General features: G+C 66.9%; 56 protein-coding genes and 1 tRNA gene (2 of these 57 only partly in view). 44 read left to right on the forward strand and 13 right to left on the reverse strand.

The features are described 5' to 3' along the window. The 11 genes from glyA to AB4089_RS15935 all read left to right on the forward strand — a co-directional run. Positions 1-1,029, forward strand: the 3' portion of a protein-coding gene (gene glyA, locus AB4089_RS15885; protein ID WP_441410241.1) for a serine hydroxymethyltransferase. It extends 270 nt beyond the left edge of the window; the window shows 1,029 of its 1,299 coding nt (coding positions 271-1,299); the start codon falls outside the window, past its left edge; its stop codon occupies positions 1,027-1,029. Positions 1,030-1,032: 3 nt separating this feature from the next. Then, on the forward strand, positions 1,033-1,977 hold the full coding sequence (locus tag AB4089_RS15890) for a bifunctional methylenetetrahydrofolate dehydrogenase/methenyltetrahydrofolate cyclohydrolase (RefSeq protein WP_441410242.1): 945 nt from the start codon (positions 1,033-1,035) through the stop codon (positions 1,975-1,977). Positions 1,978-2,147: 170 nt separating this feature from the next. Continuing rightward, the gene (locus tag AB4089_RS15895; RefSeq protein ID WP_441410243.1) at positions 2,148-3,095 is read left to right on the forward strand and encodes an ABC transporter ATP-binding protein; all 948 of its coding nucleotides are present in this window, start codon (positions 2,148-2,150) and stop codon (positions 3,093-3,095) included. A 10-nt stretch (positions 3,096-3,105) separates the two neighbouring features. Next, complete coding sequence (locus tag AB4089_RS15900; RefSeq protein WP_441410336.1) at positions 3,106-3,978, forward strand: ABC transporter permease; 873 nt, start codon at positions 3,106-3,108, stop codon at positions 3,976-3,978. Continuing rightward, positions 3,975-4,823, forward strand: coding sequence for an ABC transporter permease (locus tag AB4089_RS15905; protein ID WP_441410244.1), 849 nt, complete (start codon positions 3,975-3,977; stop codon positions 4,821-4,823). Before AB4089_RS15900 ends, AB4089_RS15905 begins: the two co-directional genes overlap by 4 nt. 38 nt (positions 4,824-4,861) lie before the next feature. Then, a complete protein-coding gene (locus AB4089_RS15910) occupies positions 4,862-5,218 on the forward strand; it encodes a VOC family protein (RefSeq protein ID WP_441410245.1) in 357 nt (118 codons plus the stop codon). 117 nt (positions 5,219-5,335) lie between these two features. Further along, a complete protein-coding gene (locus tag AB4089_RS15915) occupies positions 5,336-5,905 on the forward strand; it encodes a hypothetical protein (RefSeq protein ID WP_441410246.1) in 570 nt (189 codons plus the stop codon). Positions 5,906-5,915: 10 nt separating this feature from the next. Further along, a complete protein-coding gene (locus tag AB4089_RS15920; protein ID WP_441410247.1) occupies positions 5,916-6,749 on the forward strand; it encodes an exodeoxyribonuclease III in 834 nt (277 codons plus the stop codon). A gap of 17 nt (positions 6,750-6,766) precedes the next feature. Next, positions 6,767-7,888, forward strand: a complete 1,122-nt coding sequence (gene trpS, locus AB4089_RS15925; RefSeq protein ID WP_441410248.1) for a tryptophan--tRNA ligase — start codon at positions 6,767-6,769, stop codon at positions 7,886-7,888. A 4-nt stretch (positions 7,889-7,892) separates the two neighbouring features. Next, the gene (locus tag AB4089_RS15930) at positions 7,893-8,507 is read left to right on the forward strand and encodes a 2'-5' RNA ligase family protein (RefSeq protein ID WP_441410249.1); all 615 of its coding nucleotides are present in this window, start codon (positions 7,893-7,895) and stop codon (positions 8,505-8,507) included. Then, positions 8,452-9,618, forward strand: a complete 1,167-nt coding sequence (locus AB4089_RS15935; RefSeq protein WP_441410337.1) for a YihY/virulence factor BrkB family protein — start codon at positions 8,452-8,454, stop codon at positions 9,616-9,618. The genes AB4089_RS15930 and AB4089_RS15935 overlap by 56 nt, the downstream gene beginning before the upstream one ends. Here AB4089_RS15935 and AB4089_RS15940 read toward each other — a convergent pair. The 5 genes from AB4089_RS15940 to sdhC form a co-directional block, all read right to left on the reverse strand. After that, the gene (locus tag AB4089_RS15940) at positions 9,581-10,345 is read right to left on the reverse strand and encodes an alpha/beta hydrolase family protein (protein ID WP_441410250.1); all 765 of its coding nucleotides are present in this window, start codon (positions 10,343-10,345) and stop codon (positions 9,581-9,583) included. The two genes, AB4089_RS15935 and AB4089_RS15940, sit on opposite strands and share 38 nt — an antisense overlap. Positions 10,346-10,464: 119 nt before the next feature. Further along, positions 10,465-11,247: a succinate dehydrogenase iron-sulfur subunit gene (locus AB4089_RS15945; RefSeq protein ID WP_441410251.1), complete on the reverse strand. Its 783-nt coding sequence runs from the start codon at positions 11,245-11,247 to the stop codon at positions 10,465-10,467. A gap of 1 nt (position 11,248) precedes the next feature. Further along, a complete protein-coding gene (gene sdhA / locus AB4089_RS15950) occupies positions 11,249-13,048 on the reverse strand; it encodes a succinate dehydrogenase flavoprotein subunit (RefSeq protein WP_441410252.1) in 1,800 nt (599 codons plus the stop codon). 226 nt (positions 13,049-13,274) lie between these two features. Further along, positions 13,275-13,769 carry a succinate dehydrogenase hydrophobic membrane anchor subunit gene (locus AB4089_RS15955; protein ID WP_441410253.1) on the reverse strand — a complete coding sequence of 165 codons (495 nt, stop codon included), beginning with the start codon at positions 13,767-13,769 and terminating at the stop codon, positions 13,275-13,277. 3 nt (positions 13,770-13,772) lie between these two features. Then, positions 13,773-14,153: a succinate dehydrogenase, cytochrome b556 subunit gene (gene sdhC, locus AB4089_RS15960; RefSeq protein WP_079553238.1), complete on the reverse strand. Its 381-nt coding sequence runs from the start codon at positions 14,151-14,153 to the stop codon at positions 13,773-13,775. 267 nt (positions 14,154-14,420) lie between these two features. Here sdhC and AB4089_RS15965 point away from each other — a divergent pair, with 267 nt between their 5' ends. The 24 genes from AB4089_RS15965 (at position 14,421) to AB4089_RS16080 (ending at position 40,335) form a co-directional block, all read left to right on the forward strand. Continuing rightward, positions 14,421-15,554: a mannose-1-phosphate guanylyltransferase gene (locus AB4089_RS15965; protein ID WP_441410254.1), complete on the forward strand. Its 1,134-nt coding sequence runs from the start codon at positions 14,421-14,423 to the stop codon at positions 15,552-15,554. A gap of 96 nt (positions 15,555-15,650) precedes the next feature. Next, positions 15,651-16,850 (forward strand): amidohydrolase, encoded by a 1,200-nt coding sequence (locus AB4089_RS15970; protein WP_441410255.1) that lies wholly within the window; start codon positions 15,651-15,653, stop codon positions 16,848-16,850. A 259-nt stretch (positions 16,851-17,109) separates the two neighbouring features. Then, positions 17,110-17,574, forward strand: coding sequence for a MarR family winged helix-turn-helix transcriptional regulator (locus AB4089_RS15975; RefSeq protein WP_441410256.1), 465 nt, complete (start codon positions 17,110-17,112; stop codon positions 17,572-17,574). A 73-nt stretch (positions 17,575-17,647) separates the two neighbouring features. Next, on the forward strand, positions 17,648-18,079 hold the full coding sequence (locus AB4089_RS15980) for an organic hydroperoxide resistance protein (RefSeq protein ID WP_441410257.1): 432 nt from the start codon (positions 17,648-17,650) through the stop codon (positions 18,077-18,079). After that, positions 18,076-19,101 (forward strand): NADP-dependent oxidoreductase, encoded by a 1,026-nt coding sequence (locus AB4089_RS15985; protein ID WP_441410258.1) that lies wholly within the window; start codon positions 18,076-18,078, stop codon positions 19,099-19,101. The genes AB4089_RS15980 and AB4089_RS15985 overlap by 4 nt, the downstream gene beginning before the upstream one ends. Before the next feature lie 328 nt (positions 19,102-19,429). Then, complete coding sequence (locus tag AB4089_RS15990; protein WP_441410259.1) at positions 19,430-20,536, forward strand: BMP family lipoprotein; 1,107 nt, start codon at positions 19,430-19,432, stop codon at positions 20,534-20,536. A 164-nt stretch (positions 20,537-20,700) separates the two neighbouring features. Then, positions 20,701-22,365 (forward strand): ABC transporter ATP-binding protein, encoded by a 1,665-nt coding sequence (locus AB4089_RS15995; protein ID WP_441410260.1) that lies wholly within the window; start codon positions 20,701-20,703, stop codon positions 22,363-22,365. After that, positions 22,358-23,758 (forward strand): ABC transporter permease, encoded by a 1,401-nt coding sequence (locus tag AB4089_RS16000; RefSeq protein WP_441410261.1) that lies wholly within the window; start codon positions 22,358-22,360, stop codon positions 23,756-23,758. The genes AB4089_RS15995 and AB4089_RS16000 overlap by 8 nt, the downstream gene beginning before the upstream one ends. Continuing rightward, on the forward strand, positions 23,755-25,071 hold the full coding sequence (locus tag AB4089_RS16005; protein ID WP_441410262.1) for an ABC transporter permease: 1,317 nt from the start codon (positions 23,755-23,757) through the stop codon (positions 25,069-25,071). Before AB4089_RS16000 ends, AB4089_RS16005 begins: the two co-directional genes overlap by 4 nt. Positions 25,072-25,073: 2 nt before the next feature. Next, the gene (locus tag AB4089_RS16010; RefSeq protein ID WP_441410263.1) at positions 25,074-25,478 is read left to right on the forward strand and encodes a cytidine deaminase; all 405 of its coding nucleotides are present in this window, start codon (positions 25,074-25,076) and stop codon (positions 25,476-25,478) included. Continuing rightward, entirely contained in the window at positions 25,475-26,806 is a 1,332-nt protein-coding gene (locus tag AB4089_RS16015; RefSeq protein ID WP_441410264.1) for a thymidine phosphorylase, read from the forward strand. The genes AB4089_RS16010 and AB4089_RS16015 overlap by 4 nt, the downstream gene beginning before the upstream one ends. 228 nt (positions 26,807-27,034) lie before the next feature. Further along, a complete protein-coding gene (locus tag AB4089_RS16020) occupies positions 27,035-27,670 on the forward strand; it encodes a DedA family protein (RefSeq protein WP_441410265.1) in 636 nt (211 codons plus the stop codon). Positions 27,671-27,814: 144 nt separating this feature from the next. After that, complete coding sequence (locus AB4089_RS16025) at positions 27,815-28,570, forward strand: DedA family protein (RefSeq protein ID WP_441410266.1); 756 nt, start codon at positions 27,815-27,817, stop codon at positions 28,568-28,570. A 32-nt stretch (positions 28,571-28,602) separates the two neighbouring features. After that, positions 28,603-29,763, forward strand: coding sequence for an adenosine deaminase (locus AB4089_RS16030; protein ID WP_441410267.1), 1,161 nt, complete (start codon positions 28,603-28,605; stop codon positions 29,761-29,763). A gap of 67 nt (positions 29,764-29,830) precedes the next feature. After that, the gene (locus tag AB4089_RS16035) at positions 29,831-30,436 is read left to right on the forward strand and encodes a MazG nucleotide pyrophosphohydrolase domain-containing protein (RefSeq protein ID WP_441410338.1); all 606 of its coding nucleotides are present in this window, start codon (positions 29,831-29,833) and stop codon (positions 30,434-30,436) included. A 150-nt stretch (positions 30,437-30,586) separates the two neighbouring features. Next, positions 30,587-31,867, forward strand: coding sequence for a phosphopyruvate hydratase (gene eno / locus AB4089_RS16040; protein WP_441410268.1), 1,281 nt, complete (start codon positions 30,587-30,589; stop codon positions 31,865-31,867). An 85-nt stretch (positions 31,868-31,952) separates the two neighbouring features. After that, positions 31,953-32,696: an FtsB family cell division protein gene (locus AB4089_RS16045; protein ID WP_441410269.1), complete on the forward strand. Its 744-nt coding sequence runs from the start codon at positions 31,953-31,955 to the stop codon at positions 32,694-32,696. A 166-nt stretch (positions 32,697-32,862) separates the two neighbouring features. After that, on the forward strand, positions 32,863-33,531 hold the full coding sequence (locus AB4089_RS16050; protein WP_441410339.1) for a DUF501 domain-containing protein: 669 nt from the start codon (positions 32,863-32,865) through the stop codon (positions 33,529-33,531). After that, positions 33,528-34,508, forward strand: a complete 981-nt coding sequence (locus AB4089_RS16055) for a Ppx/GppA phosphatase family protein (protein ID WP_441410270.1) — start codon at positions 33,528-33,530, stop codon at positions 34,506-34,508. Before AB4089_RS16050 ends, AB4089_RS16055 begins: the two co-directional genes overlap by 4 nt. Positions 34,509-34,599: 91 nt before the next feature. Next, complete coding sequence (locus AB4089_RS16060; RefSeq protein WP_441410271.1) at positions 34,600-36,099, forward strand: S8 family serine peptidase; 1,500 nt, start codon at positions 34,600-34,602, stop codon at positions 36,097-36,099. 38 nt (positions 36,100-36,137) lie between these two features. Then, on the forward strand, positions 36,138-37,640 hold the full coding sequence (locus AB4089_RS16065) for an NAD(P)/FAD-dependent oxidoreductase (protein ID WP_441410272.1): 1,503 nt from the start codon (positions 36,138-36,140) through the stop codon (positions 37,638-37,640). Positions 37,641-37,761: 121 nt separating this feature from the next. Further along, a complete protein-coding gene (locus AB4089_RS16070; protein WP_441410273.1) occupies positions 37,762-38,706 on the forward strand; it encodes an N-acetyltransferase in 945 nt (314 codons plus the stop codon). A gap of 31 nt (positions 38,707-38,737) precedes the next feature. Next, positions 38,738-38,811: transfer RNA gene (locus tag AB4089_RS16075), tRNA-Leu, on the forward strand. A 174-nt stretch (positions 38,812-38,985) separates the two neighbouring features. After that, on the forward strand, positions 38,986-40,335 hold the full coding sequence (locus AB4089_RS16080; RefSeq protein WP_441410274.1) for an ABC transporter substrate-binding protein: 1,350 nt from the start codon (positions 38,986-38,988) through the stop codon (positions 40,333-40,335). A gap of 436 nt (positions 40,336-40,771) precedes the next feature. Here AB4089_RS16080 and AB4089_RS16085 read toward each other — a convergent pair whose 3' ends face one another. From AB4089_RS16085 to AB4089_RS16100, 4 genes are read right to left on the reverse strand one after another with little or no spacing between them, the layout of a single operon-like run. Further along, on the reverse strand, positions 40,772-41,545 hold the full coding sequence (locus AB4089_RS16085; protein ID WP_441410275.1) for an ABC transporter ATP-binding protein: 774 nt from the start codon (positions 41,543-41,545) through the stop codon (positions 40,772-40,774). Beyond that, positions 41,542-42,648: an ABC transporter ATP-binding protein gene (locus tag AB4089_RS16090; protein WP_441410276.1), complete on the reverse strand. Its 1,107-nt coding sequence runs from the start codon at positions 42,646-42,648 to the stop codon at positions 41,542-41,544. The genes AB4089_RS16085 and AB4089_RS16090 overlap by 4 nt, the downstream gene beginning before the upstream one ends. Continuing rightward, positions 42,645-43,613 carry a branched-chain amino acid ABC transporter permease gene (locus AB4089_RS16095; RefSeq protein WP_441410277.1) on the reverse strand — a complete coding sequence of 323 codons (969 nt, stop codon included), beginning with the start codon at positions 43,611-43,613 and terminating at the stop codon, positions 42,645-42,647. The genes AB4089_RS16090 and AB4089_RS16095 overlap by 4 nt, the downstream gene beginning before the upstream one ends. 9 nt (positions 43,614-43,622) lie before the next feature. Continuing rightward, positions 43,623-44,885: a branched-chain amino acid ABC transporter permease gene (locus AB4089_RS16100; RefSeq protein ID WP_441410278.1), complete on the reverse strand. Its 1,263-nt coding sequence runs from the start codon at positions 44,883-44,885 to the stop codon at positions 43,623-43,625. Positions 44,886-45,409: 524 nt separating this feature from the next. Here AB4089_RS16100 and AB4089_RS16105 point away from each other — a divergent pair. Next, positions 45,410-46,300 (forward strand): hypothetical protein, encoded by an 891-nt coding sequence (locus tag AB4089_RS16105; RefSeq protein ID WP_441410279.1) that lies wholly within the window; start codon positions 45,410-45,412, stop codon positions 46,298-46,300. A 152-nt stretch (positions 46,301-46,452) separates the two neighbouring features. Then, complete coding sequence (locus tag AB4089_RS16110) at positions 46,453-47,355, forward strand: Bax inhibitor-1/YccA family protein (protein WP_441410280.1); 903 nt, start codon at positions 46,453-46,455, stop codon at positions 47,353-47,355. Between the two features lie 124 nt (positions 47,356-47,479). Here AB4089_RS16110 and AB4089_RS16115 read toward each other — a convergent pair whose 3' ends face one another. Both AB4089_RS16115 and galK read right to left on the reverse strand, forming a co-directional pair. After that, the gene (locus AB4089_RS16115; RefSeq protein WP_441410281.1) at positions 47,480-48,718 is read right to left on the reverse strand and encodes an acetyl-CoA C-acetyltransferase; all 1,239 of its coding nucleotides are present in this window, start codon (positions 48,716-48,718) and stop codon (positions 47,480-47,482) included. Positions 48,719-48,738: 20 nt separating this feature from the next. Continuing rightward, the gene (gene galK, locus AB4089_RS16120) at positions 48,739-49,899 is read right to left on the reverse strand and encodes a galactokinase (protein WP_441410282.1); all 1,161 of its coding nucleotides are present in this window, start codon (positions 49,897-49,899) and stop codon (positions 48,739-48,741) included. Between the two features lie 76 nt (positions 49,900-49,975). On the opposite strand from galK, the gene AB4089_RS16125 reads away from it, so the two are divergent. The 4 genes from AB4089_RS16125 to AB4089_RS16140 all read left to right on the forward strand — a co-directional run bounded on the left by AB4089_RS16125 (position 49,976) and on the right by AB4089_RS16140 (position 54,274). After that, positions 49,976-50,953, forward strand: a complete 978-nt coding sequence (locus AB4089_RS16125) for an aldose 1-epimerase family protein (protein WP_441410283.1) — start codon at positions 49,976-49,978, stop codon at positions 50,951-50,953. A 115-nt stretch (positions 50,954-51,068) separates the two neighbouring features. Further along, the gene (locus AB4089_RS16130; RefSeq protein ID WP_441410284.1) at positions 51,069-52,382 is read left to right on the forward strand and encodes an AI-2E family transporter; all 1,314 of its coding nucleotides are present in this window, start codon (positions 51,069-51,071) and stop codon (positions 52,380-52,382) included. 21 nt (positions 52,383-52,403) lie between these two features. After that, complete coding sequence (ilvA, locus tag AB4089_RS16135; protein ID WP_441410285.1) at positions 52,404-53,642, forward strand: threonine ammonia-lyase; 1,239 nt, start codon at positions 52,404-52,406, stop codon at positions 53,640-53,642. Positions 53,643-53,647: 5 nt separating this feature from the next. After that, positions 53,648-54,274: a rhomboid family intramembrane serine protease gene (locus AB4089_RS16140; protein WP_441410286.1), complete on the forward strand. Its 627-nt coding sequence runs from the start codon at positions 53,648-53,650 to the stop codon at positions 54,272-54,274. Between the two features lie 159 nt (positions 54,275-54,433). Here AB4089_RS16140 and greA read toward each other — a convergent pair whose 3' ends face one another. After that, on the reverse strand, positions 54,434-54,928 hold the full coding sequence (greA, locus tag AB4089_RS16145) for a transcription elongation factor GreA (RefSeq protein ID WP_441410287.1): 495 nt from the start codon (positions 54,926-54,928) through the stop codon (positions 54,434-54,436). 238 nt (positions 54,929-55,166) lie between these two features. Then, positions 55,167-55,619 carry a DUF4307 domain-containing protein gene (locus tag AB4089_RS16150; protein WP_441410288.1) on the reverse strand — a complete coding sequence of 151 codons (453 nt, stop codon included), beginning with the start codon at positions 55,617-55,619 and terminating at the stop codon, positions 55,167-55,169. Positions 55,620-55,727: 108 nt separating this feature from the next. Here AB4089_RS16150 and mca point away from each other — a divergent pair, with 108 nt between their 5' ends. The 3 genes from mca to AB4089_RS16165 form a co-directional block, all read left to right on the forward strand. Beyond that, positions 55,728-56,633, forward strand: coding sequence for a mycothiol conjugate amidase Mca (gene mca, locus AB4089_RS16155; protein ID WP_441410289.1), 906 nt, complete (start codon positions 55,728-55,730; stop codon positions 56,631-56,633). 99 nt (positions 56,634-56,732) lie between these two features. Continuing rightward, the gene (locus AB4089_RS16160) at positions 56,733-57,065 is read left to right on the forward strand and encodes a hypothetical protein (protein ID WP_441410290.1); all 333 of its coding nucleotides are present in this window, start codon (positions 56,733-56,735) and stop codon (positions 57,063-57,065) included. Then, a protein-coding gene (locus tag AB4089_RS16165; RefSeq protein WP_441410291.1) for a thioredoxin domain-containing protein crosses the window boundary here: on the forward strand, positions 57,043-57,178 show its 5' end (the start). It continues 2,126 nt past the right edge of the window; 136 of the gene's 2,262 nt are visible here — the first part of the coding sequence; it begins with the start codon at positions 57,043-57,045; its stop codon lies off the right edge, out of view. Before AB4089_RS16160 ends, AB4089_RS16165 begins: the two co-directional genes overlap by 23 nt.

Genomic DNA, 57,178 nt, shown 5'->3' on the forward strand with positions numbered 1-57,178 from the left:
AAGGATCTCTTCGGCGCCGAATACGCCAACGTGCAGCCGCACTCCGGCGCACAGGCCAACGCAGCAGCGCTCGCCGCCATGATCACCCCGGGTGACAAGATTCTGGGCCTCTCCCTTGCCCACGGCGGCCACCTCACCCACGGCATGAAGCTGAACTTCTCCGGCAAGCTCTACAACGTAGCCGCCTACCAGGTCGAGGAAGACAACTTCCGGATCGACATGGACAAGCTGCGCGAGCAGGCAATCGCCGAAAAGCCCCAGGTCATCATCGCCGGCTGGTCCGCCTACCCGCGGCACCTCGACTTCGCCGCCTTCCGCTCGATCGCCGACGAGGTCGGCGCCCTGCTCTGGACCGACATGGCGCACTTTGCGGGCCTCGTCGCCGCCGGGCTGCACCCGAGCCCGGTCCCGCACTCCGACGTCGTGACCTCCACAGTGCACAAGACGCTGTCCGGTCCGCGCTCCGGCGTGATCCTGGCCAAGCAGGAATGGGCCAAGAAGCTTAACTCCGCAGTCTTCCCCGGCCAGCAGGGCGGCCCGCTCATGCACGTGATCGCCGCGAAGGCCGTGGCCTTCAAGATCGCCGGCACCGAGGAATTCAAGGAACGCCAGGAGCGCGTGCTCGAAGGCGCCAAGATCATCGCCGAACGCCTCGGCCAGGCCGACGTCGCCGGCGCCGGCGTCTCGGTCCTGACCGGCGGCACCGACGTGCACCTGGTCCTGGTGGACCTGCGCAACTCCCAGCTGGACGGCCAGCAGGCCGAGGACCTCCTGCACTCGGTGGGCATCACCGTCAACCGCAACGCCGTGCCGTTCGACCCCCGCCCGCCGATGGTCACCTCCGGCTTGCGCATCGGCACCCCGGCCCTGGCCACCCGCGGCTTCGGCGCCGAGGAATTCACCGAGGTTGCGGACATCATCGCCACGGCGCTGAAGTCCGGCGCGGCCACCGATATCGAGGCCCTGCAGGCACGCGTGGACAAGCTCGCTGCCGACTTCCCGCTGTACCCGCAGCACGAGCAGTGGTAGTCCATGACTTCTGCTGACACCGCAAAAGCAGCTGCAAAAACGGCTGACACTGCACAAATCCTTGACGGGAAGGCTACCGCCGCAACCATCAAGGCCGAACTGACCCAGCGCGTGGCCGCACTCAGGGCCAAGGGCATCACCCCCGGACTGGGCACCATCCTGGTGGGCTCCGATCCCGGCAGCACCTGGTACGTGGCCGGCAAGCATAGGGACTGCGCCGAGGTGGGCATCACGTCCATCCGCCGCGACCTGCCGGAAGAGACCAGCCAGGAGGAGCTCCTGGCCGTGGTCCGCGAGCTCAACGCCAACCCGGAGTGCACCGGCTACATCGTCCAGCTGCCGCTGCCCAAGCACATCGACCAGGACGTCGTCCTGGAGGCCATGGATCCCGAGAAGGACGCCGACGGCCTGCACCCGATGAACCTGGGCCGGCTCGTGGCCAACGTCAGCGGACCCATGAAGTCCCCGCTGCCTTGCACGCCCAAGGGCTGCGTGGAGCTGCTGACCCGGCACGGGATCGACCTGAAGGGCAAGCGCGTCCTCGTGGTCGGCCGCGGCGTCACCATCGGCCGGCCGGTGGGCCTGCTGCTGACCCGCAAGGACGTCAACGCCACGGTTATCCTGGCCCACACCGGAACGGCGGACCTGCCGGCGGAACTGCGGCAGGCCGACGTCGTGATCGCCGCGGCCGGCCAGCCGCACATGATCAAGGCGGCAGACCTGAAGCCGGGCGCCATTGTCCTCGACGTCGGCGTCAGCCGGGTTGACGACGGCAACGGCAAGGCCGTGGTCACCGGAGACGTTGAGCCCGCCGCGGCCGACGTCGCCGCCTGGCTTTCGCCCAACCCCGGGGGAGTGGGTCCGATGACCCGCGCCATGCTGCTGGCCAACGTGGTGGAAACCGCGGAGCGCCACCTGGCGGCGGAAAGCCACCCGGGGATCGCCTAAGGATCCCGCCTGATGACAGGGCACCTGCTTCCCGCGAAGCAGGTGCCCTGTGCCGTTAAAGGCATAACGGAACGGATACATCCGGAGATTTTACGAAAAGACTCTTTCATAGTTTGCGGGTATCCACTACCGTGGTGCGGGTGTCCGAACTTGTCTCGAAAGAATCGCGCGTGAGCGGCCCCTCAGATGCCCCTCCGCAGTACGTCATCACCGCCGAGAACCTCACCAAACGCTACGGCGATGTCACCGCCGTGGACGGCATCTCCTTCCGCGTCCCCGCCGGGGAAGCCTTCGGCCTGCTGGGCCCCAATGGCGCCGGCAAGTCCACCACGATGAAGATGATCGGCGGGGTCTCGCAGCGCACCTCCGGCAGCCTGAGCATCATGGGCCTGGATCCCGAACAACACGGTCCGGAAGTCCGCGCCCACCTGGGCGTGGTGCCGCAGCAGGACAACCTGGACGAGGAACTGAAGGTCCGGGACAACCTGCTGGTCTACGGCCGCTACTTCGGCCTGCCCATGAGCTACCTCAAACCCAAGGCCGACGAGCTGCTGGAATTCGCCCAGCTCACCGACAAAGCCAAGTCCAAGGTCGACGCCCTGTCCGGGGGCATGAAGCGCCGCCTGACAATCGCCCGCTCGCTGATCAACGAGCCCCGGATCCTGCTGCTGGATGAGCCGACAACGGGCCTGGACCCGCAGGCACGGCACATCCTCTGGGACCGGCTGTTCCGGCTCAAGGAGCAGGGCGTCACCCTGATCCTCACCACGCACTACATGGACGAGGCCGAACAGCTCTGCGACCGCCTGATCGTGGTGGACAAGGGCAAGATCATGGCCGAGGGGTCTCCTGCCAGCCTGATCCGCGAATACTCCACCCGGGAGGTCCTTGAACTGCGCTTCGGCTCGGAGCGCAACGCCAGCGTGGGCGCGGAGCTCGAGGGCATCGGCGAACGCCTGGAGACTTTGCCGGACCGGGTGCTCATCTACGCCCACGACGGCGAGGCCGCCCTGGAGCAGGTCACCGCCCGCGGCCTGCGGCCGGTCACGTCCCTGGTCCGCCGCTCCTCGCTCGAAGACGTCTTCCTGCGCCTGACCGGCAGGAGCCTCGTTGACTAAGAAGGCACAGCTGACCAGCGTAACGCCTGCACCGCAGGCGGCAGGCACGACGGCGGCGCCGGCCCTGCGCGCGCACTCGCCGGAGGTCTCGGCCGCCCGCGCCCGGAAGTGGGGTGCCTTCTACTACGCCGAACAGGTCCTGCGTGTCATGAAGGGCTACGGCTGGACCATCGTCATGTACGGCGTGGGTCAGCCGGTGGCCTACCTGTTCGCGATGGGCGTTGGCCTGGCCACGCTGGTCCAGGCCAACGGCGCCGGCGTGTTCGGTGGGGTTAGTTACCTGACGTTCATCGCACCGGCCCTGCTGATCTCGGCCGCCGTCATGACGGCCGCCAACGAGTTCACTTTTCCCGTCATGGACGGCTTCAAATGGCGGCGCGTCTACTACGGCCCGCACGCCTCGCCGCTGACTCCGGAACAGATCGCAGGCGGCCAGGTCATCGCCGTGACCGTCCGCTTCCTGCTGCAGTCGGCCATCTACTTCGCCGTCGTCGCTCTGTTCGGGGCCTCGCCCGGCGCCTGGGGCTGGGTTTCGATCCTCATCGCCACCCTCGCCGGCCTGTCCTTCGGCCTGCCGCTCATGGCCTACGCGGCCACCATCAAGGAGGACAAGGGCCAGTTCGCCATGGTCATGCGGTTCATTGTCATGCCGCTGTTCCTGTTCTCCGGCACGTTCTTTCCCCTGGACACGCTCCCGCTCGGCGTCCGCTGGATCGGCTGGATCTCACCGATCTGGCACGGCACGGAACTGGGCCGCGTGGTCAGCTACGGCTACGAGGAACCGCCGTGGCTCACCATCGTCCACCTCCTCTTCCTGCTGGGCCTGGCGGTCGTCGGCTGGATCCTGACCAAGCGCCAGTTCGCCAAAAGGATGGCCTCATGAGCGTGCTGACCGGAAGTTTCAACACGGGCGACCACAGCGTCACCGACGCGGCGCGCCGCCGGCGCTTCGGGCCCATCTACTCCCGCAACGTCCGCGCCGTCGTGGCCCGCGGGCTCATGGCGACCAAGAGCAGCAACTGGATGGTCATGGTCTCCGGGTTTTTCGAACCCGTGCTGTACCTGATCTCCATGGGCGTGGGCCTGGGTGCCATCGTCGGTTCCGTCCAGGGCCCGGGCGGGCAGGAGATCAGCTACGCCGCATACATCGCTCCGGCGCTGCTGGCCGTTTCCGCCATGAACGGCGCTGTCTATGACTCCACCTGGAACGTCTTCTTCAAGATGAACTTCGCCAAGCTGTACCAGGGCATGCTCTACACCTCGCTGGGGCCGCTGGATGTCGCCATGGGGGAGATCTTCCTGGCCCTGCTGCGTGGGGCCATGTACGCGACCGGCTTCACGGCCGTCATGGGCGTGATGGGGCTGATCACCACGCCGTGGGCCATCCTGATGATCCCGGCCTCGGTGCTCATTGCCTTCGGCTTCGCGAGCTTCGGCATGGGGATCACGAGCTTCATGAAGACCTTCCAGCAAATGGACTGGATCAACTTCGTGATGCTGCCGATGTTCCTCTTCAGCGCCACGTTCTACCCGCTCAGCGTCTACCCGCAGTCCATCCAGTGGCTCATCCAGGCCATGCCCCTGTGGCACGGCGTGGAACTGTTGCGCCAGATCAGCGTGGGCGTCTTCACCCCGGCCACGGCCGTGCACATCGGGTACTACCTCGTGATGATCGCCCTCGGCGTCCTGCTCACCACGAGCCGCCTGCGCAAACTGTTCCTCAAGTAGGGATCCTTCCAAGCCATCCTTCGACAAAAGGAGAACCCATGATCGGCAAATGGCAATCCCTCGTCATCGACTGTGAGGACCCGGACACCCTGGCGGCCTTCTACCAGGAGCTGCTGGGCATGGACCGGATCCAGGAGCACGAGGACTGGATTTCGATCGGCGACGCCACCGGCCGGCCCGGCGTGGACTTCCAGCGCGTCGAACGGCTGGTCCGTCCGCAGTGGCCCGACGCCGAGCACCCGCAGCAGATGCACGTGGATGTACTCGTCGAGGACCTCGAGGCCGCCGAAGCCGAGGTGCTCCGCCTCGGCGCGGCAAGCCTGAATGCCGGTTCGAAGACCTTTCGGGCCTACAAGGACCCCAGCGGCCACCCCTTCTGCCTGGTTCTTACCTAGACGCGGTTGTGACCTGGCTTGCCGGGTCTGTCCCAAGATGGACGGCGTTAGCTGGGGCGGCGTTCGCCCGGGGTGGAAGCGCACCGGGCGGCCGGCCCCGTTTGCGATAATGGGCTCATGCAATCTCTGGGTAACTCCGCGTCAATGTCCAACGACTCCACGGCCAGGGGCCGGTTCTCCATGTTCCGCATCAGCGGGCCGGGGTTGCTGGTCTTGATCATCGCGTTCGTGGTGGCCGTCATCTTCGCGGCCAACCAGAACGAGGTCGTGGGCTGGATCGTGGCGATCATCGCCGGCTTCTGGCTGGTCCTGGCGTCCTTCGTCGTCTTCAGCATCCAGAAGGCCGCCAAAAAAGCCGGCGCCAGGCTCAACGAGGCCCAGAACGCCTTCAACGCCGCCACCGGGCGGCCGCCGGCCGCCGGCAGCGCTGACCACGGCGGCACCCGCGTGGTCAGCGAACGCCGCGAATCGGACGGCGTCCGGGACATGAAGCTGGACCATTCCTTCAAGATCGTCCAGGTCCAGGTCCGCGTCGTCGAGCAGGAGCGCGAGAAGGGCGACGCCGCGGATCCCGACACGATCCGCCGCGCCCTGGAAACCATTGAGATCACCGCCACCAATGCGCGGGACATGATCAAATCCTCGGGCGGCGACGACGCACCCGTTAGCGGAACCATCATCGACTAGAGTGGATCGGGTGAGCTCGGCATTGAAGAAGGACCACCTTCGCATCGCGTCAGTCAACGTCAACGGCCTGCGTGCCGCCTACAAGAAGGGCATGGCGGAGTGGCTTGAGCCCCGCGAGGTGGACATCCTGTGCCTCCAGGAGGTGCGCGCGCCTGACGCGATCGTCGAGGAACTGCTCGGCGAGGGCTGGTACATCCTGCACGCAGAGGCCGAGGCCAAGGGCCGGGCCGGCGTCGCCATTGCCTCCCGCGAAGAGCCCCTTGCCACCCGGGTGGGGATCGGGGATGACTTCTTCGCCACAGCAGGGCGCTGGGTCGAGGCCGATTACATCGTCCGGGATGCTGCCGGACAGGCCTCGCAGCTGTCCGTTGTCAGCGCCTATGTTCACTCGGGCGAGGCCGGCACCCCCAAACAGGACGACAAGTTCCGTTTCCTGGATGTCATGACCACGCGCCTGCCTGAACTCGCCAAGCACAGTGACCACGCCCTGGTTGTGGGCGACCTCAACGTCGGCCACACGGAACTGGACATCAGGAACTGGAAGGGCAACGTCAAACGTGCCGGGTTCCTGCCGGAGGAGAGGGCCTATTTCGACCGCTTCTTCGGCGAGGAAATCGGCTGGAAGGATGTTCACAGGGGCCTGGCGGGTAACGTCGACGGCCCCTACACTTGGTGGTCGCAACGGGGCCAGGCCTTCGACAACGACACCGGCTGGCGCATCGATTACCACATGGCCACGCCCGCTCTCGCTGCAGCCGCAGTGTCAGCCGTTGTTGACCGGGCCGCGTCCTGGGACACCCGCTTCTCCGACCACGCCCCGCTGGTAGTGGACTACCGGCTCTAGTTGTAAGGCTTCCACGAATGACCTCTCCTTCCACCGCGACCACAGGCGCGGCCGCCGACGCCGGCACCGTCCCGGACGCCGTTCTCGCGGCTGCCCCCACGACAGGCACGGCCACCGCCGCCCGGCACCGCATCCTCTCCGGCATGCAGCCCTCCGCCGACTCCCTGCACCTGGGCAACTACCTCGGCGCGCTCGTGAACTGGGTCCGGATGCAGGACGAGTACGACGCCGTCTTCTTCATCCCGGACCTGCACGCGATCACCGTTCCGCAGGATCCCGCCGAGTTGGCCCACCGCACCCGGGTCACGGCCGCGCAGTACATTGCCGGCGGCGTGGACGTGGACAAGTGCACGCTGTTCGTCCAGTCCCAGGTGCCCGAGCACGCCCAGCTGGCCTGGGTGCTGAACTGCATCACCGGATTCGGCGAGGCATCGCGGATGACCCAGTTCAAGGACAAGGCCCACAAACAGGGCTCAGACCACGCCAGCGTGGGACTGTTCACCTATCCCATCCTGCAGGCCGCGGACATCCTCCTGTACCAGCCGCACGGCGTCCCCGTGGGCGAGGACCAGCGCCAGCACGTGGAACTCAGCCGAGACCTGGCCCAGCGGTTCAACACCCGCTTCGGCCACACCTTCACGGTCCCGCAGCCCTTCATCCAGAAGGAATCCGCGAAGATCTACGACCTGCAGCATCCCACCGCCAAGATGTCCAAGTCCGCGGAATCCCCGGCGGGCCTGATCAACCTGCTGGACGATCCCAAGGTCACGGCCAAGCGGATCAAGTCGGCCGTGACGGATGCCGAGACGGAAATCCGGTTTGACCGCGAAACCAAGCCAGGCGTCTCCAACCTGCTGACCATTTATTCGGCCATTACCGGGCAAAGCGTTGACGCCCTGGTCACCGCGTATGAGGGCAAGATGTACGGCCACCTCAAGGTGGACCTCGCCGAGGTGGTCACCGAGCACCTGACTCCGATCCGGAACCGGGCCAACGAGCTGCTGAACGACCCCGCGGAGCTGGACCGGCTCCTGGCCCTCGGCGCGGACAAGGCCAGGGAGATTGCCTCGCTGACTCTGCGCGACGTCTACGCCAAGGTGGGTTTCCTGCCCTACGCCGGCGCCCAGGGAGTCCGCTAGGTCAATGTCCTCCGTCAGCAAAGTCACCGCCAAAGTCGCCGCGTCGAACGGGCAGGCACGCAGCGAAGGCATCAGCATCGGTGTGATCCTGAGCTTCCCGGCGGACATCGCTGAGGAGCTCCAGCGCTGGCGGGCATCCTTCGGTGACCCCATGGCCGCCGTCGTCCCGGCCCACATCACGCTGGTGACCACGACGATGACGCAGGACTGGGAGGCGACCTGTAACCATGTCCGGGACGTGGCACGCGGACAGCAGCCGTTCAATATCACCATCGCGGGGACCGGGTCATTCCGGCCCGTGTCCCCGGTGGTGTTCCTGAACGTCGAGGACGGCTTCGGGGACTGCGTGAACCTGCACCGCCAGCTGCAGTCCGGCCCGCTGGAGCGGGAGTTGCCCTTCGCCTACCATCCGCACGTCACCGTGGCCCACGATGTTGCCCCGGAAAGCCTCGATGAGGCCGAAACGGCACTCAAGGACTACAGGGCCACGTTCCCTGTGGCTAGCATGGGACTTTACGAGCACGATGACAACGGCATCTGGCAGCTACGGGAAGAGCTTGACTTTGGGACCAAACCTGACCACGACAGAGGCCCGGACGGCACCGCAAACGCCCGCTGAGCCGCCGCTCCCCACCGACCTGGCCGGGCTGAAACTGGAAGTCATCCGCAAGCGGGTCGAGTGGGGCAGGACCCGGCGCTCCGGAAGCGGATGGATCGCCTCGCTGATGGCCATGGTGGCGTGGCTGCTGGCCCGGGTCAACGCCCTGCTGCCGATGCGGGCGTACCTGCACTACCTGCGCCAACGCGGCCCGCTGCTGAGCGCGGGCATCGGGTTCAGGATGTTTTTCTCCATCACGGGCCTCCTGGCCACCGGACTCTCCCTGGCCGGCCTCGTCCTCAGCGGACATCCGGCCCTGCTGGAGACGATTATTAAGAGCGTGGACGCCGCCGCGCCTGGGCTGCTGCAGGTCGACGGCAGCGAGGGCCTGGTTGACCCCTATCAGCTCCTGAACCCAGCCAGCCTGGGCTGGGCCGCCGGGATCGCGGCCGTGGTGACGGTGTTCACGTCCCTGGGCTGGATCAGCGGCATCCGCGACGGTATGCGGGGCATGATGCAGCTCGGCCCCCTGGTGATGAATCCGATCCTGCAGATACTCAAGGACGTCGGCACGCTGCTGCTGATGGGCGTGGCCCTGGTGGTCAGCGCCGCGGCCTCGCTGATATTCGGTACGGCCGCGGGATGGGTGACCCAGCAGCTGGAACTCGATCCCGTGCTGGCCGGGCCGATGACGACCTCGATCACTATCCTCGTGCCGCTGCTGCTCGGCTGGGGTACCGCCCTGATCATGTACCGGGTGGCCGCGGGCCTGAAACCGGCCCGGCGCTCCCTGCTGGAAGGGACAACCCTCGCCGCAGTGGGCACCACCATCCTGCAGATCTTCAGCACCCAGCTGCTGGCCAGTGCGGGCAAGAACCCCATCCTGGCGCCCTTCGCCATCATCATCGGCCTGCTGATCTGGTTCAACCTGGTCAGCCAGGTCTACGTGATCTGCGCCGCGTGGGTGGCGATCCGGGAAGAGGACCTCAAGGCCGGACCCGCGACCGCGACCACCGGCTGGGGCGCCCGGCGGGTCCAGCCGGGCAAGACACCGGTGGAGCACAGGGCCCGCCGGCGGCCGCTGTCGGCCGCGTTCAGGCGTCGAGGTACTGGTCGGCCCACGCCGAAATAATCTTCGCGGCACGGGCCGCCTGGCCCTTGCCCGTCAGGAGGTGGTCGCTGCCCTCGAGCGAGACGAAGCTGCGGGGATGGCGTGCGGTCTGGAAGATGGTGCTGGCATTTTCGATGCCCACCGTGTTGTCGGTGGGGGAGTGCAGCACCATGAGCGGCTTGTGGAGCCGGTGGATGCAGTCCGTCAGGTCCGCGTTCTCGAGGTCCTCGACGAAGTGCCGCCGGATCTCCACCCTCTTGCCGCCCAGGTCCACCTCGGCGCTTCCCTCGCTCAGGATCCGGTCCAGCGCCGCGTCAAAGACATGGGCGACGTGCTTGGGGGAGAACGGGGCACCCACCGTGGCCACGGCCTTGAGCTCAGGGATCTGCCGTGCCGCGGACAGGACGGCCGCGCCGCCGAACGAGTGGCCCACCAGCAAGGACACCCGCCGCTGCGAGTCCCGCATGAACCCGGCGGCCTTGACGGTGTCGGCCACCTTGTGGCTGAAGGACCCCTCCGACCACAGCCCCGCGGACTCGCCGAGCCCCAGGTTGTCGAACCGGAGCATGCCCACGCCGTTGTCCGCCAGGGCCTTGCACATCCGTGACGCCGACGGGCTGTCCTTGCCGAGCGTGAAGCCGTGGGAGAACACGCCCCAGCCCTTCACCGGGCCCTCCGGCACGTCCACAATGCCGGAGAGGAGTTCGCCGGTGGAACCCTGGAAAGTCACTTTTTCTGAGCGGGACACGGTGTCCCCTTTCGTGTTGGGCGGGAAGACGACGACGGCGCCCCCACCCGTGAGGTGAGAGGCGCCGTCGTCGTAAATTACAGAAGGTATTTCCGGACCTAAGGCCCGTGGAACCGTCGCTAGATCTTGCGGGCGAGGATCGCCTGCTTGACCTCGGCGATTGCCTGCGTGACCTGGATGCCGCGCGGGCATGCTTCGGAGCAGTTGAAGGTGGTGCGGCAGCGCCACACTCCTTCCTTGTCGTTGAGGATCTCCAGGCGCATGTCGCCGGCATCATCGCGGGAGTCGAAGATGAAGCGGTGCGCGTTGACGATCGCCGCCGGGCCGAAATACTGCCCGTCGGTCCAGAACACCGGGCAGGAGGAGGTGCACGCGGCGCACAGGATGCACTTGGTGGTGTCATCGAAGCGTTCGCGGTCCTCGGCGGACTGCAGGCGTTCCTTGGTGGGCTCGTGGCCGCGGTTGATCAGGAAGGGCATGACCTCGCGGAAGGACTGGAAGAACGGCTCCATATCCACGATCAGGTCCTTCTCGACCGGCAGGCCCTTGATCGGCTCGACCGTGATGGGCTTGGAGGTGTCCAGGTCCTTCAGCAGGGTCTTGCAGGCGAGGCGGTTGCGGCCGTTGATGCGCATGGCATCGGAGCCGCAGACGCCGTGGGCGCAGGAGCGGCGGAAGGAGACGCTGCCGTCCATCTCCCACTTGATCTTGTGCAGGGCGTCCAGGACGCGGTCGGTGCCGTACATGGTGACCTTGAAGTCATCCCACGTGGCGTCCTCGGAGACCTCGGGGTTGTAGCGGCGCACGCGCAGCGTGACGTCGAAGGACGGGATTTCCCCGCCCCCGCCGACGCCGGCGGGCAGTTCGATCTTGGATGCTGGCTCAGCGAGTTCAGCGCTCATCTTAGTACTTCCTCACCATCGGCTCGTAGCGCGTAAAGACCACCGGTTTGGTGGCAAGCCGGATGCCGGCAATGGCCTCGGCAGAACCATCCGCCGGAGCATGCTCATCCTTGTACGCCATGGAGTGCTTCATGAATTTCTCGTCGTCGCGCTCGGGGAAGTCCTCGCGGAAGTGTCCGCCGCGGGATTCCTCGCGGTGCAGGGCTGCCACGGTCATGACCTTGGCCAGTTCCAGCAGGAAGCCCAGTTCAACGGCTTCGAGCAGGTCCAGGTTGAAGCGCTTGCCCTTGTCCTGGACGCTGATGCGCTGGTACCGCTCCTCGAAGGACGCGATGTCCGTCAGGACCTGGTTCAGCGTGTCGGCGGTGCGGAACACCTGCATGTTGGCGTCCATGGTGTCCTGCAGTTCCTTGCGGATCGCAGCCACCTTCTCGGTGCCGTCGGAGGTGCGGACGTGGTCCAGCAGGTCCAGCGTGTAGGCCTCGGGATCTGCGGGGAGTTCCACGAAGTCAGCGGTCTTGGCGTATTCGGCGGCGGCGATGCCGGCTCGCTTGCCGAACACGTTGATGTCCAGCAGCGAGTTGGTGCCCAGGCGGTTGGAGCCGTGGACGGAGACGCAGGCGACCTCGCCGGCGGCGTACAGGCCCGGGACAACGGTGTCGTTGTCCTGGAGGACCTCGGCGCTGATGTTCGTGGGGATGCCGCCCATGGCGTAGTGCGCCGTCGGGAAGACCGGAACCGGCTCCGTGTACGGCTCCACACCCAGGTAGGTGCGGGCGAACTCGGTGATGTCCGGCAGCTTGGCGTCGATGTGCGCGGGCTCAAGGTGCGTCAGGTCCAACAGGACGTAGTCCTTGTTCGGACCGCAGCCGCGGCCCTCACGGACTTCGTTGGCCATGGAGCGGGCCACGATGTCGCGCGGGGCGAGGTCCTTGATGGTGGGGGCGTAGCGCTCCATGAAGCGCTCACCCTCGGAGTTGCGCAGGATGGCGCCTTCGCCGCGGGCGGCCTCGGAGAGCAGGATGCCCAGGCCGGCGAGGCCTGTCGGGTGGAACTGGAAGAACTCCATGTCCTCCAGCGGGATGCCGCGGCGGAACGCGATGCCCATGCCGTCACCGGTCAGGGTGTGGGCGTTGGAGGTGGTCTTGAAGACCTTGCCGGCGCCGCCGGAGGCGAACACCACGGACTTGGCCTGGAAGACGTGCAGTTCACCGGAGGCGAGGTCATAGGACACGACGCCGGCAACACGCTTCTGCTTGTACGGCGTGCCGTCCTCGCGGACAGCGTCTTCCTCGACGGTCAGCAGGTCCAGGACGTAGTACTCGTTGTAGAACTCGACGTTGTGCTTGACGCAGTTCTGGTACAGGGTCTGCAGGATCATGTGGCCGGTACGGTCCGCGGCGTAGCAGGCGCGGCGGACCGGCGCCTTGCCGTGGTCGCGGGTGTGGCCACCGAAACGGCGCTGGTCAATGCGGCCCTCGGGCGTGCGGTTGAACGGCAGGCCCATCTTCTCCAGGTCCAGGACGGCGTCGATCGCTTCCTTGGCCATGACCTCGGCTGCGTCCTGGTCAACCAGGTAGTCGCCGCCCTTGATGGTGTCGAAGGTGTGCCACTCCCAGTTGTCTTCCTCGACGTTGGCCAGGGCCGCACACATGCCGCCCTGCGCCGCGCCGGTGTGGGACCGGGTGGGGTAGAGCTTGGTCAATACTGCTGTTCGGGCGCGCTGACCTGATTCGATCGCCGCGCGCATCCCGGCGCCACCGGCACCGACGATCACGACGTCGTACTTATGGACCTGCATACCAGACGCTCTTTCTCTCAAAATTCGCTATAACCCACCGGGCAGGTACGTGCCTGCCCGGTGAATTCTCGTGCAATCTGCGCCTGCGCTCGGCAGGCAAGATCAGTTGCCGTGACGGACCGCCGGTTCTTACCCGTTGGGGGCAGCGGTCCGCGGCGGCTCCGCCGTTACTGCCTTGGCCGTTACGGCCTTGGCCGTCAAGGCCATTGCCCTAAAGGCCCTTGCCCTAAGGCGCCGGGCAGAAGCCGCCGGGAAGCTGGACGCCGTTGGCCACGGGGCACGGGTTGAACGTGAAGATGACCAGGGTGCCCAGGATGATGATGACCGTGGTGGCCGTGTAGAGCACAATCTTGAGCCAGAGACGCGTGGCGTCCTTCTCGGCGTAGTCATTGATGATCGTGCGGACGCCGTTGGTGCCGTGCAGCATGGCCAGCCACAGCATGGCCAGGTCCCAGAACTGCCAGAACGGGTCGGCCCACTTGCCGGCCACGAAGCCGAAGTCGATCGCGTGGATGCCCTCGCCGACCAGCAGGTTAACGGTGAGGTGGCCGAAGATCAGCACAACCAGCACCACGCCGGAGAGGCGCATGAAGAGCCAGGCGAGCATCTCGAAGTTGCCCCTCGAGGAACCGCTGCGGCGGTACTTCGGCTGGATCTTGCCGCTGCCGGGTTTCCCGCTGCTGAGTTTTCCACTGCGTGGGGGTTCAATTGTTGCAGTCATGGCTTAGTGACCTCCAAGTGCGAGGGACAGGTGGCGGATGGAGAAGCCGACCATGACGACGACCCAGAGACCCAGGACGGTCCAGAGCATCTGGCGCTGGTACTTGGCGCCCTTCTTCCAGAAGTCGACGGCGATGATCCGCAGGCCGTTGAAGGCGTGGAACACGATCGCTGCGACAAGGCCCGTTTCACCCAGGGCCATGAGGGGGTTCTTGTAGGCACCAATCACGGCGGTGTAGGCCTCGGGGGACACACGCACCAATGAGGTGTCCAGCACGTGGACCAACAAGAAGAAGAAAATCACTACACCGGTAATGCGGTGTCCAACCCAAGACCACATGCCTTCACGGCCGCGGTACAAGGTGCCAGCTGGTTTTGTCGGCACTGAATAAACCTCCCTGCAACACAGCGGCGCTGGCATGGGATCCACGCGGGGGGAACGCCTGCTGCGAGAGCACTCGTAAGCTCAAGCCTAAATCTAGGCTTCGCTCACAGCTTATTCAATTTAGGAACCCCTTGTTGACAGGCGCCGGCGCGGATTTGCGTCCGAATTGAGACAAACGCCACATTCGGTCGTCCCTGCGGGGGCTTAAAGGGCGTGATCCCGGCGAAGTCAGGGGTGATTCGGCCGCCGTCGGCTAAAGTAGCGGTGATGACTACAGACAAAGTGACAAGCCAGGATTCACCGCTGGACCGTTTTATGGCGGTCATTCCGGCGGGCGGGGTGGGGACCCGCCTTTGGCCCCTGTCGCGGGCAGCAGCCCCGAAATTCCTTCACGACCTCACCGGATCGGGCAGCACGCTGCTGCGCGCGACCTATGACCGTCTCCAGCCCGTCGCGGGCACGCACGTGCTGGTGGTGACCGGCGCCGCCCACCGTGACGCCGTCTGCCGCCAGCTGCCTGAGGTCCTGGAATCGGACCTCGTCCTGGAAAGTGAGCCCAAGGACTCCGGTGCGGCTATCGGCCTCGCCGCGGCCATCCTGCACGAGCGGGACCCGGACACCATCATGGGCTCGTTCGCCGCGGACCAGGTCATCAGCCCGGACGGGCTCTTCCAGGACGCTGTCCGGGAGGCCGTCTACACCGCGGCCGCCGGGAAGATCGTCACCATCGGCATCAAGCCCACCCATCCCTCCACCGGATTCGGCTACATCCGCTCCGGCGCGAACCTGAACATCCCCGACGCCCCCAGCGCGCAGTCCGTGGTGGAGTTCGTCGAAAAGCCCAGCGAGGAAGTGGCCCAGCAGTACATCGACAGCGGGGACTACGTCTGGAACGCGGGCATGTTCGTGGCGCCGGTCTCGCTGATGCTCAAGCACCTCGAAGCCAACCAGCCCGAGCTCTTCGCCGGACTCCAGGAAATCGCCAAGGCCTGGGACACCCCGGAGCGCGACACCGTCACGGCCCGGGTGTGGCCCACGCTGCCCAAGATCGCCATTGACTATGCCGTGGCAGAACCCGCGGCGGCCGCCGGCGACGTCGCCGTCGTTCCCGGCACCTTCCGCTGGGACGACGTCGGAGACTTCGCCTCCGTGGGCCGGCTCAACAGCGCAAAGGAAGTCGACGAGGTCACCGTCCTGGGCGAAGGCGCACGCGTCTTCACCGAGAACGCCAGCGGCGTGGTGGTCTCGGACACCAAGCGGGTGATTGCCCTGATCGGCATCAAGGACGTCGTGATCGTGGACACCCCGGATGCCCTGCTGGTCACCACGAAGGAACACTCGCAGCGGGTCAAGCAGGCCGTGGACGCCATCAAGGCCAAGGGCGACACGGACGTTCTGTAGGGGAATGGGGCGGACCAGGGCTTGTGAATTGTTCAGCAATCCGTAACGCGCCGTACCCGATGCCGCTATTCTTTGTCCGCTAGATAGAGTGATTCTGTGCGCAACTACTCGACTGAAGCTGAGCCCACGACTCTCGTGGGGCCGTGGCTGGAGCCCCTCCTGCCGGAGCTGATCGCATTCCGCCGCGACCTCCATGCGCATCCGGAGCTCTCGTTCAAGGAGTTCAGGACCACCGACAAGCTGGCGAAACGGCTCGAGGAAGCCGGACTCAAGCCCCGCCGGCTCGAGGGCACAGGCCTGACGGTCGACGTCGGACAGGGTCCCATCGCCACCGCACTGCGGGGGGACATCGACGCCCTGCCCATCATCGAGGAAACCGGCCTTGAATTCGCCTCGAAGAACCACGGTGTGACCCACGCCTGCGGCCACGACGTCCACACCACCACCATGCTCGGCATCGCCTTGGTCCTGCAGCGCATGAATGAGGTGTCCCCACTGCGGGGGACGGTCCGGATCATCTTCCAGCCGGCCGAGGAAACCATGCCCGGCGGCGCCACCTCCTGCATCGAGCAGGGCGTCCTGGAAGGCGTGCCGCGCATCCTGGCGTTGCACTGCGACCCCCGGATCGAGATCGGCAAGGTCGGCACCCGGATCGGGGCCATCACTTCCGCCTCGGACACCATCAAGATCGAACTCTCCGGCCGAGGCGGGCACACTTCACGCCCCCACCTGACCGAAGAACTGGTTTTCGCCCTGGCGCAGATCGCGATCAACGTCCCCGCCGTGCTCTCGCGCCGGGTCGACGTCCGCAGCGGCGTCTCGGTGGTCTGGGGCCAGATCTCCGCGGGCTCGGCCCCGAACGCCATCCCCGGCAGCGGCTACATGGCCGGCACCATGCGGTGCCTGGACCGCGAGGCCTGGCACGACGCCGGCGAGCTGCTCGATGACATCATCCGGCAGATCGCGGAGCCCTACGGCGTCGACGTCCACCTGGAACACACCCGCGGCGTTCCGCCGGTGGTCAACTCCGAACATGAGACCGCGCTGATCGAGGCCGCGGCCCGCGCCGAAATCGGCGAGGGCGCCGTGGTCCTGACCCCGCAGTCAATGGGCGGGGAAGACTTCGCCTGGTTCCTGGCCGACACCCCCGGCGCCATGATGCGCCTCGGCACCAAGACTCCCGGCGGGGAAGAGTACGACCTCCACCGCGGCGACTACATCGTTGACGAGCGGGCGCTTGGCCTCGGCATCCAGGTCCTCACGGCGGCGGCCCTGCGCACCATCCGCGACCTCTAGGCGCCGCAGCCACCCGCGGCTACCCGCGGCTTTAGCCTGCCGCGTGCCGCTGCGCGCGGGTTTTCCCCACCTTTGACGGCACGACGCCGGGACACACCGGCGGTGCCGGCCGACACGCCGTCGGCGTCTGCCAAACATGGGGAAATCCGGCGGGCGCGCGGCGTTGGTCATTGTGCAAAGCAACGACGGTTCCGGCATCGCCAATTCGGTTGTGCACAATCGAGTTGTGCACAACCGAATTATGCCGTACGGTGGAACCATGACCACGCCAGAAGCGGCCCCCACGACCGGCCCGGAAGCCCTCCGACTGAACCGTCAGGTCTGCTTTGCGATGTACTCGGCTTCGCGCGCAGCCACAGCCGTCTACCGGCCCATGCTGGAGGAGCTTGGCCTGACCTACCCGCAGTACCTTGCCATGCTGGTGCTGTGGGAAGCGGAGCCGCGCAGTGTCCGTGAACTGGGGGAGGAGCTCGGACTAGACTCCGGCACGCTCTCGCCGTTGCTCAAGCGGCTCGAAGCGCTCGGACTCGTCCAGCGCCGCCGGTCCGCCGAGGACGAGCGCCGCGTGGAAATTTTCCTGACCGACGCCGGGGCCGCCCTGAGCGCGAAAGCCAGCGGCATCCCGCAGCGGCTGGCGGACGCCGCCGGCCTCACGGCCGCGGAACTGGACCAGCTCCGCGAAACCCTGGGCAGGCTGACGAACGCCCTGCACGCCTCCCACTGAGCTTTTCCCCGCCGCACCTTCCTCCCACATAAGACTTTCCCGCCAAGACTTCCCGCCGACAGAACGGAAACCCATGAAGACCCTTTACACAGCCGAGGCCCTGGCCTCCGGCGAAGGCCGCGACGGCACCGCCGTCAGCAACGACGGCAAGCTCAGCGTCACCCTGGCCAGCCCGGTGGAACTTGGCGGCGACGGCGCGGGAACCAACCCCGAGCAGCTGTTCGCCGCCGGCTATGCCGCGTGTTTCCACTCCGCGCTGCGCCTCGTCGGACGCAAGGAGCGCGCCGACCTGACGGACTCCGCGGTCGCCGCGAAGGTCCACCTTGGCGCACTCGATGACGGCGCCGGCTTCGGCATCGCAGCCGAACTCGAGATCGCCTTGCCCGCCCTGGACCGGGAAACCGCCGAGGCCCTCGTGGCCAAAGCCCATCAGGTCTGCCCGTACTCCAACGCCACCCGCGGCAACATCACCGTCGACATCACAATCCTGGAGGTAGCCGCATGAGCGCCAGCACCGAAACCCTTCCCGTCACCACCCGCGAGATCCAGCTTGCGTCCCGCCCGCACGGCCGCCCGGTTCCGGCGAACTTCCGCCTCGCCGAGTCGCCGCTTCCCGAGTTGCAGGACGGCCAGGTCCTGGTCCGCAACCTCTTCATTTCGGTAGACCCGTACATGCGGGGCCGCATGAATGACGTCAAGTCCTACTCCGCGCCGTTTGCGCTGGATGCGGCGATGGAGGGCGGCGCCGTCGGCGAAGTCATCGCGTCCCGGGCCGAAGGGCGCGCCGTCGGCGATACGGTCGTGCACGGCCTCGGCTGGCGCGAATACGCCGTTGTCGATGCCGCAGCCACTGCCCCGGCGCGCACCGATCTGGCCCCTGCCCCGGCATTCCTCGGCGCCCTCGGCATGACCGGCCTCACCGCCTACGCGGGACTCCTGAAAGTCGCTGAATTCAAGGCCGGCGACGCCGTTTTCGTCTCCGGCGCCGCGGGTGCTGTCGGCTCACTCGTGGGGCAGATCGCCAAGGCCATGGGCGCATCCCGGGTCATCGGCAGCGCGGGCTCACCGGAAAAGGTGGCGCGGCTGCTCGAGCTCGGCTTCGACGCCGCCTTCAACTACCACGACGGCCCCGTGGCGGAACAGCTCGCCGCGGCCGCCGGTGAGCGCGGGATCGACGTCTACTTCGACAACGTCGGCGGCGAGCACCTCGAAGCCGCGCTGTCAGTACTCACCGTTGGCGGCCGCGTGGCCATGTGCGGGGCCATCGCCCAATACAACTCGACCGAGCCCACCCCGGCGCCGCGGAACCTCATGCTGGCAATCGGCAAGCAGCTGACGCTCAAGGGCTTCCTGGTCGGCGGCTACTGGCAGCACATGGCCGAGTTCGTCGAGACCATGTCCGCCTGGCTGGCCGACGGAACCGTCCGCTACGACGAGACCGTGGTGGACGGCCTGGAGAACGCCCCGCAGGCCTTCATGGACCTGCTCGACGGCGCCAACACCGGCAAGATGCTGGTCCGGCTGTAGCCGCAGCGGCGCAACACCACACACTGCATCGCCTAAAACACAGACGCCTCCGGCGCCAGTTCCCGCAGGAACTGGCGCCGGAGGCGTCTGTGCGCCGGTCGCTGGCGGGAGGGCCCAGCTACCACTAGGTAACAAGTTCTCAACGATCTGGGGAATTGCTGTGAAGTCCGCTATGTGGACGTGTCGCAGGCCACTAAAGTAGCATCCATCAGTGCGCCTTGGCGCAGTGCTGCGAATCCATCAGTGAAAACAGAATTCAGCGGAACACCGCAGACAGACACTCATTGAGCTCCCGTCGTAGCGCCTACTCTTTCTTCCTGGAGGAAAATTGAAGAACTCTCTGCGTGCCACCTTTAAGCGCGGATCAATGGCCGGGGTCGCCACCGCGGGCGCGGCTGCACTCCTGCTGACCGGCTGCGGCGCTGCCCCGGAGGCCAGCACCGCCACCAACACCGCCAGCAACTACCAGGGCTGCATCGTGTCCGACTCGGGTGGGTTCGATGACCAGTCGTTCAACCAGTCCTCCTACGAGGGGCTGAAGAAGGTCACGTCGGAGCTGGGCCTTAAGATGAACCAGGCCGAGTCCAAGACCAACAACGACTTCGAGCCCAACCTGCGCGCCATGGTCTCCGCCGGCTGCAACCTGACCATCACGGTCGGCTTCCTGCTCGGCGACGCCACCAAGTCCCAGGCCACCGCGAACCCGGACAAGCACTTCGCCATCATCGACTTCGGCTACGACACCCCGGTCGCCAACGTCAAGCCGATCATCTACGACACCGCCCAGGCCGCGTTCCTGGCCGGCTACCTCGCAGCAGGCACCACCAAGACCGGAACGGTTGCCACCTTCGGCGGCATCAAGATCCCCACGGTCACGATCTTCATGGACGGCTTCGCCGACGGCGTGAAGTACTACAACGAAAAGAAGGGCAAGGACGTCAAGCTCCTCGGCTGGGACAAGGCCAAGCAGGACGGCTCCTTCACCGGCGACTTCGAAAAGCAGGACAAGGGCAAGCAGTTCACCCAGAACTTCCTGGACCAGGGCGCAGACATCGTCATGCCCGTCGCTGGTCCGGTCGGCAAGGGTGCGGGCGCGGCCCTGCAGGAAGCCAAGGCAGCCGGCAAGGACGTCAAGCTCATCTGGGTTGACTCGGACGGCTTCCTCACGGCACCGGATTACAAGGACATCATGCTCTCCTCCGTCATGAAGCAGATGGGCCAGGCCGTCGAGGCGGTCGTCAAGCAGGACAAGGACGGCCAGTTCACCAACGCGCCGTACATCGGCACACTCGCGAACGACGGCGTCCAGCTGGCTCCGTTCCACGACATGGATGCCCAGGTTCCGGCCGAACTGAAGACCGAGCTGGACCAGATCAAGAAGGACATCGCCGACGGCAAGCTGAAGGTTGAATCCGCAGCCAGCCCGAAGGCCTAACTTCCTCCGCTAAGCGCCACGGCCCGTCCGGTCACCACCGCACGGGCTGTGGCGCTTTTCGTTGCGGCCCGCCGCGCCTCACACCGCAGGCACTAAGCTGGTGCTGCAGCCCCCACTACGCGTCCGGATCAAGCCTTCCGGACATCTCGAGATTGGTCAGAGTTTTGAAACTTGAACTCAAGGGCATTACAAAACGCTTCGGCTCCCTGGTAGCAAACGATCACATCGATGTGGTTGTTGAACCCGGGCAGATCCACTGTCTGCTCGGCGAAAACGGCGCTGGCAAGTCCACGCTGATGAACGTCCTCTACGGACTGTACGAGCCCACAGAGGGCGAAATCCTGATCGACGACAAACCTGTCACCTTCCGCGGCCCCGGCGACGCGATGGCGGCCGGCATCGGCATGGTGCACCAGCACTTCATGCTGGTCCCCGTCTTTACCGTCGCCGAGAACGTCGCACTGGGAGCGGAGACCACCAAAACAGGCGGATTCCTGGACCTGGAGGACACCCGCCGGAAGATCCGGGAGATCTCCGACCGCTACGGCTTCGACGTCGACCCCGACGCACTGATCGAAGACCTCCCCGTGGGCGTGCAGCAGCGCGTCGAAATCATCAAGGCGCTCGTCCGCGACGCCAAGGTGCTCATCCTCGATGAGCCCACGGCCGTCCTGACGCCGCAGGACACCGATGAGCTGCTGGACATCATGCGCCAGCTCAAGAGCCACGGAACCTCCATCGTCTTCATTTCCCACAAGCTCCGTGAGGTCAAGGCCGTTTCGGACACCATCACCGTCATCCGGCGCGGCAAGGTGGTGGGCTCGGCCGATCCCGGCGCCTCCACCACCGAGCTGGCGTCCATGATGGTGGGCCGCGCCGTGAGCCTGACCCTGGACAAGGCTCCCGCCCAGCCCCAGGAAACCACGTTCGAGGTCAAGGACCTCACCGTGATCGCGCCCAGCGGCCAGCACGTCGTGGACGGCATCAGCTTCGGGATCGCCCGCGGCGAGATCCTCGCCGTCGCCGGCGTCCAGGGCAACGGCCAGACCGAGCTGACCGAGGCCATCCTGGGCCTGCACGAGAGGGCCCACGGCTCGATCACCCTCGACGGCGAGGAACTCCTTGGCCGCAGCGTCAAGGACGTCCTCAACTCCGGCGTCGGATTCGTCCCGGAAGACCGCTCGCTCGACGGGCTGATCGGCACGTTCTCCATCGCCGAGAACCTGATCCTGGACCGCTATGACCAGGCCCCGTTCGCCAAGGGCATCAGCATGAGCCCGGCCAAGGTCCTGGAGAACGCCAAGACCCGGATTGAGGAATTCGACGTCCGCACCCCGTCCGGCATGCTCGCCGCGGGCACCCTGTCAGGCGGCAACCAGCAGAAAGTCGTCATGGCGCGGGAGCTCTCCCGGCCGCTGCGGCTCTTCATCGCCTCCCAGCCCACGCGCGGCGTGGACGTCGGCTCCATCGAATTCCTGCACAAGCGCATCGTCGCGGAACGGGACCACGGCACGCCCGTGATGATCGTCTCCACGGAACTGGACGAAGTCATTGAACTCGCCGACCGCATCGCAGTGCTCTACAAAGGCCGGCTGGTCGGAATCGTCCCGGCCGGCACCGGCCGCGACGTCCTCGGCCTGATGATGGCCGGTGTTTCCCCGGACGAGGCCCAGGCCGAAGCCGCGGGGAAACAACCGGCGGAATCCGTCGAAGACAGCACGGCGAACGCTGCCGAAAACACTGCCGACACCCCAGCAACGAACCCGGCGCCCGCCGCCCCGTCCGTGCAGGAGCCCCGCTCCGGCGCCGTAGGAGACCACCATGAGTGAGAACACCGAGCCGCGGCCCGCGGCCGCACCGGACCCGGACCGGATTCCGGCAGCCATAACCACCGAGGTGGAGCCTGAACCACTGGAGGACGACGCCGAGTTCGTCACCTCGCTGGACACCGCTGGAGGTGCCCACCAGCCATCGGCCGTTCCGGTCTCGGCCCAGAGCGGAACCCTTCCGGGCGCCCCGGAAGACGAGTCGCTGCTGCGCAAGATCTTCACCGGAAACGGGATAGTGACCATCCTGGCGGTGCTGCTGGCGCTGATCCTGGGCGGCCTGCTCATCGCCATGACGGACAAGGTGGTCGGCACCACCGCAGGCTATCTCTTTGCCCGGCCCAGCGACTTCCTCACCGCCGTCTGGTCCGCGGCCACCGGCTCGTACGTCGCCCTCTTCCAGGGCGCGGTCTTCAACCCCCGTGGGGCCGGAGTGGCCGGACAGTTCGCGCCCCTCATGGAGACACTGACCATCGCCACTCCGCTGATCACAGCCGGCCTCGGCGTCGCACTGGCATTCCGGGCAGGCCTGTTCAACATCGGTGCGCAGGGCCAGATCATCATGGCCGGCATCCTCGCCTCGTGGGTCGGCTTCGCGCTGCACCTGCCGCTGGGGCTGCACCTGCTGCTGGTCCTCGTGGCAGGCGTCGTCGGCGGCGCCGTTTGGGGCGGCATCGTCGGCGTGCTCAAAGCCAGGACGGGCGCCCACGAAGTCATCGTGACCATCATGTTCAACTACATCGCGCTCTATTTCCTGCGCTACCTGCTCGACACCGACTTGTTCCAGCGTCCGGGGGCGGACACCCCGATCTCGCCGATCCTGGACCCCAGCGCGGTATACCCGCTGCTCTTCGGCGGCCAGTACCGGCTGCACCTGGGCTTCCTGCTGGCCATTGCGGCCACGGTGTTTGTTTCGTGGCTGCTGAACCGCTCCACGCTGGGCTTCGAGTTCCGGGCCGTCGGGGCCAACCCCAAGGCTGCCCTGACTGCCGGCATTAACGTCTCCCGGGCCACGATCCTGGTGATGACCATTGCCGGTGGCTTGGCCGGACTGGCCGGCGTGGCGCAGGTGGCAGGCACCGAAAAGGTCCTGACCGATGGTGTCGCGGCAACCTACGGCTTTGACGCGATCACGGTAGCGCTGCTGGGACGCTCGTCGCCGTGGGGCACGTTTGCCGCCGGCCTGCTGTTCGGCGCCTTCCGCGCCGGTGCCGTCCAGATGCAGATCCAGACCGGAACGCCGATCGACATCGTGCTCGTGGTCCAGTCGCTCATTGTGCTGTTCATCGCGGCGCCGCCCCTGGTCCGGGCGATCTTCGGACTGAACCCGCGCAAGAAGAAGGCCGCGACCGCCGGCAAAACCAAACAGGCCGCAACCACCGGAGGTGCCGCATGAGCACAACAGCAACCTCACCCGTTCAGGGGGAATCCCAGCCGGACAAGGGCCGCAAGCCCGCTGTCTCCGCGAAGCCCGTAACCTGGAAGCTGCCGGTAACCCTGGCGGTGCTGGCCACCATCGCCTTCATCTTCTTCGGCCTCCTGGGCCCGCAGGCGAACGCCAAGTTCGGCGTTTCGTCCGGCGGAGATTTCTTCCAGCTCCCCGCGATCGAAGTCCCCGCATTCCTGTCTGGCATTGTGCTCTCCCTGGTCCTGCTGGTCCTCGCAGGCTACGCCTTGGTCCTGAAGGCGAAGAGGAACGCCCGGCCCCCGAGCTGGGTGCCGGCCGTGTTCACCGTCGTGTTCGTGGTCGCGTTCCTGATCTGGGTGGTGGGCGGCGCCCGGACCCCCAGCATTTCGCTGGCCGGCCTCATCGCCGGATCCGTGACACTCGCCGTGCCGATCGTCTTCGGCTCCCTCTCAGGTGTGCTGTGCGAACGCGCCGGCGTCGTGAACATCGCCATCGAAGGCCAGCTCCTGGGCGGTGCCTTCACGGCCGCGCTCGTCGCCAGCCTGACGCACAACCCCTATCTGGGCCTGCTTGCGGCCGCCGTGGCGGGCGCCCTGGTCTCCATGGTGCTGGCGGTGTTCAGCATCAAGTACGTGGTCAACCAAATCATCGTCGGCGTCGTGCTCAACGTCCTGGTCTCTGGGCTCACAGGATTCCTGTTCACCACCGTGATGCAGTCGGACCCGGAGAAGTACAACTCGCCCGCCGAGCTGCCCATCATCGATATCCCGGTTCTGTCCAGCATCCCGGTGATCGGGCCCATCCTGTTCAAGCAGTCCGTGGTGGGCTACCTGATGTATGTGGCCGTGATTGTGATCTGGATCGGGCTGTTCAAGACCAAGTGGGGCCTGCGCGTCCGCGCCGTCGGCGAGCACCCGCAGGCGGCTGACACCCTGGGCATCAAGGTTAACGCGACCCGCTTCTGGAACGTAACGATCGGCGGGGCCGTCGCCGGAATCGGCGGATCGTTCTTCACCCTCGTGGCGATCGACAGCTTCACCAAGGAAATCTCCGGCGGCCGCGGCTTCATCGCCCTCGCCGCCATGATCCTGGGCCGCTGGAACCCGATCGGGGCGTTCTTCGCCGCGCTGCTGTTTGGCTTCGCCGACAACCTGCAGAGCATCGTGACCATCATCGGCACCCCCGTACCTAGCCAGTTCATGGCCATGCTGCCGTACGTCGTGACCGTGTTTGCCGTGGCCGGACTGGTTGGCCGCTCCCGGCCGCCGGCAGCCGACGGCATACCGTACGTCAAGGGCTGACCGTGGCGGACATCGCGGTGGACTGGGCGGCGCTCGAAGCCGCGGCAGTGTCCGCCATGAAGAACGCCTACGCGCCGTATTCGAAGTTTCCGGTGGGGGCAGCCGCCCTCACCGGGGACGGCCGGATCGTCAGCGGCTGCAACGTGGAGAACGCAAGCTACGGGCTGACCCTGTGCGCCGAGTGCGCCCTGGTGGGCAACCTGCAGATGACCGGCGGGGGACTGCTCCGGGCCTTCTACTGCGTCGACGCCGGCGGGAACGTCCTCATGCCGTGCGGGCGCTGCCGCCAGCTGCTCTATGAATTCCGGGCTCCCGACATGGAGCTCATGACCACGCAGGGAATCAAGACCATGGACCAGGTCCTTCCCGATGCCTTTGGCCCCCAACACCTGGAGGAACCCCGGTGACACTTCCGACACAGACAACAGGCAACACCGAAGCGTTCGACGCCGTCGACATCATCCGCGTCAAGCGGGACAAGGGCGTGCTCAGCCCGGCCCAGATCGACTGGACGATCGATGCGTACACCCGCGGCGCCATCGCCGATGAGCAGATGGCTGCCCTGAACATGGCCATCCTGCTCAACGGCATGGACAGGGCCGAGATCTCCCGCTGGACGGCGGCCATGATCGCCTCCGGCGAGCGGATGGACTTCTCCGGCCTGCGCCGGCCCGACGGCGGCATGAAGGCGACGTCGGACAAGCACTCCACCGGCGGCGTCGGGGACAAGATCACCCTCCCGCTGGCGCCCCTGGTGGCGGTGTTCGGCGTGGCCGTGCCGCAGCTCTCAGGCCGCGGCCTCGGCCACACCGGCGGCACCCTGGACAAGCTCGAGGCCATCCCGGGCTGGCGTGCGGCGCTGAGCAACGAGGAAATGATGGCCCAGCTCCAGGACGTCGGCGCGGTCATTTGCGCGGCCGGCGCGGGACTGGCCCCGGCGGACAAGAAGCTTTACGCGCTGCGTGATGTCACCGGAACCGTCGAAGCCATCCCGCTGATCGCGTCCTCGATCATGAGCAAGAAGATCGCCGAAGGCACCGGCTCGCTCGTTCTCGATGTCAAGGTGGGCAGCGGCGCCTTCATGAAGGACGAGGCCCGGGCCCGCGAACTGGCCGAAACCATGGTGGCCCTGGGCAAGGACGCCGGCGTCAACACCGTGGCCCTGCTGACCAACATGAACACGCCCCTGGGCCTCACCGCCGGCAACGCGATCGAGGTTGAGGAATCCGTCGAGGTCCTCGCCGGCGGCGGCCCGGAAGACGTCGTCGAACTCACCGTTCGGCTCGCGGAGGAAATGCTGGCATGCGCCGGCGTCCGTGACGCCGATCCCCGGGCCGCCCTCCGGGACGGCCGGGCCATGGATGTGTGGAACCGGATGATTGAGGCGCAGGGCGGCGACCCGCGCGCCAAGCTCCCGGTCGCCAAGGAATCCGAGGTCATCTACGCCGCGGCCGACGGCGTCCTGGTGGAACTCGAGGCGATGGCCGTCGGCGTTGCGGCCTGGCGGCTCGGTGCCGGACGTGCCCGCAAGGAGGACCAGGTCCAGGCCGGCGCCGGGGTGCGGATGCACGCCAAGCCGGGCGCCACGGTCAAGGCGGGCGAACCGCTCATGACCCTCCTGACGGACACCCCGGAGAAGTTCGAGCGCGCCAAGGAAGCCCTGGAGCGCGCCGCGGTGATCGCGCCGGAGGGCTCCCGGCCCGCCCAGAAGCTCATCATCGACCGCATCGCCTAAGCCCCACCCCGGTTGCCCTATCAGTTTCGGTCCCCAAACCCCTGGTTTAGCCGCCACAAGTGATAGGGCAACGGGCGTGTCCGCGGCATATCGGCGGCGCGAGCGGGGCCGGCGGTACACTAACCCCACAGCAGTACACTTCAAGCGCAGGCCCGGCTCCGGCCGAGCCTGCGTTTGAAGTATCTCTGCTTGAAGGACCTATCTGGCCCCGCCGCGCGTTAGGAAGCTGTGCAGGCAATCAACGACTTCATCCTCGCCGCCGCAGGGCAACCCTGGGTCCTGGTCCTCGTTTTCGCGTGCTGCGTGATCGACGGCTTCTTCCCTCCGATCCCCAGCGAATCCGTGGTGGTGGGCCTGGCCGCCGTCGCCGCCACCGCGGGTGTTCCCAATCCTTTCCTCCTGATCGCCACCGCCGCTGCCGGGGCCTGGGTGGGCGACAACCTCGCCTACCTGATCGGCCGCAGGACCGGGACGCGGCGCTGGGCCTGGCAGCGCGGCGTCAAGATGCAGGCGGCCTTCCGTTGGGCCGGACGGGAACTGCGGAAACGGCCCGCGTCCCTGATCCTCGTGGCGCGCTTCGTCCCGATCGGACGGGTGGCTGTCAACCTGACTGCCGGTGCCACGCACTACCCGCGGCCCCGTTTCATGAGCCTGACGGTGCTTTCGGCGCTGCTGTGGGCCGGCTACTCGGTGGGGATCGGGCTGTTTGTTGGGCCGTGGTTTGAGAAAAACCACGTGCTGGGCGCGGCCATTGCGATCGTCTGCGCAGTCGTCCTGGGCGTCGCCGTGGACTTCGTGATCGGCAAGGTGCGGGGCCGCGTCCCCGAGGAATCGACCCAATCCGTTCCGCCCGCCGAGTCCTAGGCGGATTGGGCCCGCCCATGGGACACTTAGGAGCGATTTGGGTCACGTTCGTTGGCCGCATTTCGTCCTAGGCACCACCCACCGTCATCGCTTGTCCGCTACGGCTTAGTTGTCCGTTTCCAGTCATCAAGGAGCACCACCCGCATGGAGTTCATTAACGAGGCCGTGCTCCATGCCGCTGGCCAGTGGTGGATCTACCCCCTCTTGCTGGTTTTCTTCTTCGTGGATGGCTTCGCGATGGTGGTCCCCAGCGAGACCCTGATCGTTGCCCTTGCCGCGTACTCGCTGCACAGCGGCCAGCCCAACCTGTGGATCCTGGGCCTCACGGCGCTCGTCGGAGCCATGGCCGGCGACAACATGGCCTACATGCTCGGCCGGAAGATTGGCCTTGAACGGTTCCGCTGGATGCGCAAACCGAAGGTCCAAAAGGTCTTTGGGTGGGCCCACTATGAACTCGAGAAGCGCGGCGCCGTCCTGATCTTCACCGCCCGGTACATCCCGTGGGGCCGGGTCGCCGTCAACTACGTGGCGGGCACGACGGCGTTCCCGCACCGGAGGTTCTTCTTCCTGGACGCCTTCGCGTGCCTCACATGGGTCGCCTACTCGATCGGCATCGGCGTCCTGGCCAGTTCCTTCCCGTGGCTGCACCACAACCCGCTGCTCAGCGCGGGGATCGCGGTGGTATTCGCGATCGTGCTCGGGGTCCTGATCGACCACCTCCTGCGCTGGTGGCACAAGCGCCTCGGCCGCAACGACGCAGGGCCCAGCCACGGCGACGCCCATCCCGTCCCCGCCGACGCCGGGCCCAGCCAGGAGCACGCTCCCCGGGAACAGGCCTCCGGGATGCACGGCACCATCCTGGCCGGTCCGTCCACCGAGGCCGGAGCATCCAGAAAGTAGCATCCGGCGCCCCACGACCCTATGGTTGGAACGTGACTGAGACTATTCCTGACGCTGCCCCTGACCTCGAATTCGACCTGAAGGCCCTTCCCAAGGTTTCCCTTCACGACCACCTGGACGGCGGCCTCCGGCCGGCCACCATCATTGAACTTGCGCAGGCTGTGGGCCACACGCTGCCGTCCACGGATCCCGTAGCCCTGGGGGAGTGGTTCCGCGAGTCCGCCGATTCCGGCTCCCTGGTCCGCTACCTGGAAACGTTTGACCACACCATCGCCGTGATGCAGACCAAGGAAGGCCTGTTCCGCGTCGCGAAGGAATTTGTCGAAGACCTGGCCGACGACGGCGTCGTATACGGCGAAGTGCGTTGGGCCCCGGAACAGCACCTGCAGAAGGGCCTGAACCTGGACGAAGTGGTGGAGGCCGTGCAGGCCGGGCTGGAAGCCGGCGTGGACGCCGTCGCCGAAACCGGCCGCGACATCCAGGTGGGCCAGCTCATCACGGCCATGCGCCACGCCGACCGCGGGCAGGAGATCGCCGAACTGGCGGTCCGTCACCGCAACAACGGTGCCGTGGGCTTCGACATCGCCGGAGCCGAGGACGGCTTCCTGCCCTCCCGCTTCAAAGACGCCTTCACCTACCTCGCCCAGCACAACTTCCCGGCCACGGTCCACGCCGGCGAGGCCGCGGGCCTGGAAAGCATCCAGTCGGCCCTCGTGGATGGCCGGGCCCTGCGCCTGGGCCACGGTGTGCGGATCGCCGAGGACGTCACGATCGAGTTCGAAGATGCCGACGACGCCGGGGACGGCTCCGAGGACGAAGTCGACGACACCATCGGGATGGTGACCCTGGGCGAGCTTGCCAGCTGGGTGCGCGACCGCGGCATCGCATTGGAGATCTGCCCGTCGTCGAACCTGCAGACCGGTGCGATTGCCGGCTTCGGCGAGGGCATCGAAAGCCACCCGCTGGACATGCTCTACCAGCTGGGCTTCAACGTCACCATCAACACCGACAACCGCCTCATGAGCGGCGTGACCCTCACGGACGAGTTCGAGCTCCTGGTCGAGACATTCGACTACGACCTTGACGACCTGCTGGAACTGACGCTCAACGCGGCCGAGGCCGCCTTCCTCCCGCTCGAGGAGAAGGAAGCACTGGTGGAATACATCAACGAAGCCTACGCCGACCTTGGCTAGCGAAGAACCATCACCCGTCCAGGGGCTTGTCGCTACCATTGCGGCGCTGCGCGAGCACTGCCCCTGGATGGGTGCCCTCACCCACGAGTCCCTCGTGGAGTACCTCCTCGAGGAGGCCCACGAGGTCGCCGAAACCATCGAGACCGCCGGCGGCGATGCCGAACTGAAGTCCGAACTCGGTGACGTGCTGCTCCAGGTGGTCCTGCACGCCCGGTTGGCCGAAGAACGCGGCGCCTTCGACCTCGACGACGTCGCCCGCGGCCTCGCCGCCAAGATGATCCGCCGCAACCCTCACGTGTTCCGGCCCGACGGCTCGCTGCAGGAAACCTTCCCGGCAACGGTGGAGGAGATCGTCCTGAAGTGGGATGCCGTCAAGCGTTCCGAAAGGTTGCACACGGAGAAGTCCCACCCCGGAGAGGCGCTGGACGGTGTCCCGGCCGCTCTTCCGGCGCTGGCGCGGGCCCAGAAGCTGCTGGACCGGGCCGAACGCGCGGGCCTCCCCGCGGCCGCAGGCGAAACCGCCGTCGAAATGCCAGCCACCGAAGAGGAGCTCGGTGAGCTCTTGTTCGGCATCGTTGCGGCGGGCCGCCGCAGCGGGTTCGACGCCGAGCGTGCCCTCCGCGGGGCCGGCCGGCGCTTCCAGGCGGACCGGGCGCACCCGGGGACGCCATGATGACGTCCGGGGATTGGATAGGTTTCCGTAACCTCCGCCACTCTCGACTACGCTAGTAGCGACGACGACGTCGGCTTTCCAGCTTGATGTACAGCCAGAGTCCAAGCAGTCAGATTCCCTGCAGATCGCTTCACCCAAAGGAGCATATCCATGGCGCTTATCGATGCCATCCACGCCCGCGAGATCCTCGATTCCCGTGGCAACCCCACCGTAGAAGTTGAAGTCCTGCTCTCGGACGGCCAGATCGGCCGCGCAGCGGTTCCCTCCGGCGCCTCCACCGGCGAGCACGAGGCCGTTGAACTGCGCGACGGCGACAAGGGCCGCTACCTCGGCAAGGGTGTCCAGAAGGCCGTTGACGCCGTTATCGATCAGATCGCCCCGGCGCTGACCGGTTTCGACGCCACCGACCAGCGCAGCATCGACCAGGCCATGATCGATCTGGACGGCACCCCCAACAAGGCCAAGCTCGGCGCCAACGCCATCCTGGGCGTTTCCCTGGCCGTGGCCAACGCTGCCGCCGCCTCCGCAGACCTGCCGCTGTACAAGTACCTCGGCGGCCCCAACGCCCACGTCCTGCCCGTTCCGCTGATGAACATCCTCAACGGTGGCTCGCACGCCGACTCCGACGTGGACATCCAGGAATTCATGATCGTCCCGATCGGCGCCGAGACCTTCTCCGAGGGCCTGCGCTGGGGCGTTGAGGTCTACCACAACCTCAAGTCCGTCCTGCAGGCCAAGGGCCTCTCCACCGGCCTCGGCGACGAGGGCGGCTTCGCGCCGAACCTGCCGTCCAACCGTGCTGCCCTGGACCTGATCCAGGAAGCGATCAAGAACGCCGGCTACACCCCGGGCAAGGACATAGCCCTGGCACTGGATGTCGCCTCCTCCGAGTTCTTCACCGACGGCGCCTACCAGTTCGAGGGCAAGGCCCTGACGGCGACCGAGATGAGCGCATACTACGCCGAGCTCGTGGCCGACTACCCGCTGGTTTCCATCGAGGACCCGCTGGACGAGAACGACTGGGAAGGCTGGAAGACCCTCACCGACGCCCTCGGCGACAAGGTCCAGCTGGTGGGCGATGACCTCTTCGTCACCAACCCGTCCATCCTGCAGCGCGGCATCGACACCAAGACCGCCAACTCGCTGCTGGTCAAGGTCAACCAGATCGGCTCCCTGACCGAGACCCTGGACGCCGTCTCCCTCGCCCAGCGCGCGGGTTACACGACCATCACCTCGCACCGCTCCGGCGAAACCGAGGACACCACCATCGCTGACATCTCCGTGGCAACCAACGCGGGACAGATCAAGACCGGCGCCCCGGCCCGCTCCGAGCGCGTCGCCAAGTACAACCAGCTGCTGCGCATCGAAGAAGAGCTCGACGACGCCGCACGGTACGCCGGCCGCAGCGCCTTCCCGCGTTTCAAGGGCTAGTTAGCCGCGAAAACCGGTAACCGGTGGCTATGGTTGAAAGACCATGGCCACCGGTTCTGTTTTTGGCCGCTTTTGAAGGAGTGACATGGCTACCCGACGCCCCAATGTTCCCCGGGCTACCACTGCTGCCCGCAAGACCGAGGCCCTCAGGCCTCCGGCCGGAGGCTTAGGGGAAACGGACGACGGCGGCGAGGTCATCCAGGCCGACTTTGGCGGCTCCCGGGGCGGCGCGGCGACGCCGGCCGCATCCTCCGGCACCGCACCTTCCACGTCCCGCGCGCCGGCGCCCGCAGGAGGCAAGCCCGCCACCAAGGGCCCCGCAGCACCGTCAGCCGCGAAACCGGCAACCCGGCCTGCACCCGGGAAGGCCAGCGGGAAGGCCAGCGGCAAAGCCACAGCCCGGGCCGGCGGCGCGGCTGCGGACGAATCCCTGGACCCCGTGCCCGCCAAGGCGTTCTCGGGCCGGCTGCTTGCCCTCGGCGTCGTCATGATTGCCATCACCATCCTGCTGGCCCCCACGGTCAAGATCTTCGTCGACAAGCGCGCCGAGATCGCGGCGCTGCAGGCCGATATCGCGGCCAAGCAGACCAAGCAGGAGGACCTCAAGCGGCAGGTTTCACGGTGGCAGGACCCCAACTACGTGAAGCAGCAGGCCCGCGACCGCATTAACATGGTTATGCCCGGCGAAACGGGCTACTGGGTATTTGGCAGCGATCTTCCTGCCGCGCAGTCCAGTGGCACGGCGGGCGCAGCATCAGCACAAGACCCGGCCAACCTGCCATGGGTGGATGCCCTCTGGGAGTCCGTCCGGCGATCGGCAACAGACTAGAAGCGGCGCCCGCCGCCGGGATTGTCCCGCGGACGATCCAAGAACAGGGCAGGAAGGTGCCACTCCCGTGGACCAGAACCGAGTGGACCAGAACCGACCGGACGAGAACAGTGCGGCCCACGCCCCGGCGTCATCTGAGGGGGCCAGCGCCCCGGAGGCCTCGTCCCTGCCGACCCCGCACGACCTCGAGGTCCTGAGCCGCCAGCTGGGCCGGCCAGTGCGGGACGTCGTCGAAATCCCGGCCCGCTGCGTCTGCGGAAACCCGCTCGTGGCCGCCACCTCGCCGCGGCTCAGCAACGGTACGCCGTTCCCCACCACGTTTTACCTCACGCATCCGGTGATCACGTCCGCGGTGTCGCGGCTGGAAGCTGCCGGGCTGATGAACGAGATGAACGACAGGCTCGCCGCCGATGCCGATCTCGCCGCGCGGTACCGCGCCGCCCACGAGGCGTATCTGGCCTCCCGGGCCGAGATCGGCGCACGGTCCGGCATCGGTGCCGTCCCGGAAATCGACGGCGTCTCCGCCGGCGGCATGCCGACCCGCGTCAAATGCCTGCACGTCCTCGTGGGGCACTCGCTGGCCGCCGGGCCGGGCGTGAACCCGCTCGGTGACGAGTCGGTCGCCGCCATCGCCGAATGGTGGACCGCGGACCGCTGCTACTGCGACGGCGCCTGGGACACCGGCGGCGAGGTCCCCTCCCAGGACCTCAGCCGCCACGGACCCCAGGGCCTGCCGGAGATTGTGGGCCGGCCCGCCCCCATCCGCAAGTCCCGCGCAGCCGCAGACGATACTGCCGATATTCCCGGCGCTGCCGGCGCGGGGGAGTCCAAGTGACCCGGGTCGCGGCCGTGGACTGCGGCACCAACTCGATCCGCCTGCTGATCGCCGATATCAACACAAATGTAGATACACAGCTGAACACGGGCGAAACCGGACAGCCCACACCGCGGCTGACCGACGTCGTGCGGGAAATGCGGGTGGTCCGGCTGGGCCAGGGCGTGGACTCCACCGGCGAACTGGCACAGGAAGCGCTCGAGCGCACCTTCGCCGCCACCCGGGACTACGCAGACCTCATCCGCCGGCACGGCGTCGACAAAGTGCGTTTCGTGGCCACCTCCGCCACCCGCGACGCCCGCAACCGGCAGGTCTTCGTGGACGGCATCCGTGCCATCCTCGGCGTCGAACCCGAAGTGATCACCGGGGACGAGGAGGCCGCGCTGTCCTTCGCCGGCGCCAGCAGTGTGCTGCCCTCCCGAGGGGAGGACCCAGTGCTGGTGGTGGACCTCGGCGGCGGAAGCACGGAGTTCGTGTTAGGCAACGCCGACGGCGTCATCGCCGCCCGCTCGGTCGACGTCGGCTGCGTGCGGATGACCGAACGGCACCTGCGCAGCGACCCGCCCACACCGGAGCAGATCGCGGCGGCTGAGGCCGACGTCGACGCCGCCATCAGCGAGGCGGCACAGACGGTTCCGCTGGAACGCGCCACCGCCGTCGTCGGCGTGGCCGGTTCCGTCACCACCATCACGGCACACGCCCTGGGCCTGCCGGAGTATTCGCCGGCCGCGATCCACGGCACCGAACTGGACCTGGACGCGGTCCGCAAAGCATGCACCGAGCTGCTCGAAATGACCCGGGAGGAGCGGGCCGCCCTGCCGTACATGCACCCCGGGCGGGTGGACGTGATCGGCGCCGGCGGTCTGGTGTGGCGGCGGGTCCTGCAACGCCTGGCCGAGGTCACGGCCGGCCGCATCACCACGGCAGTGACCAGTGAACACGATATTCTTGACGGAATTGCCCTCAGCATCCGCTAAATATTCCCGCAGTTGTGCACCGGCCGTGTGTACCGACAGTTGCGTACCGACACAGTGCCCGCGCCGCTGGCGCACAGCCGATAGGACCTGAATGACCAGAGCAGCAGGCCGCCGGATTTCATCCGCGTTAATGGCCTTGGCCCTTGCCGGCGGAGCGTCCACGGCGGCGCTGGCCTCGGCCACGCCCGCCTTCGCCGATTCCTGGCGGGACAAGGAATACTGGCTCGCAGAGTCCGGCATCACCAAGGCTTGGGACGTTTCCAAGGGGGCCGGCGTCAAGGTCGCCGTGATTGACAGCGGCGTGGACGGCAAGCATCCCGACCTGACGGGCGTGCTCGCCGGCGGCGCCGACATCTCCGGTGCCGGGAGTGCCAACGGCCAGGAAAGCATCGGCGCCAAACCCGAGCACGGGACCCTCGTGGCCACCATGCTCGCCGGCCGCGGGCACCAGCCGCCCGGAGAGGCCGCCAAACCCAGTGCCAGCCCAGCACCCGCCGCTCCGGGCGGCCCCGACGGAATCATCGGCGTTGCCCCCGAAGCGCAGCTGCTCTCCGTGTCCACATGGCTCGGTTCCGCCAACCCGGGCGGCAAGAGTGACCAGGAGCAGATCCCGGAGGCCGTGCGCTGGGCCGTCGACAACGGCGCCCGCGTCATCAACATCTCCCTCGGCAGCACCTCACCGGAATGGCCCCAGAGCTGGGATGCCGCGTTCCTCTACGCCGAACAGAAGGACGTCGTCATCGTCGCCGCCGCCGGCAACCGGGTGGGCGGAAACGTCCAGGTCGGCGCGCCGGCCACGATTCCCGGCGTCCTGACCGTTGCAGGCCTGGACCGCACAGGCGTGGCCAGCATCGACTCCTCCTCCCAGGGCATCAGCATCGGCGTCGCGGCCCCCGCCGAGGACCTGGTCGGCGGCATGCCCGCCGGCGGCTACGCCGACTGGGCGGGCACCTCCGGCGCCACGCCCATCGTCTCCGGCGTCGCGGCCCTGATCCGCTCCAAATGGCCCGAGATGTCCGCGAGCCAGGTCATCAACCGGATCGTCAGCACCGCCAAGGACGCCGGGGAGCCGGGGAAAGACCCGCTTTACGGGTTCGGCGTGCTCAACGCCGAGGCCGCCCTCAAGGCCGATGTCCCCGAGACGAAGGTCAACCCGCTGGGATCGATATCGGACTGGATCCGGGTCCACCGGCGTGGAAACCTCGCCACGACGCCCGCCGCGGCGGCGCCCGCGCCCTCCAGTGCCGCGCCCACCCTGCCCGAAGCGACCGTGCCGGTCGCGGAGAAACCCTCCCAGCTGGACAGCGCCGTGCCGGCCGTGGTGGTTCTGGGCTTCGCCTGCCTGTTCGTGGGCATCATCGTGGCCGCCGCACTCCAGCTGAGGTCCGCTATGCGCCCCGCAAAGACGACGCCGGCGAATGACGCGACTCCAACGACGACGGCGAATGACGCGATGCCAACGGCGACGGCCGCGACGACGCCGGAAAAGGCCCTTCCGCCAGGGACGACGCCGCCCAATGACGGTCCGGGGCGGGCGGACAAGACCGAACCGGGGCCCATGAAATCCGTGGACTCCAGCAACCCGTCGTAGTTAGTGAAGGTTTTCACAAACTACGGTATTCTTGAGGCATGGCATCCTCCCTTCAGCTCCAGGACCGTCCCCGGGTACTCGTCGTCGGCGGCGGGTACGTCGGCCTGTATGTAGCCCTCAAACTTCAGAAAAAGATCGCGAATGCCGGTGGCATCGTCACCCTCGTCGATCCGCTGCCCTACATGACCTACCAGCCCTTCCTGCCGGAAGTTGCCGGCGGCAACATCGAGGCGCGCCACGCTGTCGTCTCGCACCGCCAGCACCTCAAGCAGACGGAACTCATCCAGGGCCGCGTCACCTCAATCGACCACGCCAACCGCACGGCAGTGGTCGCACCCTCCGACGGTGGCGACACGTTCGAGGTTCCCTACTTCGACGTCGTCCTGGCCGCCGGCGCCATCACCCGCACGTTCCCGATCAAGGGCCTCGCGGACAAGGGCATCGGCCTGAAGACGATCGAAGAGGCCGTTGCCCTGCGCAACAAGGTCCTCGAGCGCATCGAAACCGGCTCGCTCATGACGGACCCCGCTGAGCGCGCCCGTGCCCTGACCTTCGTCGTCGTCGGCGGCGGCTTCGCCGGCATCGAGTGCATCACCGAAATGGAAGACCTCGCCCGCGCCGCGGTCAAGAACAACCCGCGCGTCAAGCAGGAGGAAGTCCGCTTCGTCCTGGTCGAGGCCATGGGCCGCATCATGCCCGAGGTCACCGCTCCGCAGGCCGAATGGGTTGTCGAGCACCTCCGCAGCCGCGGCATCGAGGTCCTGCTGAACACCTCCCTCGACAACGCCGAGGGCTCCCTGAAGCTCATCAACCTCCCGGACAAGAGCCCGGCCCAGGAATTCGAGACCGACACCCTGGTCTGGACTGCCGGTGTGCAGGCCAACCCGATGGTCCGATCCACCGACTTCCCGCTTGAGCCGCGCGGACGTGTCCGCGTCCTGGCCGACCTGCGCATTGCAGGCGATGAGGGCATCATCGAGAACGCCTGGGCTGCCGGCGACATCGCTGCCGTCCCCGACCTCACGGGCAGCGGCCTGCCGGACGGCACCTGCGTGCCGAACGCCCAGCACGCGCTGCGCCAGTCCAAGCGCCTGGCCAAGAACCTGTGGGCCTCCCGCTGGAACAAGCCGCTCAAGGACTACAAGCACAAGAACCTGGGCGCCGTCGCCGGCTTCGGCGAATGGAAGGGCGTCGCGAATATCAACCTGGTTGGCCGAATCGGCCTCAAGGGCCCGCTGGCCTGGCTGGCGCACCGCGGCTACCACGGCATGGCCATCCCGACGGTGGAGCGCAAGATCCGCGTCATCTCTGGCTGGATCTGGGCCTTCTTCCTGGGCCGCGACACCACGCAGTTGATGGACCTGGACAACCCCCGGGGCGCCTTCGTGGCTGCAGCGACGCCGGCCCCGAAGCCGGCCGCTGCTCCGGCTGCCGGCACGCCGGCCGACGCCGCCAAGAACGACGCCGCCAAGAACGATGCGGCAAAGAACGACGCGGCAAAGAACGACACGAAGGAAGCTGTTCCGGCCGACTCCAAGTAGCCTGGCCCGAGCTTTCGACGGCGGCCGTTCCCCTCAGGGGGAGCGGCCGCCGTTTTCGTTGCGGCCGCGTTGAGGTATCGGGAACGGGCCGGTGCGTAAGACCCGCGCCTAGACTGGCTCCATGACTGCTGAAAAGGACCTGCACACGCTCCTGGCCACCATGCGCCCCGAACTGCGCGAAGGCGAGTACGTCTACGCCCTGTGGCCGCACGGCAGGCCCCTGGCCGGGGCGATCTCGGCGGCTGTTCGCGAGGCGGAAGGGCTGACCGTCGTGCTGCCGCGGGCGGAGGCGGACAGCCTGGAGCTCTCCTACGACTTCGTCGCTGCGTGGATCACCCTCCAAGTGCATTCTTCGCTGGAGGCGATCGGCCTGACGGCGGCCGTCAGCGCCGCCCTGACAGAGGCGAAGATCAGCTGCAACGTTTTGGCGGGCTTCCACCATGACCATCTGCTGGTGCCGGTGGCGGACGCCGAGCGGGCGCTGGAGACGCTGCACGAACTCGTCGCGGCCAGCGGGGAGCACAAGCCGGCCCCGGCACTGGTGCTGCGCAGCGAGGAACCAGCGGACCGTCCCGCCATCCTCGCCCTCACAGCCGCCGCATTTGCCATCTCGCCCGTCACCGGGGAACACGTCGACGGCGAACCTGAGGAAGCGAAACTGCTCGCCCGGCTGTTCGAATGCGGGGAATACCTGCCCGAGTTCAGCATTGTTGCCGAACTCGACGGCGAAGTCGTGGGGCACGTGATCAGCACCCGGGGATGGGTGGACGGGCTGGAACTGCTCGGGCTCGGCCCGATCGGGATAACACCCCGGCTGCAGCGCCACGGGATCGGCACAGCTCTCATGAACGAGACCGTGGCGCGGGCGAACGCGGCGGGGGAGCGGGGGATCGCCCTGCTGGGCAGTCCCGAGTATTACTCCCGCTTCGGTTTTGTGCCGTCAACCTCGCTCGGGGTCGCGCCGCCGGAGGCCGGCTGGGGTGCATACTTCCAGTTGCTGCCCCTCGCCGTCTGGCCCGGCGGCGTGAGCGGCACGTTCCGCTACGCGGGCCCGTTTTCGGGCTGATCCGGCCGGCGCGGGATACCATGGACCGGGCGCCCCAGTAGCCCAATTGGCAGAGGCAGCGGACTTAAAATCCGCGTGTTGTGGGTTCGAGTCCCACCTGGGGCACATTGTGGGACGGTCGTGGAACCGTCCAGATTTCCTCTATGCAACGAGTGTTATAAGGATGTGACCGTAGTCACTTATTTTCGCGCCGAAATTGCATTAGCTTGAAGTGGAATCAGGAACACCTGATCTTTCGCGTCAAAGGCCGTTCGCACCTTTAGATCGAGGAGCTTGTACATGACTTCACTCCCCCAGGTTGCGCCCCGCATCGCTAAGCTCACAGTGCTTAGCCTCGGCGTCGCCCTTCTGGCTACGGCTTGCGGTGGCTCGCCCGCCCCAAGCTCGACGGGATCCAGCTCAGCCGCGGCCGCCGGCATCGCGTGCCCGGCACCCAGCGCCACCGGCGCCGGTACCAGCGCTGCCAGTGACACGGGCTCCGTGCCCGCTTCGGCCACCACCACCCCCACACCCCTGAAGATCGGCTCGCTCCTGCCGACGACGGGGTCCCTGGCATTCCTCGGCCCGCCCGAAATTGCCGGTGTTAACCTCGGCATCAAGGAAGTCAACGATGCCGGCGGCGTCCTGGGCAAGCCGGTCGAGGTCATCCACCGCGACTCCGGTGACACCAAGACCGACATCGCCACCCAGTCCACCACAGCACTGCTCGGACAGGGCGTCAGCGCAATCGTCGGTGCCGCGTCTTCGGGTGTCTCCAAGACCGTGATCAACCAGATCACCGGTGCCGGCGTCGTCCAGTTCTCCCCGGCCAACACCTCACCGGACTTCACCGCGTGGGATGACAAGGGCCTCTACTGGCGCACCGCCCCCTCGGACGTTCTCCAGGGCAAGGTCCTCGGCAACTACATGGCTACCTGTGGCGCCCAGACGGTCGGCATGATCGTCCTGAATGACGCCTACGGAACCGGCCTTGCCAAGAACGTCCAGGCCGCTTTCGAGGCAGCCGGCGGCAAGGTTGTTGCCCAGGAGCTCTTCAACGAGGGCGATTCCCAGTTCAGCAGCCAGGTGGATAAGGTTCTGGCCGCCAAGCCGGATGCCATTGCCCTGATCACCTTCGACCAGGCCAAGAGCATCGTCCCGCTGATGACCGGCAAGGGCGTCAAGCCCAACCAGATCTTCATGGTGGACGGCAACATGTCCGACTACAGCAAGGACTTCCAGCCGGGAACCCTGAAGGGCGCCCAGGGCACCATCCCGGGCACCTTCGCCAAGGATGACTTCAAGAAGAAGCTCCTGGCGATCGACCCCGCGCTGAAGGACTACAGCTACTCCGGCGAGTCCTACGACGCCGTGAACCTGATTGCACTGGCGGCTGAGGAAGCCAAGAGCACCAAGGGAACCGACATCGCGGCGCACCTGAAGGACGTCTCTGAAGGCGGGGAGAAGTGCAACACCTTCCCGTCCTGCGTCACCCTGCTCCGCAACGGCAAGGACATCGACTACGACGGCCAGTCCGGCCCCGTAACGTTCTCCGACGCCGGCGACCCGACGGAAGCCTACATCGGCATCTACGAGTACCAGGATGACAACACCTACAAGCCGGTCAAGGAAGAATTCGGCAAGCTGTAAGCCGCTTCCCACCGACAAACAAAAGACCCCCGTCCTTCACCGGACGGGGGTTTTTTGTGTGCAGGGGAGCGAGGCAAAGCGTCCGACAGCCCAGGCGTCACGCACAGCAGACTTTTGGCCCGGCATTGGACAGCTCGACGCCGGGATTCCGTTCCAGCCCGCAGGGAGTCCGCCCATAACTCTGCGCCGCGTGACGCCGTCGTAGTTCAGTGGTGAACACACGGTGAGGCAACCGCTGAGGGCGACGGAGGCAGGCGCTTGTGAAAGCGACGTTGTTGCGTGAGGAACGAGCGCAGGCGCCGAGCAAGTGGCTGCGGAGGCGTCCGGAGGCGACGGGAGCGTGTGGGTCCAGCTAGGCACCGCCGGGCACACAAAAGGGCCGCCACCGGCTGGTGACGGCCCCCGTGCGGGATATCGCGGGCTACTGCCCGACGCCCTATTCCACGGTGTCTGCGAGCGTGCCCAGGTAGAGCTGGATGACCTTGGGATCCTTCATGAGTTCCCGGCCGGTGCCCGTGTACGCGTCCTTGCCCTGGTCCAGAACGTAGGCGCGATCGCAGATCTGAAGGCAGCGGCGCGCGTTTTGCTCCACCATGATGACGGAGACGCCGGCGCGGTTGATCTCGTGGACCCGGAGGAAGGTCTCATCCTGCTTGACAGGGGAGAGGCCTGCGGAGGGCTCATCGAGCAGCAGCACGGCCGGATCCATCATCAGTGCCCGTCCCATGGCGACCATCTGGCGTTCGCCGCCGGAGAGCGAGCCGGCCCGCTGGGCGCGCCGTTTGGCGAGCTCCGGGAACAGTTCGGAGACAAAGTCGAACCGTTGCGCGAAGTCCTTGGGCCGCTGGAACATGCCCATCTGCAGGTTTTCCTCGATGGTGAGGGCGGCGAATACGTTGTTGTTCTGCGGAACGAAACCGACGCCCTTGGTGACCAGCTTGTTGGCCTTGAGCCCGGTGATGTCCTGTCCGCGGACCACTACCGAGCCGGAGTGGACCTTGACCAGGCCGAACATGGCTTTCAGCAACGTGGACTTGCCGGCGCCGTTGGGGCCGATGATGCCGATCAGCTCACCCTTGCGGGCTTCGATGCTGCAGCCGTTGAGGATATTGACGCCAGGGATATAGCCGGCCACCAGATCGGTGACCTTCACAACCGAGTCGCCATCGAAGGTTGGCTGGGCGGACGGTGCCGCGCTGGTGGCGCTCATTCTGTGTCCTTCTTTGTGCGGTTCGGCTCTTCGCCGAGGTTCGGCCCTTCGGCGCTGCGGCGACCCCGGGTCGTCCCGTTCGGATCCGGCTGCGCCGCTTCCTCAGCCTCTGTGGCGAGGACATCGGCGGAGATGATGCCGGCGTTTTCAGTGCCGACAATCGATTCCTCGTCGGCGACCAGCTCCGCGGCCAGTTCCTTGATGCCTTCCGCGTCGCCGAGATCGACGTCGTGGTGGGCGCCGAGGTAGGCGTCGATCACGGCGGGGTTCTTCATGACTTCGGCGGGAGGCCCTTCGGCCACGATCTTGCCCTCGGCCATGACGACCACCCAGTCGGCGATGTGGCGGACCATGTTCATGTCGTGCTCGACGAACAGGACGGTCATACCTTCGGCCTTGAGGTTCTTGATGTGGTCAAGCAGGGACTGCGTCAGTGCCGGGTTGACGCCGGCCATCGGCTCGTCGAGCATGACCAGCTTGGGCCGCACCATGAGGGAGCGGGCCATTTCCAGCAGCTTCCGCTGCCCGCCGGACAGCGACGCGGCGTAGTCGTCCTTCTTGGCGTCCAGTTTGAACTTCTCCAGCAGCACGTTGGCTTCCTGGGTGATCTTCTTTTCCTGGCCGCCCCAGATGCCCTTGAACAAGGCCTTGGACAGCCGTTCGCCGGACTGGCTGGAGGCGCCGAGGCGCATGTTCTCCATGACGGTGAGCTTGCCCATGACCTTGGTGAGCTGGAACGTGCGCACCATTCCCATCCTGGCCACCTTGTACGAGGAGACGCCGGCGATGTTGTTGCCCTCGAACTGCCATGTACCCGAGTTCGGGGTGTCGAATCCCGTCAGCAGGTTGAACAACGTAGTCTTGCCGGCGCCGTTGGGGCCGATCAGTGCGGTGATCTTGTGCCGCGGGATCTCGAGGTACTGGACGTCGACGGCGTTGATGCCGCCGAAGGTGCGGGTGACGTTCTCCGCCACCACGATCGGATCCCGCTTCTTGCAGCCGGGCGCGATCTCCCCGGCGGCGATCGGACGGTTGTCCGTCATATAGTCGATTTCTTCCGACGTGCGGGGTTCGTCCCGTGACTCTTCGCTTGGAATGCTCATGCGAATGCCAGCTCCTTCTTATTGCCGAGAACGCCCTGGGGCCTGAAGATCATCAGCAGCATGAGCGCCACGCCGACCAGGATGTAACGCAGCTGCCCGGCCTGGACCGTGTTCAGCCACGTGATGGTGCCGGACTCGATCAGGCCGTAGAGGATGCCCTGGGTGAGCGAGAGCACCACCCAGAAGATCATCGCGCCGACCACGGGGCCGAGCACAGTGCCGAGCCCGCCGAGCAGCAGGCAGGTGTAAAGGAAGAACGTCAGTTCCGTGCCGTAGTTGGCAGGCTGCACCGCGCCGCGGGGAATCGTGAAGATCATGCCTGCCAGGGCACCGAGCGCGCCGCCGATGATCAGGGACTGCATCTTGTATGCGTACACGTTCTTGCCGAGCGAGCGGACGGCGTTCTCGTCCTCGCGGATGCCCTTGAGTACCCGGCCCCAGGGGCTTCGCATCAGCAGCCACACCAGGGTGCAGAAGATGGCCACGACTGCCCAGGCGACCACCCGGATGAAGAAGTCGCGGTTGTTCATGCCAACGTAGGTCCCCGGCGGGAAGGGATTCATGGCGTAGAAATCGCCCTCGAAGGCGGCCAGGCCGTTGGCCGAGCCGGTGATGGCGGTCAGCTGGTTGGTCGTGACGATGTAACGCACAATTTCGGCCGCCGCGATTGTCACGATGGCCAGGTAGTCTGCCCGCAGCCGCAGCGTCGGGATACCCAGCAACAGGGCGAAGATGGCGGAGGCGACGACGGCGATGAGCAGTCCGACGAAGAACGGCACATGGAACGTCAGAGTGGATATGGCGAAGCCGTAGGCCCCCACTGCCATGAAGCCTGCCTGGCCGAAGTTGAGCAGGCCGGTGTAGCCGAAGTGAACCGCGAGCCCGAGGGTGGCCAGGGCGTAGGCAGCTGTCGTCGGGCTGAAAAGTTCGCCGGCGGCGCTGGAAAATATGAATCCGAAATCCATGGCTGTCTCCTAACCCACGCGCTCTTTGCGGCCCAGAATGCCCTGAGGGCGGAACAAGAGGACAACAATCATGATGAACAACGCTCCCACGTATTTGAGGTCGGCTGCGAGGCCGAACACGGTGGTCAGCTCAACGAAGATGCCGACGATGATTGAACCGACTAGGGCGCCCCAGACCGTGCCGAGGCCGCCGAGGGTGACGCTGGCGAAGATGAGCAGCAGGATCTGCGAGCCCATGTCGAAGGTAACGCCGGGACGGTAGTAGGCCCAGAGGATGCCGCCGAGGGCGGCGAGCATGCCGCCGACCACCCAAACGATCCGGATGACGGAGTCGACGTCGATGCCGGAGGCCGCGGCCAACGCCGGGTTGTCGGCCACCGCACGGGTGGCCTTGCCGAGGCGGGTCTTGAGCAGGACGACGCCGAGGGCGGCGATCACGACGGCGCTGACGAGGAGGGACAAGAGGTTGTTGGGGGAAATGGAGATCGGGCCGATCAGAATTTCCACGCTCTGGGCGAACGGCAGTTGCTGGGTGGCGCCGCCGAAATAGAACTGGATGATGTAGCGCACGGACAGGGCGAGGCCGATGCTGACGATCATCATCGGAACAAGCCCGGTTCCGCGGCGCCGCAGCGGCTTCCACAGGCCCGCGTCCTGGACGTAGCCGAACACGCCGCCGCCGATGACGGCCAGGATGACGGCCAACCAGAACGGCAGGTGCATCTGGTTGAAGGCGAACACCAGGACCGCGCCCAACGTGACCATCTCACCGTGGGCGAAGTTCGTCAGGCCGGTGGTGCCGAAGATCAGGGACAGGCCCACGGACGCGAGGGCGAGCAGCAGGCCGAAGCTCAGGCCGGCCACTAGCCGGTTGAGCAGGTTCTGCCCGAAGTTCTCCTCTGCCACGACGATTCCCTTGCCAAAGGTGAAGATCACCGAGAGGTTTGAGGTCTGGCTGAAGGTAACTTTGCGGGGGTTCTCCTGGCCCTCGGCCAGCTTGATGCCCTTCGGAAGCGTGGACTCGTCGAGTTTGACCTCGTAGGTCCCCTGGGTGGGGACACCGATGGTCCAGGCGCCGTTGGGTCCCGATTTGGTGGTTCCGGTGAAATCGCCGCTCGTTGCGGTGACGGTTACCCCGGGGATCGGTGCGCGGTCGTCGCCGCGCAGGAAGCCGCTGATGCTGTTGGTGAACTGGGTCGCCGACGGGGATGGTGTCGGCGACGGGGTCGCGGCGCTGGACGCCGGGGCAACGATGAGCAGTAGCGCAGCCATGGCGGCAAATATTGCCCCCACAGACCTCAGTAGTCTGCCACGCCGTCTCTGCGACAGGCCGCTCGTTGTGCTTCTCAAATTGAAAACCTCCACATGGGGGTGCTGTGGGTTGCGCCTTTGCAACCGTTGCGAACGGTCAGGGGACGAGGGCCTTGCAGTGCGATCATTTGTTGTGATGTCCGTCACCCTGTGTGGCCTATGCTACAGCCCGGGCGGGCCAAAGAATGCCGCTGCGAGCAGGCAGAACGTCGCGATCGGGTAACAACCGTGTAGTGGCGGCAGCACCTCGATGTAGTCCAGCTAAAGAAAACTTTTGTTGATTCAGAGTATGCCTAAACAGTGCCCGATCGGGCCCCCGTTTCGAGTGGCCGGCCAGGGGCTCGCACCGCCTTCCAGACGTGTCCGGCACGGTGTGCGGGGCCGGTGTCTTCAAGCTTTTTCCAAGTACCCCGGCGTTATGGTGCGAAGAGCGCCAGCCCCGGAACTCCAAAACCCGGGCCGGCGCCCTTGGCAGGGGGCCGATCGTGGAGGGCCGACTGATGAACCGGGCGGTGAAGCTGTGCCTCGCGGGATCGCTTGTGCTGGCGATCCTGGGTCTCCCGGCGCTAAGTCTCGGCCCCGAGACCGCCGGTGCGCAGGCCTGCGTCCCCTCGACGTCGCCGGTCACGGATCCCTACCCGGGGATCATGGCCGCAGCCTCCAACTTCGAGACGGGCACCCTGGACGGGTTCGGCGTCTCCACCTCGGGGACGGGGAATGCCTCGGCGTCCCCTGGTCCCTCGCACTCAGGAAACTGCGCTGCACTCCTGCATACCACCGCTGCCCCCGGCTCCCTGGCGAGGCTGACCGTGGGCCTGGCGGCCGGGGCCACCGAGGCGTATGCGGACGGCTGGTTCAACATCGCCGCTGAGGGAGTGGAGGGCAACAATGTTCCGTATTTCCGGTTCTTTTCCCGTGGCGTCCGCGTCATGGATGTGTTCCGTCAGAACATCTCCCATGAGCTGGTGCTCCGTACTTCGTCACCGGCAGGATTCGCCTACACCACGCTGAGGCAGGACGTCCCCACCGACTCCTGGCACCGGCTGGTCATGCACGTGGTCCCCAACGGTCCCGGGACCACCGTCCAGATCTGGTGGGACGGCCGTTCCGTCTTTGCGGGCACGGTGAGTATTTCCGCCGCCACGGTCGACACGCTCCAGCTGGGCTCCGAACACGATCAGCAAATGGGCGACATCTACATTGACGACGTCATCGTCAACAGCAGCACGGGAACGCCGGCGCCGGTTCCCGGACCGCTTCCGGTGCCGAAGGTGGACCCGTCGAAGCGGTTCGACGACTTCCGTGGCGACGGACAGGCAACCATGCTGGCAGCGGGCACCGCAGCGGTGCGCAGCGGGCGCCGCAGGCTCCGCTGACTTAGGTCACGGTTCGGTTGCGGCGGCCCGGGCGGGGAACTATCCCTCCCTGTCGGCCGTGGGAATTGGTAGCGTGACTATATAGAACCCCTTTCTATAGTCCGCTTCGCACCGGTTCATCACCCACCCCTAAATCTTGGAGGACACCCGCAATGGCAACTGGCGGAAACCCGATCTTCAGCGGAAAGAATTTCCGCGAAGCCACCCAGGCCCCGCCTGCCCCGCAGGCCCCGTACGGACAGAACTACGGCCAGAACGCCTACGGCCAGGCCGCGGGTGCCCAGGGCGCGTGGAGCTCCGCGCAGCAGGGCATGACCCAGGACCAGCTCCAGGACCTCTACAACCGCCCGGCGGCCGGTCCGGCTGACATCGGCCGGATGACTTACGACGACGTCATCGTCAAGACTGCCGGGTGCCTCGGCATCCTGGTTGTCGGCGCCGCTGTTGCGCTCGCCGTCCCGCAGGGCACCGGATCCCTGCTGATGATCCTCGGCGCCCTCGGCGGCTTCGCCCTCGCCATGGTCAACACCTTCAAGAAGCAGCCCTCGCCCGGACTGATCCTGGCCTACGCCCTGCTCGAAGGGTTCTTCCTCGGCGGCCTGACCCGCATCCTCGACAACCTGTACCCGGGCGTCGGCATCCAGGCCGTCGTCGGGACACTGTCCGTCTTCGCCGTGACGCTGGTGCTGTTCAAGAGCGGCAAGGTCCGGGCCACGCCCAAACTCATGCGGTTCTTCATGATCGCCCTGATCGGCTATGCGGTGTTCGCGCTCGTCAACATGTTCATGATGATGACCGGGGCAGTGACCACCCCGTTCGGCCTGAGCACCAGCATGACGATCATGGGTATCCCGCTCGGCGTCTTCATCGGCATCCTGGCGATCGGCCTGGCCGCTTTCTCCCTGATCATGGACTTCACCAGCATCGAGGCTGCCATCAATGCCGGTGCCCCGCAGCGCTTCTCCTGGACCGCCGCCTTCGGCCTGACGGTCACACTGGTCTGGCTCTACGTCGAAATCATCCGGCTGCTGGCCATCCTCCGCGGCGACGACTGACCGCCGTCGTTCTCAAACGCCTGTAAACAGCGAGGAGCCCCGCCAAATGGCGGGGCTCCTCGCGTTTGCAGCAGCTGCTGCCCGAGACACGCATTCTAAATGCACGCCTCCAGCGGCAACTCGATCAGCCGAGCCGCTCCAGCACCACCGCCATGCCCTGGCCGCCGCCGACGCACAGCGTCGCCAGGCCCAGGGAGGCGTCCCGGGCGCGGAGCCCGTTGAGCAATGTGGTGGTCATGCGTGCGCCGGTCATGCCGAAGGGGTGGCCGAGGGCGATGGCGCCGCCGTGGATGTTGAGCTTCTCCGGATCGATGCCGAGCTCCCGGGCACTGGCCACCACCTGGACCGCGAACGCCTCGTTGAGTTCGACGAGGTCGATGTCCCGGATACTCAGCCCGGCGAGCGTGAGTGCCCGGCGGGTCGCTTCCACCGGGCCCATGCCCATCAACTCCGGGGACAGGGCGCTGACCCCGGTGGAAATGATCCGGGCCAGGGGCTCCAGGCCCAGCTCGTGGGCCCGGACGTCGCTCATGACCACGACGGCGGCGGCCCCGTCATTGAGCGGACACGCGTTCCCGGCTGTCACGGTGCCGCCGCTGCGGAAGACCGGCTGCAGGGCACCGACGGCTTCGGCTGTCACGCCGGGCCGCGGTGAATCGTCGCGGTCCACCACGGAACCGTCGGCGCGGGTGTAGGGCGTGATTTCGCGGGCGTAGAACCCGGAGGCGATGGCCGCCTCGGCCCGGTTCTGGCTGAGCACGGCCCAGGCGTCCTGCTCGGCGCGGCTGATGCCGTAGCTCGTGGCGACGTTCTCCGCCGTCTGGCCCATGGCGATGTAGACGTCGGGCATCCGGCCGCCCAGGCGAGGGTCGGTCCACGGCGTGTTGGAGGCGGCCCGGGCCTCGGTGCGCTTCCGGGCGGCCTCGAACCGCGGATTGTGGGTGCTGGCGTCCGTCTCGCCCGCCCCGGCCCAGTCCCGGTAGCGGGAGACTGCCTCCACGCCGGCGGAGACGAACGCGTGCCCTTCGCCGGCCTTGATGGCGTGGAAGGCCATCCGGAGCGTCTGCAGGCTGGAGGCGCAGAACCGGTTGATGGTGGCGGCAGGAACGTCGTCCAGCCCGGCCAGGATGYTGACCACGCGGGCCATGTTGGAGCCGGCCTCGCCGCTGGGCTCGGCGCACCCCAGATAGATGTCGTCCAGGCCGCGGCCCGGCCCGGCGGCGGCGTCGAACGCCGGGATCCTGGCGAGGGCCGCCGTGACCATGGCGGCGGCCAGATCGTCCGGCCGCTCGTCCTTCAACGACCCCTTGAACGCTCGCCCGATCGGGCTTCTGGCGGTGGAAACGATGACGGCTTCTGGCATGCGCCCAGACTACGCCCCGGCTATACCAGCCGCATTGCCCCTGCGGCGGGGCTGACGCTGAAGATCTCCGGCGCCGCGTACCCGGCCCGGGCAAAGGCCTGTTCGACGGCGGAACACACCTGCCGGGCCGAGGCCGCCGGGGTGAGCGCGATGGCTGAGCCGCCGAAGCCGCCGCCGGTCATGCGGGCGCCGATCGCACCCGCGCCGCGGGCCGTGTCGACGGCGAGGTCCAGTTCGGCGCAGGAGATCTCGAAGTCATCCCGCATGGAGGCGTGGGAAGCGTCCAGCAGGGGGCCGATGGCGGCCGGGCCCAGGGTGTCCAGCAGCTCCACCGTCTGCAGCACGCGGTCGTTCTCGGTGACCACGTGGCGGGCGCGGCGGAACGTCTCCGGGTCCAGGAGCCCGCTGGCCTCCTCAAGGTCCTCCAACCCGATGTCGCGCAGGGCCGCCACGCCGAGCACCTCGGCGGCGAGCTCACACGATTCCCGCCGGGCAGCGTACCCGCCGTCGGCGTGCGAATGCGACACCCGGGTGTCGATGACCAGCAACACCAGCCCCGCGGCGTCGGCGTCGAACGGCACCAGCCGGACGCTCTGGTCCCGGCAGTCCAGGAAAACGGCATGCCCGGCCGTAGCCCGGAGCGAGGCGGACTGGTCCATGATGCCGGTGGGCGCGCCGACGAAGTCGTTCTCCGCGCGCTGCGTGGCCAGGACCATGTCCTGCGCGGAGAGGCCGGCGGCCATGAGCTCGTTCAATGCGGAAATCACGGCGCATTCGATGGCGTGGGAGGAAGACAGGCCGGCGCCGCGGGGAACATCGGAATCCAGGAGCAGGTCCACTCCGGGAACCGGGAGGCCCAGCTGTTGCAGGGCCCAGATGACCCCCAGCGGGTACTTTGTCCAGCCCCGGGCGCTGGCGCGGGCCAGGGAGCCGGTGTCCGCGGTGGTCAGCCCCTGGTTCCCGAACGTGGAGAGCATGCGCACGGTGGAATCCGGCCGGACCCTGACCGCCACCCGGGCTGAGCGGTCGATTGCGAACGGCAGCACGAAGCCCTCGTTGTAGTCCGTGTGCTCGCCAATGAGGTTGACGCGTCCCGGTGCCCGCCACACGCCGTCGGGCCGGGCGCCGAAGACCGACTCAAACCGGGCGGCGAGCCCGCTGCTGTCCAGGGACGGATTCATGGCCTGGCTCCTGCGCTGCTGGAAGTCATGGAACCAAGGTATACGGGTTGCCGGGCTCCTCTGTACGGTGGTCACCATGGACTTCTCAGTGACACCTCCGGCAGCCGGCCCCGACGACGGCGTGAATGAAACCATGCGGCGGTATGCGTCCGGGCGGCAGTACGAAATCCGGCGCGGCGACGCCCTGGCCGTCGTGACCGAACTCGCCGCCGGCCTGCGGCTCTACAGCCGCGGCGGCACGGCCCTGACGGAGACCTACGGCGACGCCGACATTTCCGCCGGTGCCACCGGGATCACCCTGGCACCGTGGGCCAACCGCGTGGAGGACGGTGTCTGGTACCTCAACGGCAAGAAGATGCAGCTGGACATCACCGAGGTCTCCCGCAACAACGCCAGCCACGGGCTGCTGCGGAACTCCTCCTACGAACTCGTGGACGAGGACCAGTTCTCCGTCACCTTGGAAGCGGCCGTTTTCCCGCAGCACGGCTACCCGTTCCTGCTGCGGCACCGGGTCCGCTACGAACTGGCGGAGGACCTGGGGCTGGTGGTGCGCCAAACCCTTATCAACGACTCCCAGGACCCTGCCCCCTTCGTGCTCGGCGCCCACCCGTACCTGCGGCTGGGCGATGTGCCCAGCGAGGAACTCACGGTGAGCGTGGACGCCCGGACCCGGCTGGTTGCCGATGACCGCCTCATCCCGCGGAGCACCGAGCCGGTGGGCGGCGAGTTTGACCTGCGCGGCGGCCGGCTGGTGGGGACCCTGGACCTTGATTCGGCCTACACGGACCTGGCCTTCGACGGCGGCATCGCCCGGCACACGCTGCGCTCACCGGACGGGCGGACGGTGAGCCTGTGGCAGGACGAGGGTTGCGGCTACGTCCATGTTTTCGTGACGACGGAATTTCCGGGCCGGTCGAAGGCGGTCGCGATCGAGCCGATGACCGGGCCCGCCAACGCCTTCAACAGCGGCGAGGGACTGCGCTGGCTCGCGCCGGGGGAGCAGTTCTCCATGACCTGGGGCATCTCCGCCTCGCTGACGGCCACCGCGGGCTGACGCCGACGGCTGAGCCCGCGGTCCGACGCTGGAGGCCGACCTGGTGGCTGGCGGCCCGCGGCTGGTTGCTGGTTGCTGGTTTCCTATTAACCGCCCGCTGCGGAATTATGGGGCTATGACGCCAGCTGAGGACGCCGCACCCGCCACAAGCCCCTCCTATTCCGTGGCGGGGACCGGTGCACGTGCCGCGGGCCGGGTAAAGACGGACAGCGAGATTGACCAGGACATTCCCTACGGCGTGCGGATCGCCGCCGCCTGGGCGTGGCGCGCCGGACTCATCCTACTTGTGGCCGGCGGCCTGGTCTGGCTGCTCAGCCACGTCAGCTTCCTCATCATCCCGGTCATGGTGGCCGCGCTCCTCTCCGGACTGCTCAGCCCCGCCGTGCGCTGGATGGCCAACCGCAGAGTGCCCAAGGGGCTCGCCGTCGCCATCACCGTTCTCGGCTTCATCGGCATCATCGTCGGTGCCCTGACCCTGGTCGGGCGCCAGCTCACGCAGGGCTTCGGCGAGCTGTGGTCCCAGGCGCTCGAGGGCGTGCAGCAGGTCCAGACCTGGCTGTCGGAAGGCCCTCTCCACCTGACCGCCGCACAGATCGACAAGTACGTCCAGGACGCCACCGCCGCGCTGCAGAACAACAGCAGCAGCATCCTCAGCGGGGCCCTGACGTTCGGGAGCACCGCAGGGCACTTCGCGGCCGGCCTGGTCCTGGCGCTGTTCGTGCTGATCTTCTTCCTGCTCGAGGGGGACAGGATCTGGGCCTTCCTCGTCAGGCTCATGCCCCGGAAGGCGCGCCGGGCCACGGACGGCGCCGGCCGGCGCGGCTGGGCCTCCATGGTCAGCTACGCGCGCATCCAAATGTTCGTCGCGTTCGTGGACGCCGTGGGAATCGGCGTCGGCGCCGCCATCATTGGCGTGCCGCTCGCGCTGCCGCTGGGCGTGCTGGTCTTCCTGGGTTCCTTCATCCCGGTGGTCGGTGCGCTGGTCACGGGCGCCATCGCGGTGCTGCTGGCCCTGGTCGCCAACGGGCCCGTCAACGCCCTGATCATGCTGGCGATCGTGCTCGGCGTCCAGCAGCTCGAAAGCCACATCCTGCAGCCGCTCGTCATGGGCAAGGCCGTGTCCCTCCATCCGGTGGCCGTAATCCTGTCCGTCGCGGCGGGCTCCTACCTCGCCGGGATCCCCGGCGCACTGTTCTCCGTGCCGATCCTCGCCGTAGCAAACTCGTCGATTCGCTACATTGCCGGCAGAACGTGGGAACATGAGGAAGTGCTGGCAACCGCGGGACCAGAGGGCAGCCCTGCCCTCGAACCCGGCGCCGACACCACCTTCACAGACGTCCACCTGCCGGGCGGAACCCCCGGCCGCGAGGGCGCCGCACCCACCAGCGGTGCTCCGGGCAGCGATGCCGGACGGGGCACCGACGCCTGATCCGAAGAAGGAGAACAGTTCGTGAATACCCTTGAGAGCCTGCCCGTCACGCTGGACGCTGTCCTGGAGGCGCAGAAGCTGCTCGACGGGATTATTACGCGGACGCCCGTGGAATCCTCGCGGGCCCTCGGCAGCACGGTGGGCGGCGAGGTCTTCCTCAAATGCGAAAACCTGCAGCGCGCCGGCTCCTTCAAGGTCCGCGGCGCCTACGTCCGGATGGCCAAGCTGTCCGACGCCGAAAAGAAGCGCGGCGTGGTGGCGGCCTCCGCAGGAAACCACGCCCAGGGCGTGGCCGTCGCAGCCAAGAGCCTCGGCATCAAGGCCCGGATCTACATGCCGCTCGGCGTCGCCCTGCCCAAGCTTGCGGCCACCCGCAGCCACGGCGCCGAGGTGGTGCTGCACGGCCACAACGTCGACGAGGCGCTGGCCGAAGCGAAGCGGTACGCCGACGAAAGCGGCGCCGTCTTTGTCCACCCCTTCGACGACGTCGACGTCGTCGCCGGCCAGGGGACAGTGGGGCTGGAAATCCTGGAGCAGGTCCCCGACGTCGACACCATCCTCATGGGCGTCGGCGGCGGCGGCCTCCTGGCAGGCGTTGCCGTGGCCGTGAAGGCGCGCGCCAAGGAACTGGGCCGTAACATCCGCATCATCGGCGTCCAGGCCGAGAACGCTGCCGCCTACCCGCCCTCGCTCGCCGCGGACGCCCTCGTCCCGCTGAAAAAGGTGTCCACCATGGCGGACGGCATCGCCGTCGGCCGGCCCGGCCAGCTGCCGTTCAGCATCATCCGCGAACTGGTCGACGACGTCGTCACCGTCAGCGAAGACGCCCTGGCCAGGGCGCTGATCTTCCTGCTGGAGCGCGCCAAGATGGTGGTGGAACCGGCCGGAGCCGTCGGCGTCGCCGCGCTCATGGAAGGCAAGATCGAGAACCCCGGAACCGTGGCAGTGGTCCTCTCCGGCGGCAACATCGACCCCATGCTGATGCTCAAGGTGATCCAGCGCGGCCTCTCAGCCGCCGGCCGCTACATGACCGTGCGGATGATGCTCGATGACCGTCCGGGCTCGCTGGCCACGATCGCCCGGATCATCGCCGAAAACGACGCCAACGTCACCGGCCTGGACCACACCCGGGTGGGCGGCTCCATCAGCATGGGCGACGTGTCCATCACCGTCAACCTGGAAACCAAGGGCCACGAGCACTGCAGCCAGGTCCTTGCGGCACTGCGCGCCGAGGGTTTCCAGCCGATCGTGGTGCACTAGGGGCCATGGTGACGGAGGCGTCCCAAGGCGAACCGCAGCCGGTGGGGGACAGCACGGCCGTACGGGCCCGCCGGGGACTGCTGGTGGTGGGTTCCTTCGTGGTGCTGCTCTACCTGATCGAGATCGTCAACACCGCCATGCTCCATTCCCTGAACCGCACCTTCGGGCTGCGGCCGCGCAGCCTGGACGGGATCCTGGACATCCTCACCTTTCCGCTGCTGCACTCCAGCCTCGCCCACCTGATGTCCAACACGCTCCCGCTGATCATCTTCGGGTTCCTGGTGTTCCTCTCCGGACGCCGGGTCTTCATCACCGCCCTGGCCGCCAGCTGGCTGGCATCCGGGCTGGTGGTGTGGCTCATCGGCGGCGCCAGCGTCACAGTCGGCGCGTCCGGACTGGTGTTCGGGCTTTTCGCGTTCCTGCTGGTCCGTGGCTTCATCAACCGGAACTGGTGGCAGATCGTACTCTCCGTGGTGCTGTTCATGGCCTACGGCGGCATCCTGTTCGGCGTTCTGCCCACCGTGGCCAGTTTCGTCTCGTGGCAGGCGCACCTGGGCGGGGCGATCGGCGGCGTCGCAGCCGCGCTGCTGCTGAGCACCCGGCGCCCGGGGGCCCTGACCTCCGGACACTGACCCCACGGGAAGGCCGGCCGACGGTCTGCCCCGCCATGCCGGCCCGCCAAGCTGCCCCGCCAAGCCGCAACGGCCAACAGGCGCAAAAACACGACGCCGGCCTCCCCGCGAAAGGGAGACCGGCGTCGTGGTTCGTGAATGCGTTCCGTGACGGAAGTGTCAGCCGGCGTACGGCTTGGCGGAGATGATCTCCACCGTGATGTCCTTACCGTTCGGGGCGGTGTAGCTGAGCTTGTCGCCCTCCTTGTGGCCAACGATTGCGGCGCCGAGGGGCGACTTCTCGCTGAAGACATCCAGGTCCGAGTCGCCGGCGATCTCGCGGGAGCCGAGCAGGAAGGTTTCCTCGTCGCCTGCGATCTTGGCCACGACGAGCATGCCGGGCTCCACAATGCCGTCGTCGGCCGGGGACTCGCCGACGTGGGCGTCCCGGAGAAGTGCGGTGAGCTGGCGGATGCGGGCCTCGATCTTGCCCTGCTCCTCCTTGGCCGCGTGGTAGCCGCCGTTTTCCTTGAGGTCGCCCTCCTGGCGCGCGGCTTCGATCTTCTGGACGATTTCTGCCCGGCCGGGGCCGGAAAGGTGGTCCAGCTCTGCCTTCAGGCGGTCAAAAGCTTCCTGGGTAAGCCAAGCCGCAGTTGCGCTGTTGGTGGTAGACACGGACTTCTCCTTTGGTGGTCATACAAGAAAAGACCCCGCCACGGTGGCCACTTTTATGACGCAGTAACCAGCTCAGCGGGGGAAAGGTATTGATCCATTGTAGTCAATCCTGTGGATAAACCAAAGAGGGCTGCGGCGTGGATCACACCGTGTTGCCGGCCGGCCGGCCGGTTCGGTGTTGGTTCGGTGTTGGTTCGCTGTTGCTTGGGCGCGGCTGCTGTCCGGTGGGTGCCGCGGGCTATTGTCCCGTGGCAGGAATCCAGCAGCTGTCCACGACGGCGGAGACCGCCTGGGATTCCGTGTGCAGCCGGGTGCGGTGGGCGGTGGTGCGTCCGCCGTCCGTGCCGGCGTCGGCCGTGTTCGGCCCGATGTCCACGACTTTCCAGCCGACAATCGCGAACTTGGAATCCATCGCCTTGACCGCGCATTTCGCGTCCGCGGCGGGATCCTTCGTGACCTGGAAGTCGATTTCCGTCAGCGTCGCGTCAGGGGTGCTGTAGCCGACGTCCTTGAAGCTGACGCTGTTGGTGGCCGCCGACGTCGACACCCAGGCCAGGAAGGCGATGCCCACGGCAAGGGCGGCGATCAGGATGTTGCGTTTGCCCTTGCGCGTCAGCGCGCGCTTTTGGCCACCGTAACGATTGGCTAGGCTGGTAGGTGCCGGCGCGGCAGGCTGATCCTCGGAAGTCACCAGTCCAGTTTAGTGTGGATCGGACCGGTAAGTTTCCGCGGCGGCTGAGCGCACAGATCACGCCGCACCCCAACAGAGCAGAACAGCAGAAAGAGGAGCCGTCCCACGATGACTGCATCCCCCAGCCCGTCAGCACCGCTTCGCCTGCTGGCGGTCCATGCTCATCCCGACGACGAATCCAGCAAGGGTGCCGCCACGATGGCGATGTACGCAGCCTCTGGAGTGGACGTCCTGGTGGCCACCTGCACCGACGGTTCCCGCGGCGACATCCAGAATCCCGCGATGGAGGCAGAGCCGCACCCCAAGCGCGACATGGCGGGGGCGCGGCGGCTCGAGATGGATGCCGCGGCCAAGGTCCTCGGGATCCGGCAGCGCTGGCTCGGATTCGTCGATTCCGGGCTGCCGGAGGGCGACCCCCTGCCGGCCCTCCCGGCCGGGTGCTTCGCCCTGCAGCCGCTGGAACGTGCGGCCGCGCCCCTGGTCCGGCTGGTCCGGGACTTCAAACCCCACGTGATCCTCAGCTATGACGAGAACGGCGGCTATCCGCACCCGGACCACATCATGGCCCACCGGGTGGCCGTCGAAGCCTTCGCGGCGGCCGGCGATCCCGCCCGGTACCAGGGCAACGGGGAACCCTGGGAGCCCAGCAAGCTCTACTACGACCGCGCGTTCAGCCCGGACCGCTTCCGTGCCCTGCACTCCGCGCTGGAGGAAGCAGGCCTGCAGTCACCGTACGCCGAGCGCCTGGCCGCCTGGCTGGAAGCCGACGCCGAGGGGCACACCCCGCCGCCGCCGACGCACCCCACCACCACCCAGATCGAGTGCGGAGACTTCTTTGAAGCCCGGGATGATGCGCTCCGCTCCCACCGCACCCAGGTGGACCCGGAGGGATTCTTCTTCGCGGTATCCGCGGCCATGCAGCGCAAGGTCTGGCCGTGGGAGGACTACTCCCTGATCGAGTCCCGGATCCCGACGGACCTGCCCGAAACGGACGTCTTTGCCGGGCTAAGATAGAGACGAAAGGGCTCTTCTATCCGGTGTAGAAAAGACGTTGCAGGACACTGCAGAATAGACACCGTAGAAAAGACACCAGTTTCCACAGAAGGTTTTCACGTGCATTCCTTGCTCATCGCCCTTGCCACAACACCGGCGCCGACCCCCACGCCGTCGCTGCGGCCGGGCCTGTCCGAGGACCAGGTCAGCCCGGGTCTGCTGGGCTTCCTGCTGACAGCCTTCATCGTGGTGTTGACCGCTCTGCTGATCGTGGACATGGTGCGGCGCATCCGCCGGGTCCGCTACCGCGCCCAGGTCGAAGCCGAGCGTGCCGACGCCGAAGACGCGGGAACCCCTGGGGCCGCGCTCCCCGCGGACGGCAGCGCATTGCCCGCAGACGGCGGGGTTTCCCGGCCGGAGGTCAACGGCGATGCGGGACCCGGAAGCCGCTGACGGCGGTTCCCCCAACAGGCTGTCCGGGGCCTCGAACGCCCTCGCGGCGGAACCCTCGGCGTACCTGCGCCAGCACGCCGGAAACCCCGTGCACTGGCAGCCGTTCGGCGACC

The organism is Arthrobacter sp. 2MCAF15, from assembly GCF_052115605.1.
Classification (GTDB): Bacteria; Actinomycetota; Actinomycetes; order Actinomycetales; family Micrococcaceae; genus Arthrobacter.

Excerpts from the sequence above, each read along its gene's own strand:
- AB4089_RS15890 (WP_441410242.1), top strand. The coding sequence starts at position 1,033 with ATGACTTCTGCTGACACCGCAAAAGCAGCTGCAAAAACGGCTGACACT.
- AB4089_RS15905 (WP_441410244.1), top strand. The coding sequence starts at position 3,975 with ATGAGCGTGCTGACCGGAAGTTTCAACACGGGCGACCACAGCGTCACC.
- AB4089_RS15910 (WP_441410245.1), top strand. The coding sequence starts at position 4,862 with ATGATCGGCAAATGGCAATCCCTCGTCATCGACTGTGAGGACCCGGAC.
- AB4089_RS15915 (WP_441410246.1), top strand. The coding sequence starts at position 5,336 with ATGCAATCTCTGGGTAACTCCGCGTCAATGTCCAACGACTCCACGGCC.
- trpS (WP_441410248.1), top strand. The coding sequence starts at position 6,767 with ATGACCTCTCCTTCCACCGCGACCACAGGCGCGGCCGCCGACGCCGGC.
- AB4089_RS15930 (WP_441410249.1), top strand. The coding sequence starts at position 7,893 with ATGTCCTCCGTCAGCAAAGTCACCGCCAAAGTCGCCGCGTCGAACGGG.
- AB4089_RS15945 (WP_441410251.1), bottom strand. The coding sequence starts at position 11,247 with ATGAGCGCTGAACTCGCTGAGCCAGCATCCAAGATCGAACTGCCCGCC.
- sdhA (WP_441410252.1), bottom strand. The coding sequence starts at position 13,048 with ATGCAGGTCCATAAGTACGACGTCGTGATCGTCGGTGCCGGTGGCGCC.
- AB4089_RS15955 (WP_441410253.1), bottom strand. The coding sequence starts at position 13,769 with ATGACTGCAACAATTGAACCCCCACGCAGTGGAAAACTCAGCAGCGGG.
- AB4089_RS15965 (WP_441410254.1), top strand. The coding sequence starts at position 14,421 with ATGACTACAGACAAAGTGACAAGCCAGGATTCACCGCTGGACCGTTTT.
- AB4089_RS15975 (WP_441410256.1), top strand. The coding sequence starts at position 17,110 with ATGACCACGCCAGAAGCGGCCCCCACGACCGGCCCGGAAGCCCTCCGA.
- AB4089_RS15980 (WP_441410257.1), top strand. The coding sequence starts at position 17,648 with ATGAAGACCCTTTACACAGCCGAGGCCCTGGCCTCCGGCGAAGGCCGC.
- AB4089_RS15985 (WP_441410258.1), top strand. The coding sequence starts at position 18,076 with ATGAGCGCCAGCACCGAAACCCTTCCCGTCACCACCCGCGAGATCCAG.
- AB4089_RS16000 (WP_441410261.1), top strand. The coding sequence starts at position 22,358 with ATGAGTGAGAACACCGAGCCGCGGCCCGCGGCCGCACCGGACCCGGAC.
- AB4089_RS16005 (WP_441410262.1), top strand. The coding sequence starts at position 23,755 with ATGAGCACAACAGCAACCTCACCCGTTCAGGGGGAATCCCAGCCGGAC.
- AB4089_RS16025 (WP_441410266.1), top strand. The coding sequence starts at position 27,815 with ATGGAGTTCATTAACGAGGCCGTGCTCCATGCCGCTGGCCAGTGGTGG.
- AB4089_RS16035 (WP_441410338.1), top strand. The coding sequence starts at position 29,831 with ATGGGTGCCCTCACCCACGAGTCCCTCGTGGAGTACCTCCTCGAGGAG.
- eno (WP_441410268.1), top strand. The coding sequence starts at position 30,587 with ATGGCGCTTATCGATGCCATCCACGCCCGCGAGATCCTCGATTCCCGT.
- AB4089_RS16045 (WP_441410269.1), top strand. The coding sequence starts at position 31,953 with ATGGCTACCCGACGCCCCAATGTTCCCCGGGCTACCACTGCTGCCCGC.
- AB4089_RS16060 (WP_441410271.1), top strand. The coding sequence starts at position 34,600 with ATGACCAGAGCAGCAGGCCGCCGGATTTCATCCGCGTTAATGGCCTTG.
- AB4089_RS16065 (WP_441410272.1), top strand. The coding sequence starts at position 36,138 with ATGGCATCCTCCCTTCAGCTCCAGGACCGTCCCCGGGTACTCGTCGTC.
- AB4089_RS16070 (WP_441410273.1), top strand. The coding sequence starts at position 37,762 with ATGACTGCTGAAAAGGACCTGCACACGCTCCTGGCCACCATGCGCCCC.
- AB4089_RS16080 (WP_441410274.1), top strand. The coding sequence starts at position 38,986 with ATGACTTCACTCCCCCAGGTTGCGCCCCGCATCGCTAAGCTCACAGTG.
- AB4089_RS16085 (WP_441410275.1), bottom strand. The coding sequence starts at position 41,545 with ATGAGCGCCACCAGCGCGGCACCGTCCGCCCAGCCAACCTTCGATGGC.
- AB4089_RS16090 (WP_441410276.1), bottom strand. The coding sequence starts at position 42,648 with ATGAGCATTCCAAGCGAAGAGTCACGGGACGAACCCCGCACGTCGGAA.
- AB4089_RS16095 (WP_441410277.1), bottom strand. The coding sequence starts at position 43,613 with ATGGATTTCGGATTCATATTTTCCAGCGCCGCCGGCGAACTTTTCAGC.
- AB4089_RS16100 (WP_441410278.1), bottom strand. The coding sequence starts at position 44,885 with ATGGCTGCGCTACTGCTCATCGTTGCCCCGGCGTCCAGCGCCGCGACC.
- AB4089_RS16110 (WP_441410280.1), top strand. The coding sequence starts at position 46,453 with ATGGCAACTGGCGGAAACCCGATCTTCAGCGGAAAGAATTTCCGCGAA.
- galK (WP_441410282.1), bottom strand. The coding sequence starts at position 49,899 with ATGAATCCGTCCCTGGACAGCAGCGGGCTCGCCGCCCGGTTTGAGTCG.
- AB4089_RS16125 (WP_441410283.1), top strand. The coding sequence starts at position 49,976 with ATGGACTTCTCAGTGACACCTCCGGCAGCCGGCCCCGACGACGGCGTG.
- AB4089_RS16130 (WP_441410284.1), top strand. The coding sequence starts at position 51,069 with ATGACGCCAGCTGAGGACGCCGCACCCGCCACAAGCCCCTCCTATTCC.
- AB4089_RS16140 (WP_441410286.1), top strand. The coding sequence starts at position 53,648 with ATGGTGACGGAGGCGTCCCAAGGCGAACCGCAGCCGGTGGGGGACAGC.
- mca (WP_441410289.1), top strand. The coding sequence starts at position 55,728 with ATGACTGCATCCCCCAGCCCGTCAGCACCGCTTCGCCTGCTGGCGGTC.